The 57,671-nt window shown below is 29.3% G+C and carries 54 protein-coding genes (2 of these 54 only partly in view); 31 read left to right on the plus strand and 23 right to left on the minus strand.

What is annotated here, in order from left to right; all coding sequences use genetic code 11:
- The 6 genes from BX611_RS09035 to BX611_RS09060 form a co-directional block, all read left to right on the plus strand.
- Positions 1–317, plus strand: partial view of a hypothetical protein gene (locus tag BX611_RS09035; RefSeq protein WP_115880330.1) — the end only. It extends 598 nt beyond the left edge of the window; the window shows 317 of its 915 coding nt (coding positions 599–915); its start codon lies off the left edge, out of view; its stop codon occupies positions 315–317.
- A gap of 80 nt (positions 318–397) precedes the next feature.
- A complete protein-coding gene (locus BX611_RS09040; RefSeq protein WP_240324932.1) occupies positions 398–796 on the plus strand; it encodes a c-type cytochrome in 399 nt (132 codons plus the stop codon).
- Positions 797–1,163: 367 nt separating this feature from the next.
- The gene (locus BX611_RS09045) at positions 1,164–1,433 is read left to right on the plus strand and encodes a hypothetical protein (protein ID WP_115880332.1); all 270 of its coding nucleotides are present in this window, start codon (positions 1,164–1,166) and stop codon (positions 1,431–1,433) included.
- Between the two features lie 17 nt (positions 1,434–1,450).
- Complete coding sequence (locus BX611_RS09050; protein WP_115880334.1) at positions 1,451–2,422, plus strand: 4Fe-4S dicluster domain-containing protein; 972 nt, start codon at positions 1,451–1,453, stop codon at positions 2,420–2,422.
- A gap of 2 nt (positions 2,423–2,424) precedes the next feature.
- Positions 2,425–3,741: an NrfD/PsrC family molybdoenzyme membrane anchor subunit gene (gene nrfD, locus BX611_RS09055; protein WP_205417108.1), complete on the plus strand. Its 1,317-nt coding sequence runs from the start codon at positions 2,425–2,427 to the stop codon at positions 3,739–3,741.
- The gene (locus BX611_RS09060; RefSeq protein WP_115880338.1) at positions 3,738–4,616 is read left to right on the plus strand and encodes a hypothetical protein; all 879 of its coding nucleotides are present in this window, start codon (positions 3,738–3,740) and stop codon (positions 4,614–4,616) included. The genes nrfD and BX611_RS09060 overlap by 4 nt, the downstream gene beginning before the upstream one ends.
- Before the next feature lie 125 nt (positions 4,617–4,741).
- On the opposite strand, the gene hemN is transcribed toward BX611_RS09060, so the two are convergent.
- The 6 genes from hemN to hemA all read right to left on the minus strand — a co-directional run bounded on the left by hemN (position 4,742) and on the right by hemA (position 12,414).
- A complete protein-coding gene (gene hemN, locus BX611_RS09065) occupies positions 4,742–6,100 on the minus strand; it encodes an oxygen-independent coproporphyrinogen III oxidase (protein ID WP_115880340.1) in 1,359 nt (452 codons plus the stop codon).
- Entirely contained in the window at positions 6,100–7,125 is a 1,026-nt protein-coding gene (hemE, locus tag BX611_RS09070) for a uroporphyrinogen decarboxylase (protein WP_115880342.1), read from the minus strand. Before hemE ends, hemN begins: the two co-directional genes overlap by 1 nt.
- A 67-nt stretch (positions 7,126–7,192) precedes the next feature.
- Positions 7,193–8,488: a glutamate-1-semialdehyde 2,1-aminomutase gene (gene hemL, locus BX611_RS09075; protein WP_115880344.1), complete on the minus strand. Its 1,296-nt coding sequence runs from the start codon at positions 8,486–8,488 to the stop codon at positions 7,193–7,195.
- 104 nt (positions 8,489–8,592) lie between these two features.
- Positions 8,593–9,558: a porphobilinogen synthase gene (gene hemB, locus BX611_RS09080; RefSeq protein WP_115880346.1), complete on the minus strand. Its 966-nt coding sequence runs from the start codon at positions 9,556–9,558 to the stop codon at positions 8,593–8,595.
- Positions 9,559–9,566: 8 nt separating this feature from the next.
- The gene (hemC, locus tag BX611_RS09085; RefSeq protein ID WP_115880348.1) at positions 9,567–11,159 is read right to left on the minus strand and encodes a hydroxymethylbilane synthase; all 1,593 of its coding nucleotides are present in this window, start codon (positions 11,157–11,159) and stop codon (positions 9,567–9,569) included.
- A 1-nt stretch (position 11,160) separates the two neighbouring features.
- Positions 11,161–12,414: a glutamyl-tRNA reductase gene (hemA, locus tag BX611_RS09090; RefSeq protein ID WP_115880350.1), complete on the minus strand. Its 1,254-nt coding sequence runs from the start codon at positions 12,412–12,414 to the stop codon at positions 11,161–11,163.
- A 276-nt stretch (positions 12,415–12,690) separates the two neighbouring features.
- Between hemA and BX611_RS09095 the strand changes: the two genes are divergently transcribed.
- The 7 genes from BX611_RS09095 (at position 12,691) to BX611_RS09125 (ending at position 20,780) form a co-directional block, all read left to right on the plus strand.
- Positions 12,691–13,587, plus strand: coding sequence for a helix-turn-helix domain-containing protein (locus BX611_RS09095; protein ID WP_115880352.1), 897 nt, complete (start codon positions 12,691–12,693; stop codon positions 13,585–13,587).
- Positions 13,588–13,608: 21 nt separating this feature from the next.
- Positions 13,609–14,622, plus strand: a complete 1,014-nt coding sequence (hemH, locus tag BX611_RS09100) for a ferrochelatase (RefSeq protein WP_115880354.1) — start codon at positions 13,609–13,611, stop codon at positions 14,620–14,622.
- Positions 14,623–14,627: 5 nt separating this feature from the next.
- Positions 14,628–15,176, plus strand: a complete 549-nt coding sequence (locus BX611_RS09105) for a CopD family protein (protein WP_115880356.1) — start codon at positions 14,628–14,630, stop codon at positions 15,174–15,176.
- Between the two features lie 171 nt (positions 15,177–15,347).
- Positions 15,348–16,169, plus strand: a complete 822-nt coding sequence (locus BX611_RS09110; RefSeq protein WP_115880358.1) for a lipocalin-like domain-containing protein — start codon at positions 15,348–15,350, stop codon at positions 16,167–16,169.
- Positions 16,170–16,498: 329 nt separating this feature from the next.
- Positions 16,499–18,115: a thiamine pyrophosphate-dependent enzyme gene (locus BX611_RS09115; RefSeq protein ID WP_115880360.1), complete on the plus strand. Its 1,617-nt coding sequence runs from the start codon at positions 16,499–16,501 to the stop codon at positions 18,113–18,115.
- Between the two features lie 6 nt (positions 18,116–18,121).
- Entirely contained in the window at positions 18,122–18,706 is a 585-nt protein-coding gene (locus tag BX611_RS09120; protein WP_115880362.1) for an indolepyruvate oxidoreductase subunit beta, read from the plus strand.
- 13 nt (positions 18,707–18,719) lie between these two features.
- Entirely contained in the window at positions 18,720–20,780 is a 2,061-nt protein-coding gene (locus BX611_RS09125; RefSeq protein WP_115880364.1) for an acetate--CoA ligase family protein, read from the plus strand.
- Here the strand turns inward: BX611_RS09125 and BX611_RS09130 are convergent, their stop codons facing one another.
- Both BX611_RS09130 and recR read right to left on the minus strand, forming a co-directional pair.
- On the minus strand, positions 20,781–21,929 hold the full coding sequence (locus BX611_RS09130) for a glycosyltransferase family 2 protein (RefSeq protein ID WP_115880366.1): 1,149 nt from the start codon (positions 21,927–21,929) through the stop codon (positions 20,781–20,783).
- A gap of 5 nt (positions 21,930–21,934) precedes the next feature.
- A complete protein-coding gene (gene recR / locus BX611_RS09135) occupies positions 21,935–22,546 on the minus strand; it encodes a recombination mediator RecR (RefSeq protein ID WP_115880368.1) in 612 nt (203 codons plus the stop codon).
- A 79-nt stretch (positions 22,547–22,625) separates the two neighbouring features.
- On the opposite strand from recR, the gene BX611_RS09140 reads away from it, so the two are divergent.
- The 4 genes from BX611_RS09140 to BX611_RS09155 are packed head-to-tail and all read left to right on the plus strand — an operon-like array spanning position 22,626 to position 26,206.
- Positions 22,626–24,089 carry a sodium:solute symporter gene (locus BX611_RS09140; RefSeq protein ID WP_115880370.1) on the plus strand — a complete coding sequence of 488 codons (1,464 nt, stop codon included), beginning with the start codon at positions 22,626–22,628 and terminating at the stop codon, positions 24,087–24,089.
- Between the two features lie 50 nt (positions 24,090–24,139).
- Complete coding sequence (pdxH, locus tag BX611_RS09145) at positions 24,140–24,787, plus strand: pyridoxamine 5'-phosphate oxidase (RefSeq protein WP_115880372.1); 648 nt, start codon at positions 24,140–24,142, stop codon at positions 24,785–24,787.
- A 29-nt stretch (positions 24,788–24,816) separates the two neighbouring features.
- Positions 24,817–25,305 carry a SixA phosphatase family protein gene (locus tag BX611_RS09150; protein ID WP_115880374.1) on the plus strand — a complete coding sequence of 163 codons (489 nt, stop codon included), beginning with the start codon at positions 24,817–24,819 and terminating at the stop codon, positions 25,303–25,305.
- A 4-nt stretch (positions 25,306–25,309) separates the two neighbouring features.
- Positions 25,310–26,206, plus strand: a complete 897-nt coding sequence (locus tag BX611_RS09155; protein ID WP_115880377.1) for a Ppx/GppA phosphatase family protein — start codon at positions 25,310–25,312, stop codon at positions 26,204–26,206.
- 36 nt (positions 26,207–26,242) lie between these two features.
- Here the strand turns inward: BX611_RS09155 and BX611_RS09160 are convergent, their stop codons facing one another.
- Both BX611_RS09160 and lpxK read right to left on the minus strand, forming a co-directional pair.
- Positions 26,243–27,052, minus strand: coding sequence for a purine-nucleoside phosphorylase (locus BX611_RS09160; RefSeq protein WP_115880379.1), 810 nt, complete (start codon positions 27,050–27,052; stop codon positions 26,243–26,245).
- A complete protein-coding gene (lpxK, locus tag BX611_RS09165) occupies positions 27,024–28,061 on the minus strand; it encodes a tetraacyldisaccharide 4'-kinase (RefSeq protein WP_115880381.1) in 1,038 nt (345 codons plus the stop codon). The genes BX611_RS09160 and lpxK overlap by 29 nt, the downstream gene beginning before the upstream one ends.
- Positions 28,062–28,160: 99 nt before the next feature.
- Here lpxK and BX611_RS09170 point away from each other — a divergent pair, with 99 nt between their 5' ends.
- Positions 28,161–29,255, plus strand: coding sequence for a Nif3-like dinuclear metal center hexameric protein (locus tag BX611_RS09170; protein ID WP_115880383.1), 1,095 nt, complete (start codon positions 28,161–28,163; stop codon positions 29,253–29,255).
- A 1-nt stretch (position 29,256) separates the two neighbouring features.
- Positions 29,257–30,030 carry a zinc ribbon domain-containing protein gene (locus tag BX611_RS09175; RefSeq protein ID WP_115880385.1) on the plus strand — a complete coding sequence of 258 codons (774 nt, stop codon included), beginning with the start codon at positions 29,257–29,259 and terminating at the stop codon, positions 30,028–30,030.
- Between the two features lie 85 nt (positions 30,031–30,115).
- Here the strand turns inward: BX611_RS09175 and BX611_RS09180 are convergent, their stop codons facing one another.
- Complete coding sequence (locus BX611_RS09180) at positions 30,116–31,411, minus strand: NCS2 family permease (RefSeq protein ID WP_115880387.1); 1,296 nt, start codon at positions 31,409–31,411, stop codon at positions 30,116–30,118.
- Between the two features lie 10 nt (positions 31,412–31,421).
- Complete coding sequence (locus BX611_RS09185; protein WP_115880389.1) at positions 31,422–32,081, minus strand: DUF5020 family protein; 660 nt, start codon at positions 32,079–32,081, stop codon at positions 31,422–31,424.
- A gap of 344 nt (positions 32,082–32,425) precedes the next feature.
- Here BX611_RS09185 and BX611_RS09190 point away from each other — a divergent pair, with 344 nt between their 5' ends.
- The 6 genes from BX611_RS09190 (at position 32,426) to BX611_RS09215 (ending at position 41,093) form a co-directional block, all read left to right on the plus strand.
- Positions 32,426–34,162 carry an NAD(P)H-dependent oxidoreductase subunit E gene (locus tag BX611_RS09190; protein ID WP_115880391.1) on the plus strand — a complete coding sequence of 579 codons (1,737 nt, stop codon included), beginning with the start codon at positions 32,426–32,428 and terminating at the stop codon, positions 34,160–34,162.
- Positions 34,163–34,434: 272 nt separating this feature from the next.
- The gene (locus BX611_RS09195) at positions 34,435–36,174 is read left to right on the plus strand and encodes an NAD(P)H-dependent oxidoreductase subunit E (protein ID WP_262510558.1); all 1,740 of its coding nucleotides are present in this window, start codon (positions 34,435–34,437) and stop codon (positions 36,172–36,174) included.
- A gap of 17 nt (positions 36,175–36,191) precedes the next feature.
- Positions 36,192–37,454: an NADH-quinone oxidoreductase subunit B family protein gene (locus BX611_RS09200; protein WP_115880395.1), complete on the plus strand. Its 1,263-nt coding sequence runs from the start codon at positions 36,192–36,194 to the stop codon at positions 37,452–37,454.
- Between the two features lie 18 nt (positions 37,455–37,472).
- Entirely contained in the window at positions 37,473–38,924 is a 1,452-nt protein-coding gene (locus tag BX611_RS09205; RefSeq protein WP_115880397.1) for a Ni/Fe hydrogenase subunit alpha, read from the plus strand.
- Positions 38,908–39,354, plus strand: coding sequence for a hydrogenase maturation protease (locus BX611_RS09210; protein ID WP_115880399.1), 447 nt, complete (start codon positions 38,908–38,910; stop codon positions 39,352–39,354). The genes BX611_RS09205 and BX611_RS09210 overlap by 17 nt, the downstream gene beginning before the upstream one ends.
- 77 nt (positions 39,355–39,431) lie before the next feature.
- On the plus strand, positions 39,432–41,093 hold the full coding sequence (locus BX611_RS09215) for a SulP family inorganic anion transporter (protein ID WP_115880401.1): 1,662 nt from the start codon (positions 39,432–39,434) through the stop codon (positions 41,091–41,093).
- 72 nt (positions 41,094–41,165) lie between these two features.
- Here the strand turns inward: BX611_RS09215 and BX611_RS09220 are convergent, their stop codons facing one another.
- The 4 genes from BX611_RS09220 to BX611_RS09235 all read right to left on the minus strand — a co-directional run bounded on the left by BX611_RS09220 (position 41,166) and on the right by BX611_RS09235 (position 44,999).
- A complete protein-coding gene (locus tag BX611_RS09220; protein ID WP_115880403.1) occupies positions 41,166–41,588 on the minus strand; it encodes a secondary thiamine-phosphate synthase enzyme YjbQ in 423 nt (140 codons plus the stop codon).
- A 6-nt stretch (positions 41,589–41,594) separates the two neighbouring features.
- On the minus strand, positions 41,595–42,797 hold the full coding sequence (gene lhgO / locus BX611_RS09225) for an L-2-hydroxyglutarate oxidase (protein ID WP_115880405.1): 1,203 nt from the start codon (positions 42,795–42,797) through the stop codon (positions 41,595–41,597).
- On the minus strand, positions 42,787–44,088 hold the full coding sequence (locus BX611_RS09230) for an MFS transporter (protein WP_115880407.1): 1,302 nt from the start codon (positions 44,086–44,088) through the stop codon (positions 42,787–42,789). Before BX611_RS09230 ends, lhgO begins: the two co-directional genes overlap by 11 nt.
- An 89-nt stretch (positions 44,089–44,177) precedes the next feature.
- Positions 44,178–44,999, minus strand: a complete 822-nt coding sequence (locus BX611_RS09235) for a M48 family metallopeptidase (RefSeq protein WP_115880409.1) — start codon at positions 44,997–44,999, stop codon at positions 44,178–44,180.
- Between the two features lie 77 nt (positions 45,000–45,076).
- Here BX611_RS09235 and BX611_RS09240 point away from each other — a divergent pair, with 77 nt between their 5' ends.
- Together BX611_RS09240 and msrB are read left to right on the plus strand one after the other, a co-directional pair.
- The gene (locus BX611_RS09240) at positions 45,077–45,958 is read left to right on the plus strand and encodes an alpha/beta hydrolase (protein ID WP_115880411.1); all 882 of its coding nucleotides are present in this window, start codon (positions 45,077–45,079) and stop codon (positions 45,956–45,958) included.
- A gap of 1 nt (position 45,959) precedes the next feature.
- Positions 45,960–46,448 (plus strand): peptide-methionine (R)-S-oxide reductase MsrB, encoded by a 489-nt coding sequence (gene msrB / locus BX611_RS09245; protein WP_162879992.1) that lies wholly within the window; start codon positions 45,960–45,962, stop codon positions 46,446–46,448.
- A 98-nt stretch (positions 46,449–46,546) separates the two neighbouring features.
- On the opposite strand, the gene BX611_RS09250 is transcribed toward msrB, so the two are convergent.
- Positions 46,547–47,296, minus strand: a complete 750-nt coding sequence (locus tag BX611_RS09250; protein ID WP_115880413.1) for a hypothetical protein — start codon at positions 47,294–47,296, stop codon at positions 46,547–46,549.
- Positions 47,297–47,579: 283 nt separating this feature from the next.
- A complete protein-coding gene (locus BX611_RS09255; protein ID WP_115880415.1) occupies positions 47,580–49,268 on the minus strand; it encodes an FAD-dependent oxidoreductase in 1,689 nt (562 codons plus the stop codon).
- Between the two features lie 300 nt (positions 49,269–49,568).
- Between BX611_RS09255 and ffh the strand changes: the two genes are divergently transcribed.
- Both ffh and BX611_RS09265 read left to right on the plus strand, forming a co-directional pair.
- Positions 49,569–50,900 (plus strand): signal recognition particle protein, encoded by a 1,332-nt coding sequence (ffh, locus tag BX611_RS09260; RefSeq protein WP_115880417.1) that lies wholly within the window; start codon positions 49,569–49,571, stop codon positions 50,898–50,900.
- Between the two features lie 54 nt (positions 50,901–50,954).
- Entirely contained in the window at positions 50,955–51,830 is an 876-nt protein-coding gene (locus tag BX611_RS09265; RefSeq protein WP_115880419.1) for a bifunctional 5,10-methylenetetrahydrofolate dehydrogenase/5,10-methenyltetrahydrofolate cyclohydrolase, read from the plus strand.
- Between the two features lie 59 nt (positions 51,831–51,889).
- On the opposite strand, the gene BX611_RS09270 is transcribed toward BX611_RS09265, so the two are convergent.
- Entirely contained in the window at positions 51,890–52,246 is a 357-nt protein-coding gene (locus BX611_RS09270) for a cupin domain-containing protein (RefSeq protein WP_115880421.1), read from the minus strand.
- A 136-nt stretch (positions 52,247–52,382) separates the two neighbouring features.
- Here BX611_RS09270 and BX611_RS09275 point away from each other — a divergent pair, with 136 nt between their 5' ends.
- The gene (locus BX611_RS09275) at positions 52,383–53,741 is read left to right on the plus strand and encodes an MBL fold metallo-hydrolase RNA specificity domain-containing protein (protein ID WP_115880423.1); all 1,359 of its coding nucleotides are present in this window, start codon (positions 52,383–52,385) and stop codon (positions 53,739–53,741) included.
- Here the strand turns inward: BX611_RS09275 and BX611_RS09280 are convergent.
- On the minus strand, positions 53,738–54,301 hold the full coding sequence (locus BX611_RS09280; RefSeq protein WP_240324933.1) for a hypothetical protein: 564 nt from the start codon (positions 54,299–54,301) through the stop codon (positions 53,738–53,740). The two genes, BX611_RS09275 and BX611_RS09280, sit on opposite strands and share 4 nt — an antisense overlap.
- 63 nt (positions 54,302–54,364) lie before the next feature.
- A complete protein-coding gene (locus BX611_RS09285; RefSeq protein WP_115880425.1) occupies positions 54,365–55,879 on the minus strand; it encodes a helicase HerA-like domain-containing protein in 1,515 nt (504 codons plus the stop codon).
- A 106-nt stretch (positions 55,880–55,985) separates the two neighbouring features.
- Here BX611_RS09285 and BX611_RS09290 point away from each other — a divergent pair, with 106 nt between their 5' ends.
- The gene (locus BX611_RS09290) at positions 55,986–56,618 is read left to right on the plus strand and encodes a 7-carboxy-7-deazaguanine synthase QueE (protein WP_115880427.1); all 633 of its coding nucleotides are present in this window, start codon (positions 55,986–55,988) and stop codon (positions 56,616–56,618) included.
- Here BX611_RS09290 and cmk read toward each other — a convergent pair.
- Together cmk and BX611_RS09300 are read right to left on the minus strand one after the other, a co-directional pair.
- A complete protein-coding gene (gene cmk / locus BX611_RS09295) occupies positions 56,615–57,307 on the minus strand; it encodes a (d)CMP kinase (RefSeq protein WP_115880429.1) in 693 nt (230 codons plus the stop codon). The two genes, BX611_RS09290 and cmk, sit on opposite strands and share 4 nt — an antisense overlap.
- 110 nt (positions 57,308–57,417) lie before the next feature.
- A protein-coding gene (locus tag BX611_RS09300) for a Lon protease family protein (protein WP_115880431.1) crosses the window boundary here: on the minus strand, positions 57,418–57,671 show its 3' portion. It continues 2,131 nt past the right edge of the window; only the last 254 of its 2,385 coding nucleotides appear in the window; its start codon lies off the right edge, out of view; the stop codon is at positions 57,418–57,420.

The raw sequence follows: 57,671 nt of genomic DNA on the forward strand, positions 1-57,671 counted from the left end.
AATTTGAATTCCCTACAGATATACCTGGTGATGTAAATGGTGACATTCTGGTATATTCAATTATTACAGATAATGATGATTTTGGAAATGTAATTCAACAAAAAACTGTAAATTGGGGTAACATAAAAACTAAAATTGTAAAAGAAGATAATAAATTATGGTCTGAAGCAGCTCCAATATGGATGTATATTGTTTTAACAATTTTATTGGTTGGGGTTTGGGCTAATTATTTATATACAGCTATAAATTTATTTAAAATTAAAAAAGAAGGGAAGGAAATTGAATTAAAAGAAACAGAATTAAACACAGAACATTAAACAAATTAAAATTATCAAATTAATTACTTTTGTGGTATCTTTTTTGATATTATTATTATAACAAACAAAAAAAACTAAAAATGAAAACACTTAAAACATTAATGATTATTGGGATTATAACTATAGGCCTTTTTGCATTTAAATCTATTGATCAAGATGAATGGAAAGTACCAGCTAAATATGAAAAAATGACAAACCCAGAAGAAGCTAGTAAAGAAAATGTAGCTATTGGAAAATCTATGTATTCTAAACATTGTAAATCTTGTCATGGTAGTAAAGGTTATGGAGACGGACCAAAAGCTGATGAAGTTGATGGAGATTTAGGAGATTTTTCTACTGAAGAATTCCAAGCTCAATCTGATGGGGCATTATTTTACAAAAGTTACATAGGACGTAATGATATGCCAAACTTCGAAAAGAAAATGAGCGAAGAAGACATGTGGCTTACAATTCATTATATGAGAACTTTAGCTGAATAGCATAATCAAATATTTGAAATAAAAAAACAGAACAATTTAAATTGTTCTGTTTTTTTTTACTTTAAATTTAAATATATATCCCATTAATTTATTCCAAAAATATACTTTTTTATCCCTCTTTCCTGTTAAATAAATAACAACTAAAAAATAAAAAAATCGATTTTTTTTTCAATATAAATTCAAATAATACAACTTCATAAATGTAACTAATGTGACATAAAAAATTATTTCACAATAAACAACAATTACAATTACTTGTTTTTCAGTTACTTACGTTTTTAGGCGTATGATTTTTATCATACATTTTCAGAGATATTATTTTTAACTTACTATATCTTAATAAATTAACTCTTAAATATTCTAAATAATGAAGAGTCTGCCTACTAAAACATTATCTATTTCCAGAAGACGATTGTTACCATTATTAGGCAGTGTTTTTTTAATTCCATTTTTTGGTTTTAAAAACTCCCCAGAAAAATCTTCTATGCTAATAATAAATAATGAAGAATATAAAACATTGCTAAAACCAGATGGAACAATTGTAAAAATTAAGGCTAGCTCTCTAAAAAATGCTAAAATAATTAAAAAAAATATTTCAAATAAATCATTTCTTAATTGGCTTGGTAAAAAAATTTAATTCAATCTTCAAAAATTATGGGAAATATTAATAAAAACTCAAGACGTAAATTTATTGAAAAAGGATTAAAATTAGGATTAGTAACTGCCGTAAGTGGATTTGGGATATCAAAAATTGTTTCTAAAACTATTGCGAAAACAAGTATTCCTCCTAGTAATAAAATTGAATTAATGACTACAGATGGAACATTAATTCAGGTAGATTCATCTGAAGTTGTGGAAATGAATCATTCAAAAAAACTAGATGATTATAACGTGAGAGAAGGAATGCCTGACAGAAAATTTGTTATGGTAATTGATTTAGCAAAGTGTAAAAATGCTTTAAAATGCCAAAAAGCATGTAACAAACATCATTATATTACTGGAGATCATGCTTGGCTTAAAGTGTATAAAATGCAAGAAGATGTAGATACGGCTCCATACTGGATGCCAACTACATGTATGCATTGCGATCACCCAGCTTGTGTTACGGTTTGTCCTGTTGATGCTACTTTTAAAAGAAGAGATGGCTTGGTATTAATTGATAATGAACGTTGTATTGGTTGTCGTTTCTGTATGGCCGCCTGTCCATATTCTACACGTGTATTCAATTGGAGCGAACCAAATCAAGGTGAAATATCTATGCTCATGGAAATGGAACATCAAACCCACAACACTGCAGAATTTGCTGGATTACCTAGTGTTAAAGGAACTGTTGACAAATGTGATTTTTGTCCACATGCTATAAAACAAAATGAACTGCCACATTGCGTTACAGCTTGCCCAAACGGTGTTTTTTATTTTGGTGACAAATATGAAGATACAGTTACAAATGGTTCTGAATCTTTACGCTTAAGTAAATTATTAAAAGATAAAGATGGCTATAGATTAATGGAAAGCTTAGGTACAAAACCAAGTGTATATTACTTACCTCCTGTGGATAGATTGGTAGATTTTGAAGAAGGTTTAGAGCATTATACTGATTTTAGATCTGTTGATAAACCTGAATGATTATGAAATATTCTGATAAATTAATTAAGGATTTAGCACCTCAAAAATTTGGTAAATTAGGTGTTATTTGGACTTGGACACTTATTGTAATCAGTGTAATTGGCATTATTGCATATATTGATCAGGTAATTAAAGGACAAGTAGTAACTAACATGAATGACTATGCCTTGTGGGGAATATATATTTCAAACTTTGTATTTTTTGTGGCAACAAGTTTTGTTGGCTCCGTTACTGTAGCTGTACTGAGATTAACCAATAATTCTTGGAGAACACCTATTGTTAGAATTGCTGAAATAATTTCTGTTGCAGCAATAATTATGGCCGGTATTACTATTATGATTGATATGGGTAGGCCTGATAGGTTATTAAGTCTGTTTATTCATGGAAGAATGCAATCCCCAATTATTTGGGATGTTATTATCATTCCTACGTATATTATAATTAGCTTATTATTGTTATATTTTCCGCTTCTTCCAGATTTAGCCATACTAAAAAAACACTTCAAAGAAAAACAACCTACATTAAGCAAATGGTATGGAAAATTATCTTTGAATTGGACAGGAAGCGCTGCTCAAAAAAGGATTCAACTTAAATCTATTCATGTACTTATAATATTAATTATACCTGCAGGTTTTATTTTACAAACAATTGATGCTTGGTTATTTTCTACATTATTTAGAGTAGGTTGGGATAGCACTAATATGGGAGCTTACTTTATTTCAGGAGCCTCAGTTGCTGGTGTTGGAGCACTTGTAGCAGTAATTTATGTAATTAGAAAAGCATATAAATTAGAGAATTATATAACAGATTTTCATTTTGACAAATTGGGGAAATTTCTAGTATTAACCTGCCTAATTTATCTGTACTTTAATATTAATGAATATTTAATACCTGAATTTACTTCAAAAAAAGAAGAAATTACCCATATAAATGTTTTGGTTTCCGGTGAATATGCACCGTTATTCTGGTTTGTTATAATTGGAGGTTTAATGATACCAATTATCGTTTTATTATTTAAAAAAGGAAGAAAACCTCTACCAATGTTTTTAATGGGTGTACTTGTAGTTGTTGGTTCATGGTGGAAACGATATCTTATAGTTACTCCAACATTATTACATCCCTTTTTACCAATACAAGGAGTACCTGAATCATGGCATCATTATTTTCCAAGTTTACACGAATGGCTTATAACAAGTGCAACATTAGCAATGTGTCTACTAATTATTACTATATTAATAAGGTATTTACCAATTATACCAATTCAAAAAACAGCTGATGAACAAGAAATATTAGATAATAACAAAAATACAATATCATGAAAAATCAATTTAACATACGTAAACTTTTTCTGATATTACCATTAATATTTACATACAGCTTAGTTTTTCAACAGTTAAATGCACAAAATGATAAAAAAAACAGCATTAGAATAAGTGTAAATTATGTGAAAATAATGAATGAAAAAGTGTTTTTTGAAATTAAAACAACTTCAAAAATCAATAAAAAAACAATTGGTGTTCCTAACCTTGATTTAACTGTTTACAATGAATTCGATAATACATCAATCTTATTAAGTCGTTTAACCACAGATATGGATGGTAAAAGTATATATCATTTAGAAAATTTAAATTCTATTCAAACTGATTCAACTAATTTATATACTATAAAAATTTATTTTGAAGGAAATGAATCATTTAAAAAAACACATAAAATTATTAGCTTAAAAGATGCCGATATTAATGCAAAATTAATTACAAAAGATAGTGTAAATTATATAATTGCAACCTTAAGAGATAAAGCAACTAACAAACCCATTGAATCCGAACCACTTACCATTCAAGTACAAAGACTATTTAGACCTTTTGAACTTGGAAAAAAATTAAATTTCACAGATGAAAACGGAACTATTAATATTCCAATAGAAAATAAAATACCTGCTGTTGACGGAATTTTAACATTTGAAGTTGTCCTTAAAGAACATGATGATTATGGAACTGTTAAAGCATTAATTAAAGCTCCTATTGGTGTTCCAATTGTTGAAGAATCAACTTTTAATGAAAGAACCATGTGGTCACCTAGAAATAAAACTCCAATATTTTTATTAATAATTCCTAATCTATTAACATTTGGTATGTGGAGTATTATAATTTATTTAATTGTAAACCTTTTTAAAATACTTAAATCTTCAACTTAAAATAAAATTTTATTTTTAAGTTGAGAAAACTTTGGAACCAAATTTATTATGCCTTGAAGATTAAATAAACATAAAAAAGCCGAACAAAAAATTGTTAGGCTTTTTTATGTTTATTTTAAAAATTTTTAAATAGTCATTGAAAACACCCTGGTATCTGGTTTATTTTCAATTAAACGTAAATCAAAAGCCATACAAATATTTCTTACAAACATTCTTCCCTCTTCTTTTACTGTTATTTTGTTGTCAGAAACTTCAACTAAACCATCTTCAATAATTTCTTGTAATCTTGCAACAATTTCATTTTTAACTTTAGTATCTAATCCTATTTTCCACTCAGTTTCAAGATTACACATTAGGTTTAAAATATGTTTTCTAATAATTAAATCGGTTTCAGTTAATAAATGCCCTCTAAAAATTGGAATAATTCCATTATTTACCTTTTCGGTATAGTCATCCACATCTTTTTCATTTTGAGCAAATGCATACCAGGAATCACTAATAGATGACATTCCTAAACCAATCATTAACTCTGTTTTCCCTGCAGTATAACCCATGAAATTACGGTGTAATTTTTTAGCTTCCATAGCTTTATGCAAAGAATCTGAAGGTAGTGCAAAATGATCCATCCCTATTTCAACATACCCATTATCAAAAAATAATTGTTTTCCTAACTCATATAAATGGCGCTTTTCACTGTCTTTTGGCAAATCTCCTTCATCAAAACCTCTTTGTCCGACCCCTTTTATCCATGGCACATGTGCGTAGCTATAATAAGCAATTCTATCTGGTTTTAACGCAATTGTATTTTTAATTGTATTTCTAATACTTTCCTCCGTTTGAAAAGGCAACCCAAAAATTAAATCGTGACTAATAGAGTCATAACCTATTCTTTTAGATAAATCGTGTATTTTTTTTACCTGTTCAAAACTTTGAACCCTATGAATTGCTTTTTGAACAATAGGATCATAATCCTGTATTCCAAAACTATTTCTTCTAGAACCTAAATCGTACAATGTTTGCAGTTGTTCTTCCGAGGTGTGATTTGGATGTCCCTCATAACTGAAATCAAAAACATCAAATTTATCAGCTCTCTTAAAAATTCCATTTATAAGTTTTCTTAAATTTTCTGATGAAAAAAATGTTGGAGTTCCTCCTCCTAAATGAATTTCTCTAATTTTTGGTCTTTCTACCAATAAATCACAATATAAATCCCATTCTTTTAAAACTGTATCAATATATGGCTGTTCAACTTCGTGGCGTTTTGTAATTTTTTTATGACAAGCACAAAACGTACATAAACTTTCACAAAAAGGCAGATGAATATATAGACTAATTCCCTCATTATCATTACTCTCATCAAAAGATTTTTTCACTGTTTGTTTCCAATCTTCTAAAGCTATTCCTTCTTTATCCCAAAAAGGGACTGTTGGGTAACTTGTATACCTTGGTCCTGGAATATTATATTTTTGAATTAAATTTTTCATTATGATTTGTATTCCTTAACAGCATCAATAAATGCTTTAGCATTATCTAAAGGTATATGTGGTAAAATTCCATGACCTAAATTTACAATGTATTTATCTTTTCCAAAATCATCAATCATTTGATGTACCATTTTTTTGATAACTTTTGGAGGAGATAATAAACGCACAGGATCAAAATTACCTTGTAATGTTATTTTATTTCCAGTTAACTTACGAGCCATTTGAGGCGTAATTGTCCAGTCAACACCCAAAGCTGCCGCATTTGATTTTGCCATAGCTTCCAATGCAAACCAACATCCTTTACCAAAAGCAATTACAGGAGCATCATCTTTTAAAGCTTCAATAATTTGATTGATATATTTCCAAGAAAACTCCTGATAATCAACAGGTGATAACATTCCACCCCAGGAATCAAATATTTGAACAGCATCAACTCCAGACTTTACTTTTTCTTTTAAATAAGCAATTGTAGTATCTGTTATTTTTTGTAATAAAGTATGAGCTGCAATTGGCTGTGTAAAACAAAATTCTTTTGCTTTATCAAAAGTTTTAGAACCTTGACCTTGTACACAATAACATAAAATAGTCCATGGTGAGCCTGCAAAACCAATTAATGGAATATCATCATTTAATAGTTGCTTTGTCATTTTAATGGCTTCCATTACATAACCTAATTCCACTGTTACATCTGGTACAATTACATTATCAACATCTTTTTGAGAACGAATTGGATTTGGCAACCACGGCCCTACTCCTGCTTTCATTTCAACCTCAATATTCATTGCCTGAGGAATCACTAAAATATCTGAAAATAAAATAGCAGCATCCATTCCATATCTGCGAATAGGTTGTACTGTAATTTCAGAAGCTAATTCAGGAGTTCTACAACGTGTAAAGAAGTCGTATTTTTCTCTAATAGCAATAAATTCTGGTAAATATCGTCCAGCCTGACGCATCATCCAAACTGGTGGACGTTCAACTGTTTCACCTTTTAAAGCTCTTAAATATAAATCGTTTTTAATCATTTTTTTATAGTGTCTAATATTTAGTCGGGTAGTTGAAACTTTTTAATAAACCCAATTCAATCTTTTATTATTTATGTTTTTTGGCTACTGCCTTCATTGCAACTTTTATAGCTGCTCTAACTTTATAAATATCTCTTTTTGACATTGCAGTTGCTAAAAACCAAGCTTCAAATTGAGATGGAGGTAAAAACACACCATTTTCCATCATCTTCCAAAAGAATGTTTTAAACTTTTTAGTATCACAACTTTGGGCGGATTTAAAATCAACTACTTTTTCTTTTGTGAAAAATGGATTAATCATAGACCCAAATCTGTTTACCTGTAAATCTATCCCATTTTCTTTTGCTGCAGCTTTCATTTCTCGCTCTAAAAATGCAGCTGTTTTTTCAAAGTCTTTATACTTATCTTGCTTTTTTAACTCTTTTAGAGTTGCAATTCCACAAGCCATAGCTATAGGATTACCAGATAATGTTCCTGCTTGATACATAGGTCCGAGAGGAGCAACCATTTCCATTATTTCATTTCGTGCCCCATAAGCACCTACAGGAAAACCACCTCCAATAACTTTACCTAAACAAGTTATGTCTGCTTCAATACCTAATAATTCCTGAGCACCTCCAAATTTTGATCTAAACCCAGTCATTACTTCATCCATAATTAAAAGTACACCACTCGCTTTGGTTAAATCTCTTAACTCTTCAATAAATTCTTTAGTCGGTAATACTACTCCCATATTACCGGCAATTGGTTCAATAATTACAGCTGCAATATCTTTATGTTTTGCCAAATGTGCTTCAACACTATCTATATTATTGTATTCTGCAATTAATGTGTTTTTTACAGCTTCATCCGGAACTCCGGCACTACCAGGCAAACTTAAAGTAGCCAATCCGGATCCTGCAGCCACCAATAATGCATCTGAATGCCCATGATAACAACCTGAAAATTTTATGATTTTATTTTTCCCGGTAAAAGCTCTTGCTAAACGAATTGCACTTAAAACCGCTTCTGTACCAGAATTAACAAAACGTACTTTATCCATTCCTGGAAAAGCATCACAAACTATTTTAGCTAAAATAATTTCTCCTTTTGTAGAAGCTCCAAATGTATATCCGTTTTTTAAGTATTTTTTAATAGTTTTTTCTACTACAGCATTTCTATGGCCTAAAATCATTGGTCCGTAAGACAATACCATGTCTACATATTCATTTCCATCAACATCAATAATTTTACTTCCTTTGGCTCTATCAATAAATATAGGAACTCCACCAACTGACTTAAATGCTCTAACTGGAGAATTAACAGCTCCAACTAAATGTTGTTTTCCTTTAGTGTATAATTCTATTGATTTTTCTAGTTTCATTTTAATTCTTTTATTGGTGTTTGAATGGAGTCGAAATCAATTTCAAAAAAAGATTATCACTTTGACTCCATTCAGTGACATCTTCAACTTTACTGGGTAACCTTTTATTTTTTCAACAGTATTTTTGCAACATCTTTGGCAAAGTAGGTAATAATAATATCAGCTCCTGCTCTTTTCATTGAAAGTAAAGCTTCCATCATTACACGTTCTTCATCAATCCAACCTTTTGCTGCAGCTGCTTTAATCATAGCATATTCGCCACTTACATTGTAACAAGCAATTGGTCGATCAAAATTATTTTTTAAATCCCGAATAATATCTAAATAAGATAATGCTGGTTTAACCATTAAAATATCTGCACCTTCTTGATCATCAAAAGTTGCTTCACGCATACCTTCATCTCTGTTTGATGGATCCATTTGATAAGTTCTTCTATCTCCAAATGTTGGAGCAGAATCTGCAGCATCTCTAAATGGTCCGTAAAAAGCTGAAGAATACTTTACAGCATAAGACATAATTGGAAGGTTTGGAAAACCTGTATTATCTAATGCTTCTCTAATAGTAGCAATCATTCCATCCATCATTCCTGAAGGTGCTACCATATCTACACCTGCTTTTGCATGTGAAATAACTTGTTTTGCTATATTTGGTAGGGTTGCGTCATTATCCACATCATTATCATGTATTATTCCACAATGTCCGTGACTTGTATATTCACAAAAACAAACGTCAGTAATTACATATAAACCTGGATAATTCTTTTTTATAAAACGAACCGCTTTTTGCATAATTCCATCGTCATTCCAAGTTTCTGAACCTACCTCATCTTTTTTCGATGGAATTCCAAAAAGTAATACAGCAGGAATATCTAACGCTACAACTTCGTCTAATTCCTTTGAAATTGTATCTAATGAAAAACGTTTTATCCCAGGCATAGAAACAATTTCTGTTTCTATATTTTCACCTTCTTCAATAAATAAAGGGTAAATTAAATCGTCTATAGTTAATTTATTTTCTCTAACTAATCTGCGAATATTTTCGGTTTTACGAAGACGTCTAGTTCTATTCATACCTATTACTATTTATTTTCTTCAAAAAATTTATTTACTGATTCTAAAACACTTTCTACTGTAGACAATTTTGAGGTTTCAACATTTTTAAAGTGTTTTTTAGCTTCTGTTGCAGTAGTTTCTCCAATACAAAATGCTACAATTTCATTATTGGTATTTTCTTTTAAATAGCTTTCAATTCCCGAAGGACTATAAAAAAGAATCCCCTTATACTTTTCCTCAATAACTTTTGGAGTTAGTTGTGTTTGATAACATATAACCTCATTTACCTCAATTTCGTTATTTGTTAAAGTTTCTGGCAAAGCATCTCTTCTTTTATTTCCACAGAAAAAAGTAACATTTTTAGTATCTAAATTATCAACTAAATAATTAGCTAGTTTTTCAGCATCATTTTCAACTTGTGACACTTTTCCAATTTTCTTTTCAATAAGTCGTTTTGTTCTTCTTCCAACACAATAAATATTTTCAAAATTTAGTTCCATTGGACTAAAGTTATTCAATAAAGCTTCTACAGCATTTTGACTTGTAAATACTGCATTTTCAATTGGTTTTTTAACAATAACTGGCTTTAAACGGTTATTTCTAATAGTAATAAAATCGCTACTTGCTACACCAATTTTGGAATTTAAAATACTTGTTTGCTGGTGCGATAGACTTTTTGTAGAGTAAACGAGTGTAGACTTTTCAATATCTTGTACTTCTCGCATTAACTTTTTACCACCTCTTTCTAAAATGTAATTTGCTCCGTATTCACCTAAATCCGATGCATTGTTTATTGGTACTTCCTTGGAAAATTCCATTTTATTTTTACCATCGGGACTAAATAAAACACCTTTAAATTTTATTTCTTCATCCCAAATCATTGCTAAAGCACCAATTGGTGCAGTACAGCCACCTTCTAAAACCCGTAAAAAATCACGTTCAATTTTAACACAAGTTGCAGTTTGCTCGTCATTTATCTCTTTACAAATTTCAATAAGATCTTCTCTATTTTCTAAGGCAGCAATCATAACAGCACCTTGTGCAGGAGCAGGAATCATCCAATCTAATTTAATATGCTTTTCCTTTTCTGGTAATAATTTTAATCTTTTTAAACCTGCTGCGGCAAAAATTGCACCATCCCAATCATTATCTTCTAACTTTTTTAAGCGTGTATTTACGTTTCCACGTAATCCTGTAATTTTATGATGCGGGTAACGATATAACCATTGTGCTTTTCTGCGTAAACTTCCAGTTGCAATTATAGCTGAATCATTTGCGAAAAAATTCTCATCCTCTTTAATTACTAACACATCATTAAAATCACCTCTTTTCAAAACGGCTGTTTGCACAATTCCTGTCGGTAATTTTGTAGGAACATCTTTAAAAGAATGCACTGCAATATCAATTTTACCATTCAGCAATGCGATGTCTAAATTTTTAGTAAAAACTCCAGTAATTCCAAGTTCATAGAGTGGTTTATCTAAAACAACATCTCCAAGGGAATCTATTTTTACAATTTCAGTTTCATGTCCGAAATGTCCTAATTGTTCTGCAACTGTATTGGCTTGCCAAAGTGCTAATTCACTAGAGCGAGTACCAATTCTAATAATTTTATCCATTCTAAATTTCGGTTTTTTCTGAGTAGAATATTTTGCTTATTACATTTATACTTTGATCAACCGAAGTTTCTTCATCTTTTAAATGCTTAACAAATTGTGTAGTTATTTTTTGAATCATTCTATTGGTAACAAATTCTGCATGTTCAATATTAAAATCTTTTATTTTTTTTGAATGAAAATCAATTTCATCATGCTGAATTGCTTGTAAAGATTCTTTTAAAGCATTAACGGCTGGCACATATTTTCTATGCGAAATCCAATCGTTAAATTCTGATTTATATTTTTCTATTATTTTTTCCGCTAAAGGAATTTGCTCTTTTCTTGTTTCAATAGTTTTATCAGTAATTTTCGAAAGTTCATCAACATTAATCAATGTTATCCCTTCCAAAGATTTTACACTTACATCAACATTCTCCGGCATAGATAAATCTATAATTAACAACTCCTTACCTTCTTTTAAATGTGCTTTGGTAACTGTTGGTGTATTGGCTCCGGTTGATACTATTAAAATATCTGTTTTATGAATTTCTTCAGTTAAATTTGAAAAATCAACTACAGAAACTATGTTATGTTCTTGTTCAAAATCAATAGCTTTTTCAAGTGTTCTATTAACTAAAGTAATATTTTTATTTGAAGTATATTCCAATACATTTTTACATGTATTTTTTCCTATTTCACCCAAACCGTAAATAAGAATTTTCTTATCGTTATAGTTTTCAATAGAATCTACTATATATTGTATAGCTGCATAAGAAACTGAAGTTGTACCAGAACTTAATTTAGTATTGTTTTTTACACTTTTACTTGCTTGTAAAACCAAATTCATTAAACGCTCTAAATAAGCATTTGTAGTACCTAACTTTTTAGCCAATTTAAAAGACTGTCTTAATTGCCCAACTATTTCATAATCGCCTAATATTTGACTATCCAAACCTGTTGCAATATTAAATAAATGGTTTACTGCATCATTATTTTTATAAACGTTAGAAACATTTATAAATTCCTCCACACTACCTTTTGAATATTTAATAAGTAGGCTAATTAGCTCGAAAGGGTGTTTTGCAAAACCAGTTATTTCAGTTCTATTACAAGTAGATAAAACAAAAATTCCATCAATCCCTTTTTCCTTAGCCTCTAACAATAAAAGTTTTTGATTTTCTTTAGTTAAACTAAAAGCACCACGTACCTTTACATCCGCTTTTTTATAACTTAAACCTACATTATAAAATTTAGCAGGTAAATTTTCTTGACTCATAAAATTAGTATTACCAATAAGTATCGACAAAAGTACAATTATATTATAGTTCAAAACGTCGCTAAAAGTACTATTATTGTCGACATAAGTTACATATGTTAATTTAGAACATTTCTAAATAAGCTGTTTTTTATATAAATTATGACATATGTCAGTAAACATAAGGGTTTTAAAATATGACATTTGTCATATTTATTCTTAAAAAAAACATTATATTGTATTTCTTTTTATTGTATTTTTGTAGATATTTTTACGATTAGTTATAAAAAACATCTGATGAAATTTAGTTTAAAAAGCCACAAATATATCGACAAAAGTACTCATATTCTTTTTAATGAGGCAAACACTTTTAAAGTATTTTATTTCAACAACTTATCAGAAGAAACACTGTTACTACAACAGGCTTTAACAAATAATTATATCCAATTATTTTTTTGCACCAATCAACAATGTTCCGTTGCCTTTAATATGAAACATTGTGCAATAAATTTGACAGAGGGGAATTCTAGCATGGCTTATTTTAAGGATGAACAAATGAATCTTCTTTTTAATTTACCTATAAATTCAGAATTAATAGTTGTATTAATTTCTATTGAATATTTTCATTCACTTTTTTCAATAGATGGTACTGTTTTATATAATTATAACAGCCTAAAAGGAGAAAACCCTATTATTGAGCCAAAAGAAATTAGTTCATCTATTAAATTAATTTTAAATCAATTAATTACAAAACAAACAAATCAAATCCTAAGACCAATTTATATAAAAGGTAAAGTTTACGAATTATTGAGTTATTATTTCAGTTCAGCATCTGAAAACGAAACTGAAAATTGCCCGTATATTTCAAGTGAAGAAACAGTGAGTAAAATAAAACACGCTAAAGATATTATTATTGAAAAAATGGCCAACCCTCCCTCACTTTATGAATTATCAAAAGAAGTTGGACTAAATATTAAAAAATTAAAAACTGATTTTAAGGAGTTTTATGGATTTCCTGTATTTACATTTTTATTAAACTATAAAATGGAATTGGCCAAAACTTTATTACAGGAGCAACAATTAAATGTAAATGAAATAGCATCTCAATTAGGATACAGCACATCCAGTCATTTTATTGCTGCTTTTAAAAGAAAATATAAAATCACACCAAAACAATTTGCAAAATCACAATAAAACACATATTAAAATCAACAAATGAAAGGAGCTTTATTAGTTAATTTAGGATCACCAAACAGTACTTCAGTAAAAGATGTTAAAAATTATTTAGATGAATTTTTAATGGATAAACGCGTAATAGATACACCATACCTTATACGTGCTTTTGTGGTAAAAGGAATAATTTTGAATACACGTCCAAAAAAATCAGCTGAAGCTTACAAAAAAATTTGGTGGCCAGAGGGCTCTCCACTTATAGTTTTGTCGGAAAGGTTGCATAAAAAAGTTCAGAAAAATTCAACTATTCCTGTAGAATTAGCAATGCGCTATGGAAACCCTTCCATAAAAAGCGGTATTGAAAAATTAGCAGCGAAGGGAGTTACAGAAATTTTTTTAATTCCGTTATATCCTCAATTTGCAATGGCTACAACAGAAACTATTACCGTTTTAGCATCTAAAATTGTTGAAAAAGATTTTCCTAGCATAAAAATAACCGATGTTCCTGCTTTTTACAATGAACCTGATTATATTGAAGTTTTAAGCAACAGTATCCAACAACATTTGGAATTAATAAAACCTGACCATTTACTTTTTTCATATCACGGAGTTCCTGAACGTCACATTAAAAAATCTGATATCACTAAATCGCATTGTAAAATAGATGGCAGTTGTTGTAACACACCTTCTCCAGCACACGAATTTTGTTATAGACATCAATGCTATCAAACAACAAAAAATGTAGCGGAAAAATTAAATTTAAAAGAAGGAAGCTATAGCACATCATTCCAATCGCGTTTAGGTCGTGATCCTTGGCTACAGCCTTATACGGATCAAACCATTGATGATTTTGCTAAAAACGGAATTAAAAACCTAGCAGTTGTAACACCTGCATTTGTATCGGATTGTTTAGAAACTTTAGAAGAAATAGGTATGGAAGCAAAACATTCTTTTGAAGAAAATGGTGGTGAAAATTTTTCAACAATCCCTTGTCTTAACGATAACGAAGAATGGGCAAATACACTTTGTAATTGGATTAATAATTGGGCAAAATAATTTTTATGGAATATTTATACATAAAATCACTTCATATAATTTTTATTACTACTTGGTTTGCCGGTTTATTTTACATAATCAGATTGTTTATTTATTACAAAGAAGCAGAAGAAAAACCTGAAATTGAAAAACAAATATTACTAAAACAATACAAATTAATGATAAAAAGGCTGTGGTATATTATTACATGGCCTTCTGCAGTTTTAGCAACACTATTCGCTATTTGGCTCTTAATACTACAACCAGCCTGGCTACAAATGGGTTGGATGCAAATAAAATTAGGATTTGTTGCAGCCTTAATTGCATACCATGCAACTTGCCAAATAATGTACAATCAAATAGAAAAAGGATATTTAAAATACTCTTCGTTTGCTTTAAGAATTTGGAATGAAGTCGCTACAATTATTTTATTTGCCTGTGTATTTTTGGTAGTTTTAAAAAATGCCTTTGGATGGATTTTTGGAACTGTTGGAATTATTGGAGTTTCAATTTTTTTAATGTTAGGAATTAAACTATACAAAAACCTTCGAAATAAAAAGAGTTGGGAAAAATAACCTAAAAGCATCCATTTTTATTTTAATGAATGATTAAAAATTATAACATTTTCAAAAACCTATATCTAAACTGATTTCAATCATTCCTACAAGTCAGCTGCTTGATTAAAGTCATTTGAAAACTTAAAAGTCAGGTTTAATTTTATGTCATAACGATTAAATTCTAATGTCATGAAAAAATTAATAGTATTTTTGACAACCGCTTTTATTGTATTAAGTTTTAATGCTTGCAGTAACGACAATAATGATACGAATGAAAATAATCCCGATGCTATAATTGGAAAATGGAGAGTTAACCAATTATTAATAAAAGTAGATGATCAGTATGAAGATGATTTACTTACAGAATGCGACAAAAAATCAACCATTGATTTTTTTGAAAATGGCACATATCAATTAAAAGTTTTTGAATTTAACGACGATGAAAGTATTTGTGTTGCTCAAGAAATTATTAATGGAACTTGGGAAAATTCTGACAATAATTCATACAGTATCTCCGATTTTGAAATTCCAGAAATGACACTCTCTTTAGAAGTTAAAGTTACTTTTGAGAGTAATAAAATGATATTAGAATTATCTGGAACAATTAACTTTGAAGATGAAGAAATTGACATTTGGTTAAAAATGATTTTCATAGATAATAATGATTATGTTCCTGATAACATTATTGGTAAATGGCAGTTAGATCAAGAATTTGAAGATGCTATTGAAGTAGAATTAACCGAATGTGAAAAATCAATGACACTTGAATTATTTGAAGATGGTATTTATGAAGAAAAAGATTTTTATGATGAAGGATCAGAATGTATAGCTGTAGAAATTAAAAAAGGCACTTGGAAAAATTTAGGAGACGATATGTACGAAATAACAGGCATTGACATTCCTGAAGTTAAAGTAACTTTTGAAAGTGACACTACTAAAATGATTGTAGAATTCTCCAAAACTGTTGATGAGGTTACGCATACACAAAAATTAATTTTCCTAAAAGTCTAAATTCCTAATTAGTCAAATTTTTATTTTATTATAAGTTTATATTATAAATTATATAGAAGTTATTTTTATAGATTTTTAAATTTTTATAAAAAAGACGTGAAGTTATTGTTTAACAATACTGCACTATTAGTTAAAGTTAGTTTCATATTTCATAATAATTAACTCAAATTAAGCTCATAAAATTCAACATATAAACAATTTCATTAAACATTCAAAAAACTGTATATCAGCGTATTAAATGTTACAAAATGATTTTAATCATTTATTACCCGAAAACGTTTTCGTAATTTTAGCCTGTTATAAATACATAATTTATAAAGTTGAAATTTATGAAAAAACTTCTATTAGGAAATGAGGCTTTAGCTCAAGGTGCTATTGATGCCGGAATATCAGGTGTTTATGCTTATCCAGGTACTCCATCAACAGAAATTACAGAATATATACAACGCTCCAAAATAGCAAAAGAATTGAACATTCACTCTAAATGGTCCGTTAATGAAAAAACTGCCATGGAAGCCGCTTTAGGAATGTCTTATGCAGGAAAAAGAGCAATGACAGTTATGAAGCATGTTGGTTTAAATGTAGCCGCTGATGTTTTTATGAATATGGCAGTATCTGGAATAAATGGTGGGTTGGTTGTAGTTGTAGCCGACGACCCTTCAATGCACTCCTCACAAAACGAACAAGACTCTAGAAATTATGGGAAATTTGCAATGATTCCTATTTTCGAACCCTCAAACCAACAGGAAGTTTACGATATTACCAGGTATGCTTTTTATTTATCTGAACAATTAGGGCTACCAATTATGATTAGAATGGTTACGCGACTTTCACATTCCAGAGCTGGAATTGAAATCAGTAAAAGAAAAGCTCAAAACAGTATTCATTTACCAAAAAATCCACACCAATTTCAATTGATACCAATGCATGCAAGAAATAGGTATCAACATTTAGTGGCTATTCAAAGTGATAACAGAGAAAGTTCAGAAAACAGCTATTTTAATAAATTTATTGACGGCCCAAATACTTCAATGGGAATTATAGCGGCTGGTATTGCATACAATTATTTAATGGAAAATTTCGAAGATGATAGCTGCCCATTCCCTATCCTTAAAATTTCACAATATCCTTTACCAAAAAAACAGGTGAAAAAATTATTTAATAAATGTAAAAAAATATTGGTTTTAGAAGACGGAGCACCATTTATTGAAGAATTAGTATCGGATTATTTTGGTGAAAGTAAAAAAGTAATGGGGCGTTTAACAGGACACTTAAATAGAGTTGGCGAACTAAATCCTGATAATATAGCTGAAGCTTTGGGATTTGAAAGAACTATTAGTGAAAAAATTCCGAAAATAGTTTCAGGAAGACCTCCTGAATTATGTGTTGGCTGTGCACATAGAGATTTATTTGAAGCCATAAATCAATTAAAAACTGAAAACACAGCGCAACAGGTTTTTGGAGATATTGGTTGCTATGCACTTGGTGTGTTGCCTCCATACCAAAGTATAAATACTTTAATTGATATGGGAGCTTCTATAACTATGGCAAAAGGTGCTTCAGATGCTGGAATACATCCTTCAATTGCTATTATTGGAGATTCAACTTTTACACATTCTGGTATGACAGGCTTATTAGATGCTGTTATAGAAAACACACCTATTACAGTTATTATTTCAGATAATTCTGCAGTTGCAATGACAGGCGCTCAGGATTCTTCTGCTTCCGGAAGATTAGTAACTATTTGTAAAGGAATTGGAGTTGAAAAAGAACATTTAAAAATAATAACTCCGCTTCATAAAAATTTAGATGAAAATATTGATATAATCAGGCAGGAAATTAATTATAAAGGAATTTCAGTTGTTATAGCACAACGTCCTTGCGTTCAATTGCCTAAAGAGAAAAAAGATCAATTAAAAAAACTACAACAAGTATCTATAAATTAAAAAACAATGAAAACAAATATAATTTTAGCAGGAGTTGGTGGACAAGGAATTTTAACAATTGCTGCTGTTTTAGATACTGCAGCTTTAAACAGTAATTTAAATATTAAACAATCTGAAGTCCACGGAATGAGTCAACGAGGTGGCGCAGTACAAAGTCATGTTCGAATTTCAGATAAAGAAATTTTCTCTGATTTAATTCCTGAAGGAAAAGCAGATATGATTATCTCAGTTGAACCAATGGAATTATTACGCTATTTACCTTATTTAAAAAAAGGTGGTTTTTTAATAACAGATTCAAACCCATTTGAAAATATTACTAATTACCCTGAATTAGAAACACTATATAAAGAAATAAAAACACATAAAAATACTATTTTAATAGATGCTAAAGGAATTGCAAAAGAAATTGGAAATTCTAAAGCTACCAATATTGTATTATTAGGAGCTGCTGCTTCACTACTTCCATTAAGTGATGAAAGTTTACAAAAAGCTATTAAAATGCTGTTTCAACGAAAAGGAGAACGCATCGTTATAAAAAACATAGAAGCTTATGAAAAAGGAAAAGAAATTGCTTCTGAAATGGTTTCTTAAAACAAAACAATAAATGTTACACGAAAAATTAACAAACCCAAAAAGTATTGCAATTGTTGGCGCTTCAAATAACGTTCACACACCTGGAGGACGTGTTCTAAAAAATATAATTGAACACAATTTTAAAGGTAAACTTATTGCTGTTAACCCAAAAGAAAATAAAATTCAGGGTATTAAATGCTATCAAAATATTAATGATGTTCCTAAAGTTGATGTAGCAATTATAGCAATTGCAGCTAAATTTACTTTAGAAACAATAAAAGTATTAGCACAACAAAAAAACACGAAAGGTTTTATAATTTTCTCTGCAGGATTTAGTGAAAAAGATGCAGCAGGTAAAAAGTTAGAACAAGACATTGTTGAAGAAATTAATGCTGTTGGAGGTACACTTCTAGGACCAAATAATATTGGATTAATCAATCAAAATTATGCAGGTGTTTTTACTACTCCTATTCCTAAATTAGATAAAAAAGGTGTCGATTTTATTTCGGGATCTGGTGCAACAGCTGTTTTTATTATTGAAGCAGCAATGTCAACTGGCTTAACATTTTCAAGTGTTTATTCCGTTGGAAATTCGGCTCAAATTGGAGTTGAAGAAGTTTTAGAACATTTAGACGAAACATTTAATAAAAATACTAGTTCCAAAGTAAAACTATTATATATTGAAAGTATTGAAAATCCTCAAAAACTATTAAAACACGCTTCTTCCTTAATCCAGAAAGGCTGTAAAATTGCAGCCATAAAAGCAGGAAGTTCTTCAGCAGGAAGTAGGGCCGCAAGCTCACATACAGGTGCTTTGGCAAATTCAGATACGGCAGTTGATGCATTATTTAAAAAAGCTGGAATTGTGCGTTGTTTTGGTAGAAATGAATTAATTACAGTTGCATCTATATTTATGTATCCTGAATTAAAAGGTAAAAACATTGCAATTATTACACATGCTGGTGGACCTGCAGTAATGTTAACGGATACTCTATCTAAAAATGGACTCAATGTTCCTGAAATTAAAGGGCAAAAGAGTGATGAATTGCTAAATAAATTATTTTTAGGTTCTTCCGTTTCTAATCCAATTGATTTTTTGGCAACTGGAAATGCTGAACAATTAGAAACTATTATAGATTATTGCGAACATGATTTTTCGGAAATTGATGCAATGGTAGTTATTTTTGGAAGCCCAGGTTTATTTGAAGTATTTGATGTTTATGATGTACTTCACAAAAAAATACAAACATGCAAAAAACCAATATTTCCAATTTTACCTTCAGTTGTGAATGTTAAAAATGAAATTGATTATTTTATTTCAAAAGGAAATATAAATTTTACTGACGAAGTTTTGTTTGGAAATGCCTTAGGAAAAGTAAATAATACTCCAAAACCAAGATTAGGTAAAAATTCAAAATCAACAATTAATTCAACTAAAATTAGAACAATACTTGATATTGCAGAAAATGGTTATTTGCAACCTCAACAAGTAAAAGAATTATTGTTAGCTGCTAAAATTCCAATGGTAAATGAAGCTGTTTGCACAACTAAACAAACTTGTGTAAAAACCGCTACAGAATTTGGTTTTCCAGTGGTTCTAAAAGTTGTTGGACCTATTCATAAAAGTGATGTTGGAGGAATTGTTTTAAATATTACGTCTGAAGAGAAATTGATAGCATCATTTAATACTATCATGAAAATTAAAGGTGCAACTTCCGTTTTAATTCAACCGATGAAAAAAGGAATTGAATTATTTATAGGAGCAAAAAAAGAAGGCAATTTTGGTCATTTAATTTTATGTGGCTTAGGAGGTATTTATATTGAAGTTTTAAAAGATATTGAGTCTGCATTAGCTCCAGTTTCAAAAAACGAAGCAATTGAAATGATTCATAATTTAAAATCGCATAAAATAATTGAAGGAATTAGAAATCAAAAAGGTGTTGACGAAACTAAATTTGCTGAAATTATTGAAAAAATTTCAAATTTAGTAACTATAGCTCCTGAAATTGCTGAGTTAGATTTAAATCCGCTTTTAGGAAATGAAAAAGAAATTTTTGCGGTTGATGCGAGAATAAGAATTGAGAAAAATTAATTATTCAATAATTTCAATTTGCCCACGAACATTTGGGCAGGTGCTCCCAATTAAGAAATTAGTTGTTTTTGGATGAATTTTAAATACGACTTTTTCATTTTTTAATTCTTGAAAATGTTCAATAATTTTTTTATTTGAAATTCTTGAATTATCAAATACAATAGCATCAATTTTATTGTTTTTTATAATTTTTTTTATTTCAGAAAAATCATCTAAAATAGACTCTTTTATCACTAAATATTTTTTATCTAAATATTCAACAATTAATTCATCATCTCCCAAATACAACAAATTAAATATTGGTTTTCTCGTTTTTTTTACATTATTAAATTTAAAATATTTTAATAAATACCAAAACTCAATACCAATTCGCATAATAAAATCATAAATTAAATTTAATTTAAAATGCTTTTTATAAAATATTTTCATCGCATCATGAAAATATTTTAAATATTTACTGTTTTTGTCGGTACTTTCGCCTTTAAAATGAATTATTTGCGTGCTTGCAAAGTAGTAATTCTGATATCCTTTATGCAGTAGCTTCATACTTAAATCTATGTCTTCACCGTACATAAAATAAGCTTCGCTAAAACCCCCAACCTCTTCAAAAACAATACGTTTCATAAACATAAATGCACCCGATGCAATATCTATTATACCAGATTCATTTTCGTCTAAATGTGTTGCATAATATTTACCGGTACGCTTACTTGAAATACCAAAAAGTTTATTAAATGAGGTACTTGGAGTTGGAATTCCTCTTTTACTTTCAGGAGCAAATTTTCCAGATCCATCAATTAATTTAACTCCTAAAACTCCTAAATTTTGTTTCGCTCTTGCAAAAAAAATAATTTTATCAAGCGTATCTTCAGCAATTATAGTATCTGGATTTAAAACTAAAATATATGCACCTTTCGCAATTTTAACACCTTGGTTATTTGCTTTTGAAAAACCTATATTTTCTTTATTTTCAACTAATTTAACTTCAGGATATTTTTCTTTAATTACTGAACACGAGTTATCTTCAGAATTATTATCAACTACAATAATTTCAACATTTAAATTAGTAGCAGCTTCTTTTACACTTAAAATACACTGCTCCAAAAAATACTGAACATTATAATTAACAATTACAACTGATATATCCATAAAAGTTATAGGGAATTTTCAAATGGAATTCTATTTATAATACTTCTTCCAAGTGTAACTTCATCTGCATATTCCAATTCATCACCTACGGCTATACCCCGTGCAATTGTTGAGGTTTTAATGGTATATTTCTCTAATTGCTTAAAAATATAAAAATTAGTAGTATCACCTTCAATAGTAGAACTTAAAGCAAAAATTACTTCTTTAACAGCACCAATTTTAATCTTTTCAATTAAACTATCTATGGTTAAATTTTGTGGACCAATACCTTCAATTGGAGAAATTTTACCTCCTAAAACGTGGTACAAGCCTTTAAATTGAGCTGTGTTTTCTATAGCCATTACATCTCGCACATCTTCAACAACACAAATAATTTCATTATTTCGTGATGGATTTGCACATATTTCACAAACTTCAACATCAGAAATATTATGACATTTTTTGCATAATTTAATTTCATCAACTAAATTATTTAAAGCTTTTGACAATTGGTGCGTGTGGTTAGCTGGCTGCTTTAATAAGTGTAAAACCAACCTTAAAGCTGTCCTTTTTCCAATTCCTGGTAATTGAGACACCTCGTTAACTGCATTTTCCAAAAGTTTAGAAGAAAAATTCATTTCGCAAATGTACAATTAGCAAACGATATTCTCAATAATTTTAGTTTCTTTGTTATTATAAAACTGATACCTTTAGTTAATGCAACCAATTTACATACTTTCATTAATTGCCATTTATTTTTGTGTACTACTAACAATAGCATATTTTACAGGTAAAAACGATAGTAACGATACCTTTTTTAAAGCCAATAAAAAATCGCCTTGGTATGTTGTTGCTTTTGGTATGATTGGTGCATCACTTTCTGGTGTTACGTTTATCTCTGTTCCTGGTTGGGTACAAAGTTCTCAGTTTAGCTATATGCAAATTGTTATTGGTTACCTCTTTGGATATTTTGTAATTGCTTATGTACTAATACCAATTTATTACAATTTAAAAGTAACGTCAATTTATGAATTTTTAAAGCATAGATTTGGACCTGTAACTCATAAAACTGGTGCTTTTTTCTTTTTTATATCTCGTGTTTTAGGTTCTTCTTTCAGGTTGTTTTTAGTAGCTTCTGTTTTACAATATTTTATATTTGATGCTTGGCATATTCCGTTTGAACTTACCGTTATTTTTTCAATTTTATTAATTTGGATTTATACTTTTAAAGGTGGTATTAAAACTATTGTTTGGACCGATACTTTACAAACATTGTTTATGTTAATAGCTGTTTTCGCAACCATTTTTATTATTATTAATAAATTAAATTGGTCTGTTGCAGATATTTTTGCTTCTTCTGAATTTGATAAGTTCAGTAAAATTATTTTTACTGATGATTTTAATGATAAAAAACACCTAATAAAATCGTTTTTGGGAGGAATGTTTATAGCAATTGCCATGACTGGCTTAGATCAAGATATGATGCAAAAAAACCTGACTTGTAAAAACACTAAAGAAGCACAATGGAATGTTATTTCACTCGGGCTTGTTTTAATAGCGGTAAATTTTGTTTTTTTAACATTAGGTGCATTATTATTTATTTATGCAGAAAAATTTGGTATTGCAATTCCAACGTCAGATGGCACTATAAAAACCGATTTACTGTATCCTGAAATTGCTTTAAATGGCGATTTGGGAATTACTATTGGAATTGTATTTGTTTTGGGTTTAATTGCTGCAGCATATTCAAGTGCGGATAGTGCGCTTACTTCTTTAACAACATCATTTTGTATCGATTTTTTAGATATTGAAAATAAGGAACAATCTAAACAAAAAGCAATTCGTAAAAAAACACATATTGCAATTTCAATATTATTAGTAATTGTAATTGTAATATTTAAATATGTATTAAAAGAAAATGTTATAAGTAGTGTTTTACAAGTTGCATCTTACACCTATGGTCCACTTTTAGGATTGTTTGCCTTCGGAATTTTTACAAAAATTAATATTAAAGACAAATTTGTATGGTTAATTGCCTTAATGGCGGTTGTATTAACCTACTTTTTAAATAGTTATTCAGCAATATTATTTAATGGCTATATATTTGGTTATGAGTTATTAATAGTAAATGGCTTCATTACTTTTATTGGTTTATTAACAATTAAAAAAACGAATTCGTAATTTTATTTTAAATGAATTTTATCCTATTAAAGAATTCTTAATTTTGTTTTATGGAAAACGATTTAAGTAATTACAGAAGAAATTATCAAAAAATTGAACTTTCAATGAAAGATATTTCTGACAATCCAATGGAATTATTTCAAAAATGGTTCTATGAAGTTGAAGAATTTGGTAGTGATGTTGAATCAAATGCCATGACAATTTCAACTATAGGTGAAGATGGTTTTCCAAAAAGCCGTGCAGTATTGTTAAAAAAATATACCTGGGAAGGTTTTATATTTTATACAAACTATAACAGTGAAAAAGGGAAGTCGATAGCAAAAAACCCAAATGTTTGCTTGTCCTTTTTATGGCATAATATTGAACGTCAAGTAATTATTAAAGGTGTGGCTGAAAAAATAGCAGAAAACTTATCAGATGGTTATTTTGAATCTAGACCCGATGGAAGTAAATTAGGTGCTTGGGCATCAAACCAAAGTGAACCTGTACCATCACGTAAATTTTTAGACGACCGTTTACTTCAATTTGAAAAACAATTTAAAAACACTGAAATTCCAAGACCAAAACATTGGGGAGGCTATATTGTAAAACCTATAAGTATTGAATTTTGGCAAGGAAGACCTAATAGAATGCATGATAGAATCAGATATACTTTACAAGAAGATTTTGATTGGAAAATTGAACGATTAGCTCCATAATTTTTATATTTGAAATTCAACAAACTAAAATGAAAACACTTTATATTGTTAGACACGCAAAATCATCTTGGGAATACGAAGACATAAAAGATATTGACCGTCCTTTAAAAAAAAGAGGCATTAATGATGCTTATCTCATTTCAAACGTGTTACATAAAAAAATTGCAACACCCGATGTTTTTATATCAAGTTGTGCAAATAGAGCTTTACATACCGGAATGATATTTAGTTACACTTTTAACTATCCATTAGCAAATCTTAAAATAAGTAAATCACTATATAATTTTAGTGATGGTTATTTAATTAAAACAGTAAAAGCATTAGATGATGGTTTTGATTCTGCAATAATTTTTAGTCACGACCACGGAATTAGCACCTTTGTAAATAAATTTGGAAGTTTACAATTAGACCATGTTCCAACTTGTGGAGTAGTAGGAATTAAATTTGATACCAACCACTGGAAAAATATTAAAGCTGGAAATACCTTTTTAACCGAGTTTCCTAAAAACTTTAAATAATATTATTTTGAAAATTGAAAAACTTGCTGGGATAGATGTTGGCTCTAATGCTATACGTTTATTAGTAGCTAACGTAATTACTGAAAATCATGGGGCAAATCCAAGTTTTAAAAAATCTGCATTAGTTCGTGTACCAATTCGTTTAGGAACGGATACTTTTATAAAAGGTATTATTTCAGAAGAAAACAAATTAAGAATGATTAAAGCTATGGAAGCTTTTAAACTTCTTATGGATATTCATGGTGTTCAAAATTATTATGCCTGCGCTACCTCTGCAATGCGAGAAGCCAAAAATGGAATTGAAATTGCAAATGAAATTTTTGAAAATACAGGTGTAAAAATTAATTTAATTGATGGTAAAAAAGAAGCTTCCATTATTTTTTCAACAGATTTATTCAACATTATTGAAAACAATAAATCTTATGTTTATGTTGATGTTGGAGGTGGAAGCACAGAAATTACAATTTTTTCAAACGGAAAAATTATAAATTCAAAATCTTTTAAAATAGGTACGGTACGTTTACTAAATAAGCAAAAATCTTTTAAAGATGTATGGGAAAATATGGAAGTTTGGATAACAGCCAATACACAAAATTTAAATAAACCTATTTTAATTGGTTCTGGTGGAAATATTAATAAAATATTTAAACTTTCAGGAAAACTAATTGGAAAACCTCTTTCATATATTTATATGAAAGCTCAATACCAATTTCTAAAACATTTAACCTTTGAAGAGCGTATTTCGGAATTAGATTTAAATCCCGATAGAGCTGATGTTATTATCCCAGCCACAAAAATATACTTATCTGCAATGAAATGGAGCAAGGCAAAAAAAATATATGTTCCTAAAATAGGACTTGCTGACGGAATAGTTAAAAGCTTATATTACAATAATTTATAAATTATTGTAATATAAGCTTTTAAGATAATGCCATATTTATAATTTCACAAATTCCGCTACTAATTTACCCACAGTCTTTTCAGCAATTTTTGCATTTTTCTGTACTTCTTCATGAGAAACCGCTTCAACAATACCCTCAACTCCCAAATCTGTTATAACAGAAATACCAAAGCATTCCATCCCCATATGTTTGGCAACAATTACTTCGGGCACAGTTGACATTCCAACGGCATCAGCTCCCAAAATTTTGACCATTTTATATTCTGCAGGTGTTTCAAAAGTTGGTCCTTGCAACGCTAAATAAATCCCTTTATGTATGGAAATATTTAAAGTACTGGCAACCTTATCCATTTTAGCGATCATTTTTTTACTGTAAGCTTCGTGCATATCAACAAAACGAGGTCCAAAACGATCTTCATTTTTTCCATGTAATGGATGCACAGGCATTAAATTAATATGATCCGTAATTAGCATAATATCTCCTACTTTAAAATTAGGATTTACACCTCCAGAGGCATTTGAAACAATTAATTTTTCAACACCTAAAAATTTCATAACTCTAACAGGAAAAACCGTCTGTTCCATTGACCAACCTTCATAAAAATGAAAACGTCCTTTCATAGCAATTACAGTTTTACCACTCAGTTTTCCAAAAATTAATTCTCCCGAATGTCCAGCAACAGTTGATACTGGGAAATTTGGAATTTCGGCATAAGAAATTGTAAGTTTTATATTAATTTTTTCTACTAAATTACCTAAACCAGTTCCTAAAATTATTCCATAATCTGGTGATGTAATTCCTTTATTTTGTAAAAATTTAACTGTTTCTTGAACTTTGTTCCACATAGTTTTTTATAATATTATCAAAATCATTTTTATGATTTATGAATTTTGTTTTTATTGATATATAATTCAAATTTTTAAACTTGTCAAAGATACGAACATAATCTTTCTCTGTTGTTAAAAGAATTTTATTATTAGTTTTTAACAATTCAAACCTCTTATTTATTTCACCTATATCTTTTGAGTTAAAATGATAATGGTCAGGGTATTTTAAATGTTCAAACTTGATATTTTTCTCTTTTAAATATTTTAATAAAGGCTTCGGTTTTGCTATTCCAGTAATTAATAAAACTTCTGCACTTTCCAGTTCTGATAAATTAACTTTTAAAGTACCCTGAAGTTCATTTTCATAATCAATTGTTGTAAAAAATACTGTTTGATATAATGAAGGATTTAATTTTTTGGTAATTTCAAATTGCTCATCTTCAGAAAGAGTTTCGGGACATTTTGTTACAATAATTAAATTAGCTCTACCAGCACCTGATACTTTTTCTCTTAAATTTCCAGTAGGCAACATTGTATCATTAACATACAAATCGTTATAAGGCGTTAACAAAATATTAAAACCTCCTGCTACTTTTCTATGCTGAAATGCATCATCCAGTAAAATTAATTGTGGTGGGTTAACCAGCTCTTGTAATTGTTGAATTGCATTTGTTCTATCTGCATCAACACAAACAATAATATCTTTAAATTTCTGATAATATTGAAATGGTTCATCCCCAATTAATTCTGCAGAAGCATTTTCATTGGCAATTATAAACCCTTTACTTTTTCTCTTATAACCTCTACTTAAAACTGCAACTTTATAATCGTTTTGTAATAATCTTATTAAATATTCAATTTGTGGCGTTTTTCCAGTACCTCCAATGCTTAAATTTCCAACCACTATAGTGGGAATATTAAATTCTGTAGCTTTTAAAATATTTTTATTGTATAAATAATTACGCACACTTGTAATTACTCCATACAATACTGAAAATGGATATAATATTTTTCTTAATAACTTCACTAAAAGCGAAAATACAAAACAAATTATAATATTTATGCCTAAAAACTTTAACTTTATAGTCTAAAATTTATCTTTGTTTTTAACAATACCAATTAAATTATGACGATTAGAGATATAACTACCTGTATTGAAGAAATTGCACCATTAAATTATGCTGAAGGTTTTGATAATGTAGGTTTATTAATTGGAGATTACACTACAAAAGTATCTGGAGTTATAGTTACACTTGACACGTTAGAAAATATAGTTGATGAAGCCATTGAAAAACACTGCAATTTAATTGTGAGTTTTCATCCAATTATTTTTTCAGGATTAAAAAAACTAAATGGAAAAAATTACGTAGAACGTGTAATATTAAAAGCCATTAAAAATGATATTGCAATTTATGCAATGCATACTGCATTAGATAACTCATTTCAAGGTGTAAATGCCAAAATATGTGATGTTTTAGGTATTGAAAACAAAAAAATATTAATTCCACAAAAAAATACCATAAAAAAACTAACTACTTACGCTCCAAAAGATAATGCTGAAGAAGTTAGAACAGCACTTTTTAAAGCTGGTGCAGGTAACATTGGAAATTATGATAATTGCAGCTATAATACCCAAGGATTTGGAACATATAGAGGGAATGAAGATTCAAACCCAACTATTGGTAAAAAAGGTGAGTTACACACCGAAGAAGAAACCTTTATAAGTGTGATTTTTGAAAAACATAAAGAAAAAAATATTTTAAATACGCTGTTTAAAACGCATCCTTATGAAGAAGTTGCCTATGATATTGTTCCTTTAGACAATGTAAATCAAGAAATTGGTATTGGAATGGTTGGTGAATTAGCTGAAGAAATGGAAGAAGTCACTTTTCTTAATTTACTAAAAAATACTATGAACGCAAAAGGCATTAGACATTCAAAATTACTTAACAAACCTATAAAAAAAGTAGCTGTTTTAGGAGGTTCAGGAAGTTTTGCCATTGAAAATGCTATAAACGCAAATGCAGATATTTATATAACATCAGATATTAAATATCACGAATTCTACAAGGCTGAAAATAAACTAATTATTGCAGATATTGGGCATTACGAAAGTGAACAATTCACAAAAAATCTTTTAGTTGAGATTCTTACAAAAAAATTTCCTAATTTTGCAATCATTTTATCGCAAAAAAACACGAATCCAATTTATTACTTATAATATGGCTAAAAAGAAAGAAGTTACTGTTGAAGAAAAATTAAGAGCACTTTACGACTTACAATTAATTGATTCAAGAGTTGATGAAATTAAAAATGTAAGAGGAGAATTACCTTTAGAAATTGAAGATTTAGAAGATGAAATTGTTGGTTTAAATAAAAGACTAACTAATTTAGATGATGATGTAACTAGCTTAAAAAATGAAATTTCTGCCAAAAAGCTAGTAATAGAAGAAGCTAAAGGTTTAGTAAAAAAATACAACGAACAACAAAAAAAAGTACGTAACAATAGAGAGTTCAATTCTTTAACTAAAGAAACTGAATATCAAGAGCTTGAAATTGAATTAGCTGAAAAAAGAATTAAAGAATTTAAAGCTAAAATTGAGCAAAAAAATGAAGTTATTGCAGCTACCAAAGAAAATATTGCAAAACAAGAAGATTTATTAAAACATAAATCTGCTGAGTTAAACGATATTATGGGTGATACTGTAAAAGAAGAAGAGCTATTACTTAAAAAATCTGATGAATATGCTGATTTAATAGACGACCATTTATTAAAAGCATATAAAAGAATCCGTTCTACGGTTAAAAATGGTTTAGCGGTAGTTTCTATTGAAAGAGGTGCTTCGGGAGGTTCATTTTTTACAATTCCACCACAAAGACAAGTTGAAATTGCAAGTCGTAAAAAAATTATTACTGATGAGCATAGTGGTAGAATTTTAGTTGATGGGGCTTTAGCTGAAGAAGAAAAAGAAAAAATTGATAAACTATTAAGTTAGTGTTAGTTTAATATTTATAAAATCTAAAAAAAACCTACTTTAATATTAAAGAAGGTTTTTTTTATTGTGTCTCCCTAATATAGAATTACACAAAAAATTTAATAATAAATAAAATTGCTATAATTACCATAATTGGTTTCAGCTCCTTATATCTTCCTGTTAGTAATTTTAATAATACAAAAGATAGCATTCCAAAAACAATTCCTTCAGCTATACTATAAGTTAAAGGCATCATTATAATTGTAAAAAAGGCAGGGATTGCTTCAGTAAAATCGGTTAAATCAATTTTCATAATTGGAGAAATCATAAATAACCCAACTATAATTAATGCTGGTGCAGTTGCAGCAGCAGGAATTATCATAAAAATTGGTGCAAAAAACAATGCTAATGCAAACATTCCTGCAACAGTTAAGGCTGTCATACCTGTTTTACCACCTTCAGCAACACCAGCAGCACTTTCCACATAAGTTGTTACAGTTGAAGTCCCTAAAATTGCTCCAACAAAAGTTCCAATTGAATCTGCAAATAAAGCCTGTTTTACTCTAGGAACATTTCCATTTTTATCTAACATTCCAGATTTTGAAGAAACTCCTACCAAAGTTCCAACAGTATCAAACATATCAACAAATAAAAATGTGAATAAAACAATTAACATATCTATTGTAAATACTTGAGAAAAATCGAATTTAAAAAATATTGGCTCAATTGATGGTGGTAAACTTACAACACTAAAATTTTCAGGAATTACAGTAACACCAACAAATAAACCTATAATAGTTGAAACTAAAATACCTATTAAAATTGCTCCTTTTATTTTTTTTGTTAAAAGTACTCCAATAATTAAAACACCTGCTAATCCAACTAAAACCGCAGGATTTTTCATATCTCCTAAACTTACTAAAGTAGCCGGATTATCTACAATTAAACCTGTTCCTTTTAATCCAATAAAAGCTATAAACAAACCAATACCTACTGAAACTGCATGCTTTAAATTTAATGGTATTGAGTTAACTATAAGTTCTCTAATATTAAATGCAGTTAAAATTATAAAAATTATACCTTCTAAAAATACTGCTGTTAAAGCAAACTCCCAGGTATATCCCATACCAAGAACTACTGTAAATGCAAAAAATGCATTTAAACCCATTCCTGGAGCTAATGCAAATGGTAATTTAGCTACTAATGCCATTACTAAGGTTGCAATTACTGCTGATAATGCAGTTGCTGTAAATACAGCATCTTTATCCATTCCTGCTGCACTTAATATACTTGGATTTACAGCTAAAATGTAAACCATAGTCATAAAAGTAGTTATCCCCGCAACAATTTCCGTTTTTAATGTTGATTTATTTTCTGTTATTTTAAAAAACTTGTTTAACATAATTTATATTTTAAATGTTCCATTTAATTGCTAAAGTTGGTCTACCTTTAATTGTATCATTTCCTCCCGCAAAATTTGAAGATAATTCAAGCTCTCCCCCAACTGAAAAAGTTTTATTTAAATGATACCATAGCTGAGGTTCAGCTAAAAATACTGTATTGTCAGACAATCCATTTTCCGTCCATAAATCAGCAAAACCAGAGAATGTTAGTTTATTTTCAATTAAATTAACATACCAAGTTCCAGTAATTTGGAAATTTCCTTCATCAGCATTTTTTATTGCTTTGTAACCGGCATATGTTGAAAATCCCCATTTGGCATTTCCTTTACTGTAATTTGCACCAAATATCCAGGCATCGTTGATCGTGTATCCTCCTTGAGAAGATTCGGGACCAAATGTTCCCAAACCTCCATTGTATTCAACATGTAAACCTACTGGCATTTTAGCTGTTTTTAAAACACGTGCAATTTCATAGTATCCACCACTTATTCCTGAACTTGCATTGTAGTCAAAATCCACAAAAGTAAATGTGTTACCATATTTATCTACTTTAAAAAGTTCAAATGTTGTGGTGAAGTGATCTCTTTCAAAATCTCGGTGTAGTTGAAAATTTTGGGCAGTAACAGAAACTGTTACAATAATTGTAAAAAGGGTGATTAGTTTTTTCATGGTTATTGATTGTAAAATTAATTGACAAAATTAATTTAAATAATACTATTTAGTCTTATATAATTAATTCAATTATTAACAGGTAATTAACTATTTAGAATTAAAATAAGTAGCGTCCATTTAAAAAAACATTTACACTCAATAGTTTATAAATTTAAAAATTCTTAAAGAAAGAGTGATTTTAAAATTTTATAATCATTCATTTTATTTTAAAATCATAATCATTCAATTGATTTTACAAAATTGTTTTTATTCAATAATTCGAAAAAAATAACACTAATTATATTGGTTTTCAACGCGTTGTGTTGTAGCTTTATGTAACAATTATTTCTAATTTTTTTATTATGAAAAGGACTGGGTTATTATCACGCCTATGGGAATTTCAAAATAATTATGGCTACATATCAGAAAATGCTATTACTGAAATTGCCCAAGAATTAAATGTATCAAAAATTGAAATTGAAGGAGTTATTTCTTTCTACCATTTCTTCCACTTAAAACCTACAGGAAAATACATTATTTATTTAAACAACAGTATTATTTCTGAATTTAAAGGATTTTCAAAAGTTAAAGCTGCTTTTGAAAAAGAAACTGGTTGCACTTTTGGAGCTTACTGTAAAGATCCATTGTTTTCGCTTTTCGAAACCTCGTGTATTGGTTTAAGTGATCAAGAACCAGCAGCTTTAATTAATTTTAAACCTTTTACAGATTTAACACCCGACAAAGTAAAATTAATTATTCAGCAATTAAAAAGCGGTGTGTATCCTGAACAAATAGCGAACAACCCAAAAAGCAAAATTCAGTACACTCCTGAAGAATCTAAAACAGTTTTTTTTAGAAAATACCTTTTAGGCAATTCATTAAAAAAACTTAAAACAAAGAATCCAGAAGCCATTTTAAAAACTATTAGTAATTCCGAACTTGAAGGACATGGAGGTGCATTTTTTCCAACCGCCCTAAAATGGAAATCTTGTAAAGAAAGTAGCGATAACAAAAAGTATGTAATTTGTAACGCTGATGAAGGTGAACCTGGAACTTTTAAAGATAAAGCTTTACTAAACAATCTCCCAGGTTTAGTTATTGAAGGTATGATAATAGCTGCTTATGTTACAGGAGCATCAAATGGATTCATTTATTTAAGAGCAGAGTATAAATACCTCCTTAAAAAATTAGAAAACACATTATTAGAATTTAAACAAAAAAATTATTTAGGTAAAAATATTAATGGTATCAAAAACTTTAATTTCAAAATAAAAATTATAGTTGGTGCTGGAGCATATGTTTGCGGTGCTGAAACTGCACTCATTGAATCTATGGAAGGCAAACGTGGCGAACCAAGAATTCGTAAATATTTCCCTACCGATTTCGGTTATTTGGGCAAATCAACTATTGTAAATAATGTTGAAACTTTTGCAAAAGCAGCCAGAATAATTGAGTTAGGCGCAAAATATATTTCATCTATTGGAACAAAAAAAAGTAATGGTACAAAACTATTAAGTATTTCAGGTGATGTTGCCAAACCAGGTATCTATGAAATTGAATGGGGAATTACCATAAATGAGTTATTACAATTGTGTCAGGCAACATCACCTCACTTTATTCAAATTAGCGGACCGTCTGGAATATGTATTAACAATACCGAATTTAATCGTAAAATATGTAAAGAGGATTTAATTTGTGGTGGATCTGTTATGATATTTAATAATTTTAGAAGTATAACTCGAATTATTGAAAATTATGTCAAATTCTTTAAAGAAGAATCTTGTGGTACATGCACACCATGTAGGGCTGGAAACCAAATTTTACATGAAAAAATAAAAAAAATAAAAAGAGGAATTTGTACTACAAAAGACTTAAATGAGATTAAAGAATGGGGTAAAATAATGCAGTTAACAAGCAGGTGTGGTTTAGGACAATTTGCTGCAAATAGTTTTATGATGGCTATAGATAAATTTGAAGATTATTTTAATCTAAAAGTAGCTAAATGTGATGACAATTGTAAAATTGAATTTGATATGCAAAGTGCAGTATATGATTATGATAATTTAATTAAAAACACCCAATTTGAATTAACCGAGTAAAATTTATTACATTTTTAATAATTTTAAATCCACATATAATACATACTTTAAATTATCAATTAAAATAAACCCTATTTTTTACGAATTTATTAAATTAATTATTTAACAAATCCCTTGATTTCATAAAATCTATTAAGGCAAAATCTAAAATTGTTAAAGATATTTAAACCCATTTAAAAAAACTTTTAATTATAAATAAATCGTTCCAACACATTGAAAATCCAATATTTAAATATGGCTTTATTCGTAACTTTAGTTATAACAAAATAATAATAACTTTTATTATGGATAGAACTCAGCTATTAAATAAACTTTGGGAATATCAACAACAGTTTGGCTATATTTCAAACCAAGCCATTTTAGAAATATCAAAACTCTTAAACGTTTCAAATATTGAAATAGAAAGCGTTATTTCATTTTATCATTTTTTTCACAAAACCCCAACAGGAAAACATCTTATTTACTTAAATAATAGTATAATATCTGAATTTAAAGGTTTTGATGAAGTTAAAACTACCTTTGAAAAAGAAACTGGATGTACTTTTAACGAGCCAGGAAATAATGAATTTACTTTATTAGAAACTTCGTGTATTGGTTTAAATGATCAAGAACCTGCTGCGCTCATAAATTTTCAACCGTTTACTGATTTAACTCCAAAAAAAGTCAAATTAATTATTCAAAAAATTAAAAATGGTGAAAATGTTAAAGATTTTTGTAGTAAAACTATTAGCAAAATAAGATTTACTCCTAAAAATGATAAAACAGTTATTTTTAGAAATTACAGAATGGGAGAAAGTTTACAGCAAATGCAAAAATTTTCACCTCAACAAATTATAGCTAAAATATCAAAATCAAAAGTTCAGGGATGCGGCGGAGCATTTTTTCCAACTGGTTATAAATGGCAATCTTGCAGAAATAATGAAGATGACGCAAAATACATAATTTGTAATGCAGACGAGGGTGAACCAGGAACATTTAAAGACCGAGCTTTACTTCAACATTTACCTGGTTTATTATTTGAAGGAATGACTATTGCTGGTTATGCAACCGGAGCTAAAGAAGGAATAATATATTTACGCGCCGAGTACTTTTTTATTTTACCGGAATTAGAAGCCTTATTACAAGAATTTAGAAACAAAAACTATTTAGGTAAAAACATATTAGGTATAAACAATTTTGAATTTAATATTCGTATTCAAATGGGTGCCGGCTCTTATGTTTGTGGTGCAGCATCAGCGTTAATTGAATCTTTAGAAGGTAGAAGAGGTGAACCTCCTGTACGTACACATTCTGCAACTAAACACGGTTATTTACAAAAACCAACAGTAGTAAATAACGTAGAAACACTCTGTTACGCAGCAAGAATAATTGAATTAGGCGAAGATTTCTTTTTAAATATTGGCACTCCAGAATCTCCAGGAACCAAATTAATTAGTATTTCGGGTGATGTTGCAAAACCCGGTATTTATGAAATTGAATATGGAACATCCATAAGAGATTTACTGGGTATAGAAATGAGCCAGGCTACTTCACCATATTTTGTTCAAGTCAGTGGTCCTTCAGGTGAATGTATTAATAATACTGAGTTTGATAGAAAAATTTGCAGAGAAGATATTTTATGTGGTGGTGCTTTTATGGTATTTAATCGAAACCGGGATATTTTACAGGTACTTAGAAATTTTATGGAATTCTTTAAAGAAGAATCTTGTGGTGTTTGTACACCTTGCCGAGCCGGTAATTATATTTTAACTGAAAAAATAAAAAAAATTCAACGCGGTTTATGTGCTCAGGAAGATGTAGATGAAATGAAGCAATGGGGTAAAATTATAAAACTTACAAGCCGCTGTGGATTAGGTAAATCATCGGCAAATACAGTTACAATGGCAGTTGATAAGTTTAAAGATTATTTTAATGTAAAAATTGCACCTTCAAACTTTAATAAAACTGTTGAGTTTGATATGGAAGATGCAATACATGAATTTGATAGCATAATTAAAGAAACACAATTATAGTTTGAAAACCAATTAAAATGGAAAATATATCATTTAAAATTGACGGAAGAGTTTGTTCCGCCGAAAAAGGTCAAAATCTAATTGAAGCTGCCAAACAGAATGGAATTTTTATTCCTACACTTTGCCATTTCAAACATCTAAATCCGTTAGGAACCTGTAGGGTTTGTACTGTAAAAAACAACGGAAGAACAATTGCTGGTTGTACTGTTAATGTTGAAGAAGGAATAGACATTGAAGTAAACACGCCTGAATTATTAGATGCTCGCAAAGCTATTTTAGAAATGATGTTTGTTGAAGGTAATCACTTCTGCCCTTCTTGCGAAAAAAGTGGCGATTGTCAAATGCAAAATTTAGGTTATGAAACCGGAATTAGATTTACACGTTTTCCTCATTTATTTGTTGATAGAATTGTAGATGCTCGACCTGAACGTATTGTTGTAAATCAAAATCGCTGTATTAAATGTAAACGTTGTATTGAAGAAGTAAGAACAAATGATGGCCACAGAGTTTTTAACTTTACACATAGAGGCAACAATACTGTTGTAGGAATTGATTATGAGCAAGAAGCAAAACTTTCAGAAACTCAGGCAGAACACGCTATGCATATTTGTCCAACAGGTTCAATTTTAGTAAAAGGAAAAACTTTTGGAAAACCATTTGGAGATAGGCAATTTGATTTTGGACCAGAAGGCAAAATGATTCCTTTAAAAGAAGTTAAAAAACACAAAACAACCAATAAGAAAAAACGCATAGCAACAACATCTTTAGCGGGCTGTTTTGGTTGCCATATGTCTATGTTAGATGTTGATTTAGGTCTGTTAGATTTGTTAGAGGTGGTAGAATTCAATAAATCTCCTATAACAGATATAAAAACTTTTACCGAACGATGTGATATTGGTTTAATTGAAGGTGGTTGCTGTAATACACATAATATAGAAGTACTGCGTGAATTCAGAAAAAACTGTGACATTTTGGTTTCTGTTGGTGAATGTGCCATTTGGGGAGGTTTACCTGCAATTAGAAACACTGTTCCGTTAGAAGATTGCTTAAAAGAAGCATATCTAAACTCTATGACTAGTGAAAAAGGAGAAACAATAATTCCAAACCACGAAGATATTCCGAAGATTCTTAACAAGGTATATTCTAACAGAGAAGTTGTAGAAATAGATTATCACATTCCGGGTTGTCCGCCAAATGCAAACCATATTTGGAATGTTGTAAAACACATCTTGTTTGAAGAAGAATATTCAATTGCTTATCCCGAATTTAAATACGATTAATGGCTTAAACCTTATAAAATGAGTACAAAAAAAATAATAATAGAACCTGTTACAAGAGTTGAAGGGCACGGTAAAGTAACTATAAAAATGGATGAAAACGGCAAGGTTGAAGATGCATTTTTACACATTGTAGAATTTAGAGGTTTCGAAAAATTTATTCAAGGCCATCCTTATTGGGAGGCACCTGTTTTAGTGCAAAGATTATGTGGAATTTGTCCTGTTAGTCACCACATTGCAGCAGCAAAAGCTATAGATCAATTAGTTGGTGTAGATCCTGAAAATTTAACTCCAACTGCTACTAAACTTCGAAGATTACTTCATTACGGACAAGTTTTTCAATCACATTCATTACACTTTTTCTATTTAGCTTCACCTGATATTTTATTTGGAATAAATGCCCCTGCAGAAAAAAGGAATATTGTTGCTGTAGCTAATGAAAATCAAGAACTCGCAAAAAAAGGAATTTTAATGCGAAAGTTCGGACAAGAAATAATAAAAGCCTTGGCTGGTAAAAAAATTCACGGAATTTTAGCCGTTCCTGGTGGTGTTCATAAAACATTTACTAAAGAAGAAAAAGAGTATTTCTTAGACGGAAAACAAATTCCTAATATTGATACTATGATAGCTTGGTCTAAAGAAGTTATAGACTTTATGAAAAACTATCATACTGAAAATGCAGCTTGGATTGATAATTTTGCTTCATATCCTTCAAATCATTTAGGGTTGGTAGATAAAGAAACTGGTGCACTTGAGCTTTATGACGGTAGACTTAGATCTGTTGATTTTGAAGGAAATGAGTTGTTGAATATTGAAGATATTGAATATCGTTATCATTTTAAAGAAGCCGTTGAACCTTGGTCCTATCTTAAATTTCCATACATGACAAAATATGGTAGAAAAGAAGGCTGGAATAGAGTTGGACCATTAGCGCGTATGAATACCTGTTCCAATATCACTACTCCTTTTGCTGAAATTGAACGACAAATTTTCAAGGCTTATACCCAAAACAAACCCAATAATATGACAATGCATACACATTGGGCTCGTTTAATTGAAATGTTGCATTGCGCTGAATTAATAAAAGAATTATTGTTAGATGATGATTTAATGGGTACAGATTTAGTTTCAAAAGGGACACCAAGAAATAAAGGTATTGGAATTATTGAGGCTCCAAGAGGAACTTTAATACATGAATATCATACTGATGATAAAGGCTTAATAACAAAATGTAATTTAATAGTTTCAACAACACATAACAATGAAGCTATGAACCGTGGCGTAAGAGCTGTTGCCAACGAAGTTTTAAGTGAAAAACCTGAGATTACAGAACCAATGCTAAATCAGGTTGAAATGGCGATTAGAGCATACGATCCTTGCCTAAGTTGCGCTACACACGCACTCGGACAAATGCCTTTAATAGTTCAATTAGAAGATAAACATGGAAACTTAATTGATGAAAAAATTAGATAAAACACTCATTATAGGAATAGGAAATAACACCCGCCAAGACGATGGGCTTGGTTGGTGTTTTTTAGATAACTTAGAAAAAGAAGGTTTTAATTCAGATAATTTATTATACAAGTATCAATTAATGGTTGAAGATGCTGAATTAATTGGAGAATATGAAACTGTTATTTTTGTTGATGCTTGTAAAACTGAACTTAAAGAAGGATTTAAGCTGGAACAACTATTTTCTGCTGAACAAGTTTCTTTTTCAACACATGCAGTTCCTCCAAATCAAATCTTAAACTTATGTGAAACTATTTACAATAAAAAACCTAAAGCATATATAATTAAAATTCAGGGCTTTAATTGGGATATTGAAATTGGATTAAGTAAAAAAGCATCATTAAACTTAAATAAGGCTCTCTTAAATTTTACTAAAAAATCTTTTAGTTAACAATCAAATTATCAATAAAAATGAATTAAATTTACATCAATATATTCGCACGCTACCACTTATTTTTTAAATTAATAATGCAAAAAGAATTTATTCCTAAATTATTTTTACTTCTAAAACAAGGGATCTCTAGGGAAACATTTAGTAAAGATATTATTTCAGGTATTATAGTTGGAATTGTTGCGCTTCCTTTGGCAATAGCTTTTGCAATAGCATCAGGTGTTTCTCCAGAAAAAGGAATCTTAACTGCTGTAATTGCTGGGCTGATAATTTCAGCTTTTGGTGGTAGTAGAGTTCAAATTGGAGGTCCAACTGGGGCTTTTATTGTAATTGTTTATGGTATTGTACAGCAATACGGTATAGATGGCTTAACTATTGCTACTTTTATGGCTGGGTTCATAATTATTGGAATGGGACTTGCTCGTTTAGGAAATTTTTTAAAATTTATACCCTACTCACTTATTGTAGGTTTTACAAGCGGAATTGCTTTAATCATCTTTTCATCACAAGTAAATGATTTTTTAGGGCTTCATATTTCGGATATTCCTGCTGATTTTATAGATAAATGGATCATTTATTTTAATAACGTTGGTAAAGTTAACTGGTACGCTATTTCAATTGCATTTGGTACTGTATTAATAACCTTATATTTTCAAAATTTAATAAAAAAAATACCCGGATCTATTATTGCAATTTTGTTATCAACCATTATTGTTCAAGTTTTTAAAATTCCTGTTGATACAATTGAGAGTAATTTTGGAGAAATACCTAATACTATTAGCTTACCATCTATACCTCATGTTGACTTTAATACAATTAAAGCTCTTATTCAACCAGCTTTTGCAATTGCTTTATTAGGCAGTATAGAGTCTTTACTTTCTGCCGTTGTTTCAGATTCAATGATTGGAGGAAAACATCGCTCAAATATAGAATTAATAGCCCAAGGAACTGCTAATATGGTAAGTGCTTTATTTGGAGGTATCCCTGCCACAGGAGCTATAGCAAGAACAGCTACAAACGTAAAAAATGGAGGAAGGACTCCTATTGCAGGAATAACTCATGCATTTGTTTTATTAGCAATTATGCTTTTATTTGCTCCATATGCAAAACTTATCCCAATGTCTTGTTTAGCGGGGATTTTAGTTGTTGTGGCTTATCATATGAGTGAATGGCGACAATTTAAATCCATTTTAAAAGGCAATAAAATGGATATTATAATTTTACTTACTACCTTTTTTCTAACAGTTATTTTCGATTTAATAATTGCTATTGAAATTGGAATTGTACTTGCTAGTTTCATGTTCATGAAAAGAATGAGTGAATCTATTCATATAAAAAATATTTCTTCTGAATTTAATGAAAGTGAACATCTTTTTGATGACGAATTATCCGATTTACCAAATGAAATACAGCTTTACGAGATTAATGGCCCCCTCTTTTTTGGTGCAGCTCGTCAATTTCAGGAAACAATTACTAATAACAAAAGAGATTGTAAAGTAATTATTTTAAGAATGCGTTATGTTCCAATAATTGATGCTACAGGTTTTCAAAGTTTGAAAGAAATTATAAAAACTTACAAATCTGAAGGTATTCTAGTAATACTATCTGGAATTCATTTAGACTTAAAAAATAGTTTTAGAAAAAATGGTATTTATGATCTTATTGAAAGAAAGTATATTGTAACAAATATTAAATCCGCAATTTCAAAAGCAAAAAAATATTTAAATCCAGATTTATAATTAATGTATTATTTCAATAAGATAAGTATAGGCATCCAAATTTGAGCTTCAGTACTTCTCGAATATGTATATCTAATTCCCAAAAGCGGTTAACACTAATTTTCTAAAACCGCCATAATCTCTATGTTCACATAAATAAATGCCTTGCCAAATACCCATATTTAATTTACCATTAGTAATAGGAATTTGAATTGAAGCACCTAATATTGAGGATTTTAAATGTGCTGGCATATCATCTGAACCTTCATACGTATGAATATAATATGGCATATTTTCTGGTATCATTTTATTAAAATGACTTTCAAAATCTGATCTTACTGTAGCATCGGCATTTTCGTTAATTGTTAAACTTGCAGAAGTATGTTTCATAAAAACTTGCAATTGCCCAATTGAAATCTTCTTTATTTCTGGTATTGAATTAATAATTTCGGAGGTTATTAAATGAAAACCTCTCTTAAACGGGTTTAATTTTATTTCTTTCTGATAAAAATTCATTTCAAACTATTTTAATACAAAATTTACAATTTCATCAGCAATTGCTAAACAAGATGTCGCTGCTGGAGATGGAGCATTTATGACATGGATATTATTATAATGCTTCTCAATTTTAAAATCATCAACCATATTGCCAAAATAATCAATAGCTTGTGCCCTCACTCCTGCCCTTACAGGTTGCACATCATTAACAGAAATACTTGGCATCATTTTTTGAAGTTCTTTCACAAATAACCGCTTAGAAAATGCTCTTTTATATTCATCAATTCCTTTTCTCCAATGTTTTCCAAATAATTTCCACGTTCCTTTAAATGCAAATGCTTCAAAAGTGTCTTTTAAACTAAAACTTGTTTTGTTATAACCTTCTCTTTTAAACGTAAATACTGCATTTGGTCCACATTCAATTCCACCATCAATCATTCTTGTAAAATGAACTCCTAAAAATGGAAATTTTGGATCTGGAACTGGGTATACCAAATTTTTAATTTTATGAAGTGCCTCAGGTTTTAACTCATAATAATCACCTCTAAAACCAACAATTTGCATATCTAATTTCAAATTATCCTTTTTAGCAACTCTATCAGATTGTAATCCTGTACAAAATATTATTTTTGAAGCGTTAAAATTCCCTATATTGGTTTTTAAAGTAGAAACTTCTTTATGTGAATCTATTTTTTTTACTTCGCACGATAAAAACAACTTACTATTTGAATTTATTTCAACTATTTTATTTACAAAAGTTGTACATAAGCCCACATAATCTATAATTCCAGCAGTTGGTACCCAAATTGCTTTTACACCTTCAATAAATGGTTCTTTTTTTTTAATTTCTTCTGAATTTAAATAGCAAATACCTGCAGTTTTATTTTTAATTCCTCGTTTATAAATGGTTTCTAAAACTGGTATTTCCTTTGTTGAAGTAGCAACAATAATTTTACCACAAATATCATGCAAAACATCGTTTTTTTTAGCAAACTCGACAAGCTGATTTAGACCATTGTAACAATTTTTAGCCTTATAAGATTCTGGTTTGTAATAAATACCAGAATGCATTACACCTGAATTTCTTCCTGTTTGATGTTTTCCAATTTTAATTTCTTTTTCTAAAATTGCTATTGAATTTTCAGGGAATTTTAATTGTAATTTATATGCTGTAGCCAATCCAACAACGCCTCCACCAACAATTATAAAGTCATAATTATTTAACATATTTAGTTTTTTTCATAAAACTTAAAGCAATAAATCCGGCAATAAAAAATACAGCTAAAATAAGAATGAATAAGCGCAATGAATTAGTAAATGATGTTACAACACCTGCAATTGCCATTCCAACAACAATTGCTATTTTTTCAGTTACATCATAAAAACTAAAATAGGTTGCATGGTCTTGAGTATTATCTGGAATTAGTTTTGAATACGTTGAGCGCGAAAGTGTTTGAATAGCTCCAAAAACCAACCCAATAAAACCTCCTAAAGCATAAAATTTTAAATAAACACTTGGATCATCTTTATGCAAGGTATATGCTCCAAAACAAGCAAATGCCCAAATAACAACTGTTATTTTTAATGCCTTTATATTTCCTATTTTTTTTGACAATCGTGAAAATAAAAATGCACCTAATATTCCAACTAATTGAATTAATAAAATGGTAATAATTAAGTTTTGATCTTCTAAACCTAAATCTTTAGTTCCAAAGGTAGAAGCTAATAATATTACTGCCTGAACTCCAATACTATATAAAAAAAATGAAATTAATAATATTTTTAATTGTCCTTGCGTTTTTATTTCTTTTAAAACAAGTTGTAACTCTCTATAACCTTTAAAGATAAAGTTTTTTTCAGGCTTTCTTTTAAAAGGATTATTTGGTAAACGACTAAATGTTATTTGAGCAAAACCAAACCACCAAATACCAACTGATAAAAAAGATATTCTTGCTGGTAATGTTGAATCAGTAATACCATAAAGTTCAGGTTTCATAACCATTGATAAGTTAAATGCAAGCAACAAAACCGACCCTGCATATCCTAACATAAATCCTTTTGCGCTAACTCTATCGTGATCTTCAGGGTCAGCTACTTCAGGTAAATAAGCATTGTAAAAAACAATACTTCCCCAAAATCCAATACTAGCTAACATTGAAAAAATGATTCCAACCCATATATTTTCCTTTCCTGTAAAAAAGAAAAGAGACATCACCGAAATAGATCCTAATAAACAGAAAAATTGCATAAACCGTTTCTTGTTTCCTGTATAATCTGCAATTGCAGAAAGAATTGGTGATAAAAAAGCAACTATTAAGAAGGACAGGCCTAAAGCATAAGAGTATAAAGTTGTATTATGCCAATGTGTACCTAAAAATTGTACATTTCCACCTTCATTTGTTACGGCTTCATAATACATTGGAAAAACCGTAGTACTAATTACTAATGAATAAACTGAATTAGCCCAATCATAAAATGCCCAGCCATTTATTAATTTTTTATCTCCTTTTTTTAACATAAACTTTATAAATAAAAACCGCCCTTTTTATTAAAGAACGGTTTACAATATACTAATAAATTAATTATTTTTTTTTAATTTGAAATAATCTAATTTACCGTGGTGGAAGCACTATATTTTTCAGCTAACTTAATAGCTTCAGGTAAAAATGCTTTTAAATTCTGAATTCTTGTTTGATTTGATGGATGTGTACTCATAAACTCTGGAGGAGCTTGATTAGCACCAGCTCTTTCACTCATTCTAATCCATACATTTACAGCTTCTTCGGGTTTATAACCTGCCATAATCATAAATACCATACCTAATTTATCTGCCTCAGTTTCGTGACTTCTACTAAACGGTAACATTATTCCAAATTGAGCTCCCAAACCAAAAGCTGTATTCCATATTTGCTGTGCTTTCGGATCTTTTTTAGCAGTTCCCAAAGCAACAGCTGTACCTCCTAATTGTAATAAAGAACCTGTAGACATTCTTTCTTGCCCATGTTTTGCAAATGCATGTGCTACTTCGTGCCCCATAACTGCGGCAATCCCATCTGTATTATCACAAATTGGTAAAATACCAGTATAAAAAACTACTTTACCTCCAGGCATACACCAAGCATTAACAGTTGGATCATCAATTAAATTAAATTCCCAACGATAACTATTTGCTTCACTAACCATATTATTTGATCTCATAAATTGATCAACAGCTTTTGATATTCTCATTCCAACAGACTGAATTTCATTAGTCATACCAACATCAGCAGAAATTTTATTTTCAGCTAAAAAACTTTCATATTGGGCAAAACTTGCCGGTAATATTTCAGCATCACTAACAAAATTAACACGTTTTCTACCTGTTATTGGAACTGTACTACAGCTAATTACAAATAATAACACTAATGTTAAGGAAATTACTTTTTTCATTTTTCAGATTTTTTTTAATTGATATTCTTCGCTTAAAGTAACAAATTCTATCTTTATAGTCAAATTAAATATTTTTTATGAAGAGTAATAACCCCTCCAAATCAAAATTAACAAATAATGTTCCAAAAATACCAGCTTCAATTATACATATAGGAAAATTTCTACAATTATTTATGCCACCGTTGGCAACTAAATACGCTATTCGGCTTTTTGCAACTCCTATAAAATATAAAACACCTGAACGTGAAAAAATGATGGCAAAAAGTGCTCAAAAGGAAATGGTTTTAATTCCAAATCTTAATAAAGAAGTTATGGTTTACAGTTATGGATACTCTAAAAGAAAAGTACTTTTAATACATGGCTGGTCTGGAAGAGGTACCCAACTATATAAAATTGCTGATAAACTTTTAGAAAACGGATTTATGACTATTAGTTTTGATGCTCCTGCGCATGGTAAATCAACTGGTAAAACAACCATGATGACCGAATTTATTGCAACGGCATTATTTTTAGAAGAAAAATATGGTCCTTTTGAAATTGCTATTGGGCATTCGTTAGGAGGAATGTCAACTTTAAATAGTGTAAAACAAGGTTTAAAAATTAATAAAGCTATAACAATTGGAGCAGGTGATATAATAACCGATATTCTTACAAATTTTGTTAATAAACTGGAATTTAAGCAAACAATGATTTTAAAAATGAAGCGTTTCTTTTTAAAAAAATTTGGTGAAGATATTGATAACTATTCGGCAAGTATAGCTTCAAAAGATGTAAAAATACCAGTTTTGGTAATTCATGATACAGAAGATAAAGAAGTGAGTGTAAGGTGTGGTTATAATATTCGTCAAAACTTGGAGCAAGGTGAAATTTTAATTACAAATGGTCTAGGTCATACACGTATTTTAAAAGATAACAAAGTTATAAATAGAATTATTGAATTTATAAAAAGAGATACTTAAAATGAATCGATTTTACATAATATTAATTGCTAGTTTATTAATTTCAACAACTAGTTGTTCACAACAAAAAAAGAACGAAAAAATGACTAAAAAAGTGATAAAAACAGAGGAAGAATGGAAACAAATATTAACTCCGCAGGAATATTTTGTTTTACGTGAAAAAGGTACAGATCGTCCAAGTGAAGGCGGTTTAACATCCCATTTTGAGAAAGGAACTTATCACTGTGCCGCTTGTGACACACAATTATTTGAATCAAACAGTAAATTTGAATCTCATTGTGGTTGGCCTTCTTTCGATGATGCAATTAAAGGTACTGTAGAATTTGTTTTAGATAAAAGTCACGGTATGATTAGAACTGAAATAATTTGCGCTGCTTGTGGTGGCCATTTAGGTCATGTTTTTAATGATGGCCCGAAAGAGACTACTGGTCAACGTTATTGTGTTAACACAACTTCAATAAAATTTGTTAAAGGAGAAACTAAAAAATAATATTTTCTAATTTAGAAAAAAATATTTAAAATGCACGAGTAATATAAAAACAAAAAGCACAGGTTTTAGCTGTGCTTTTCACTTATTTTAATACTGTTTTAATTATTTACTCCTATTCTCCATACTTGTGAATTAATAGTTTCTGTTGAAGCCTCCCAATCTTTTAAAGCATTGTCCCAACTGCCTTCGCCATAAATTTCTTCAAAATGTTTTTTTATACCTCCATCATCTTCATCCATTTCTGACCAAGTATCAAATGCCCAAACTATAGCAACATCTCTTCCATTTCCTTCAGTAAATTGATTATAATAAATACTAAAGTTTCCTGCTGCCTTTTTCTCATATGCAGCTTTAACTTTTTCTATAAATTCTTTAAATTTATAATTCTGCCCTCTTTTCACATTCACAAACCATATATTTTCAAATTTTGGTGCATCAGATGTGTCTCCACGGTAAGACAGTTTGTTATTATATCTCCAAAACTCATTTCTTCCATATTTTGCAACTTTTGGAGATACGTTTTTGTCCCAATCATTTGCGTGTGCACCTTCTGTAGGTCTGTTATCCAAATCTGAAAAAGTACAAGGACCCATAATCCAAACGTACCAACCTGTTTCTTTTCCGGTTAAAATTAAATCTAAAGATGCTTTAAAAACTCCTTCTTTATGAAATTTTTCATTGTGTGCTTTAACAGCGTCTTCAAAAGCTTTTTCCATTCCTATTTTGGGAAGCATATAGGTAATTTCAGCCATTCCATAGGATTCTTTTTCTTCCTGAGCATTTACAGTAAATGTAGTTACCATTAATACAAATACAAGCGTTGCAATAAAATTTGTTTTTGTTCTCATAGTTAAAATATTTATTAGTTAGTAAATTAAATATATATCAAATTATTTGATATCGAATTAATAATTGGGGAAGTAAATTGGAGTTAAAAGAAATAAAGTTTCAAATTTTTACTTATGTAACTTTAGTTGCTTTATAAGTCTAATATAGTAATTATTAATTATTTACAAAATATATTTCAAAAAAAATATGAATTATGGACAAATAGTTTCATGTATTATTCAATAAAAAACCTCTAACTTTTCATAAAAATTAGAGGCTATCTTAAAACAAATTTCTGATGTGTTAATCTATATAAACAGGCTTTGGAATTTCAATTTTATCGCTATGCATTTGCCATAATTTAAATCCTCCGGCAACATTTACTACAGAATTTAAACCATTGTGTTTTAAAATTGATTCAGCCAAATAACCTCGCAAACCTTTTTGACAAAAAATAATTATTGGTTTTTGCTTTGTTTTTATGGAATTTAAATACATTCTAATACTATCTAATGGATAATTAATTGCTCCTGGAATTGTTCCATTTTCATATTCAGCTACTGTTCTAACATCAATTAATGTATAATCCGAAGCATTATTTTTAGTTAAATAATTTTCTAATTCTTCTACAGATACCTGGGTACTTTTATTATTTAATATATTTTCTGCAACAAAACTTGTAACTACAACTGGATCTTTTGCTGGAGAAAAAGGCGGTGCATACGCCAAATCTAATTGTGCTAAATCAGATATTTTTAGTTTTGCATATATAGCGGTACTTAAAACATCTACTCTTTTGTCAACACCTACTTCACCAAATAATTCTGCTCCTAAAATTTCATCCGTTTCTTCGTCATAATAAATCTCAGTAATCAAATCTTTCTGACCAGGATAGTATCCTGGAGTTGCTCCAGCAATTGTTAAAACGGTTTTATAAGGAATACCCATCTGGCTTAAAGCTTTCGGATTTAAACCCGTTCTAGCCAATGTATAATCAAATACTTTTACAATGGCAGTTTTATAAGCACCCTTAAATTGAATATTTTTTCCAACTGCATTGGCTCCAGCTGCTCTACCAGCTTTGTTTGAATGTGTTCCTAAAGGAAAATAATCAAATTCATTCGTTTGCAAGTTTTTTATAGCTACATTATCTCCTGCGGCATACACATCTTTAATTGATGTTTCCATTTTCTCATTCACAATTAAAGCACCGTTTCCAATATGTTGAGCTCCATTTTGAAGTAATAAATCTGTATTAGGTTTTATACCAACACTTAAAATAACAAAATCAGTTTTTACAGATTTACCATTTTTAATTTTTACAGCACTTATTTTCCAGTTTTCATCCAATTCAAATTCAGAAACCAAACCCGAAGTAATTACTTCAATACCTTTTTCATTTAAAACTGTTTCTGCAAAATTCCCAAACTTTAATTGCCACATATTTAAAATTTGGTTATCACCTTCTATTAACGTAACATCTTTTCCTGCCTCACGTAAATTTTCAGCAACTTCAATACCTATTAAACCTGCTCCAATAACAGTAATGTGTTTTGATGTAGAAGCTAATCCTTCTTTGGTTATTTTATCAAAATCTACCATGGATCTACAAGTAGACCAATTTGTAGCTTTTTCAATATTTTTTATTGGAGGTACAATTGATTTTGCTCCAGTTGCAAAAACCAAAGTATCATAACCATAATCTCCAGTTTTTGAGTATACTATTTTATTTTCCGTATCAATTTTAATAATTCCTTCATTCAAACGAACATCAATATTAAACCGTGTTTTTAACAATTTAGGCTCAACCACTATTAAATTACTTCTATCTTCAATTACACCTGAAAAAGCGTAAGGCATCCCACAAGTTGCATAACTAATATTCGCTCCTTTTTCAAACAATATTATTTCTGCGTTTTCATCTTCTCTTCTAGCTTTTGCAGCTGCTGATGGTCCTGCTGATAAACCGCCTATTACTATTATTTTTTTCATTTTTATTATTAATTTTTATGCAAATTTTAGATATTTTTATTACATACAGCGTAATTAAAATCACTATTTCGTTTGCGTAATTCAAGTTACCTTTTATGTTATAAATAATACTTCAAAAATAGTAATCGCAATAAATTAACGCAGTTTATCAAGCATTTAAAGATTCATATAAATTCAATTAAAAAGTTATTTTATTTTAAAAATAATTAATATGAAAGAGCTAAGATAAAATGGCTTTTATTCAAATTATTTCTTATCCATTTTTATTATCTTTGCAATTCTAAAAATTGAAGCAAGAATATGTTTAATAATTTAAGTGATAAGTTAGATAAAGCTCTTCATGTACTAAAAGGACATGGAAAAATTACAGAAGTAAATGTTGCTGAAACTTTAAAAGAAGTTAGAAGAGCACTTTTAGATGCCGATGTTAACTTTAAAATAGCTAAAAATTTTACAAATACTGTTAAAGAAAAAGCCTTAGGTCAAGATGTACTTACATCTTTAAATCCAGGGCAATTAATGGTAAAAATTGTTAAGGATGAATTAACCTCTTTAATGGGGGGTGAAACTGTTGGTATAAACCTTTCAGGAACACCAACGGTTATTTTAATGTCTGGTTTACAAGGTTCAGGTAAAACAACTTTTTCTGGAAAACTTGCAAATTATTTAAAAACCAAAAAGAATAAGAATGTATTATTAGTTGGTTGTGATGTTTACAGACCAGCCGCCATAAATCAGTTACAAGTTGTTGGAGAACAAATAGGTGTTGAAGTTTATGCTGAAGTAGGCAATCAAAACCCTGTTGAAATTTCATTAAATGCATTAAAGCATGCTAAAGAAACAGGAAAAAATGTTGTAATTATTGATACCGCAGGTCGTTTAGCTGTTGATGAAGCAATGATGACCGAAATATCTAATATTCATAAAGCTGTTAACCCACACGAAACATTGTTTGTTGTAGATTCTATGACTGGGCAAGATGCTGTGAATACCGCAAAAGCTTTTAATGATATTTTAAATTTTGAAGGTGTTGTTCTTACAAAATTAGATGGTGATACACGTGGTGGTGCAGCTTTATCAATTAAATCTGTTGTTAATAAACCAATTAAATTTATTGGTACAGGTGAAAAAATGGAAGCAATTGATGTTTTCCATCCTGATCGTATGGCCGATAGAATTTTGGGAATGGGTGATGTTGTTTCTTTAGTTGAACGTGCCCAAGAACAATATGATGAAGAAGAGGCTCGTAAAATCCAAAAGAAAATTGCCAAAGATCAATTTGGTTTTGATGATTTCTTGAAACAAATTCAACAAATCAAAAAAATGGGTAATATGAAGGATTTAATGGGGATGATTCCTGGTGCCGGAAAAATGATGAAAGATGTTGATATTGATGATGATGCTTTTAAAGGTATTGAAGCTATGATACATTCAATGACTCCATTAGAAAGAACTGAACCAAAAACTATAAATGCTTCTAGAAAAAAGAGAATTGCAAAAGGTTCTGGAACAAGTATACAAGAAGTAAATCAATTGCTGAAACAATTTACCCAAATGAGTAAAATGATGAAAATGATGCAAGGTGGTGGTGGCAGACAAATGATGCAAATGATGAAAGGAATGGGAAAATAAAATTTAAAGCAAACTGAATATGTTTGCTTTTTTTATAACAAAAAACTACAAAAAATGATACTTTTAGACGGAAAAAAAACATCAGCAGATTTAAAACTTGAAATTGCAGCATCTGTTAAAAAGATAAAAGAAGAAGGTAAAAAAACGCCCCATTTAGCTGCAATTTTAGTAGGAACTGATGGTGCAAGTATGACCTATGTAAATGCAAAAGTAAAAGCTTGTGAATTAGTGGGATTTAATTCTACTTTAGTTGACCTGCCTGAAGAAACTTCTGAGGAGACATTATTAAAAGAAATTGAAAATTTAAATAATAATGATGATATTGATGGTTTTATTGTACAATTACCATTACCAAAACACATTGATGAGCAAAAAGTATTAATGGCTGTAAATCCTGATAAAGATGTAGATGGATTTCATCCAACAAATGTTGGAAGAATGACATTAGATTTACCATCGTTTTTACCTGCAACTCCATTTGGAATATTAGAATTATTAGAACGCTATAAAGTTGAAACTTCCGGAAAACATGTTGTTGTTATTGGAAGAAGTCATATTGTTGGTCGCCCAATGAGTATTTTAATGAGTCAAAAACGTAAAGCTGGAAATGCAACTGTTACTGTTGCTCATAGTAGAACTAAAAATTTAAAAGAATTTACTTTACAGGCTGATATTATTATAGCTGCTTTGGGTATTCCAGAATTTTTAACCGGAGATATGGTAAAAGAAGGTGTTACAATTATTGATGTTGGAATTACCAGAGTTGAGGATGTAACCAAAAAAAGAGGGTACCGGTTAGCTGGTGATGTACATTTTGAAAGTGTAAGTCCAAAATCAGCTTATATTACTCCTGTTCCTGGTGGTGTTGGGCCAATGACTATAGCTATGTTAATGAAAAACACTTTAATAGCATGTGAACTTAAAAGTTAACTAATAAATAAATAAATAAAAACATACTAAAAGCCTTTATTTAAATAAAGGCTTTTTTATTATTCTCTATTTACCAAATCAATAGAAAAAGCTGGTAAACAAATTGCTAAATATTCACACTCAGTTTCAAAAGGGTTTGAATACTGAATTCTTGCCCCTTTATTAATTTTAATAGATTGACCAGCTTCTAAAACAATAAGCTCTCCTTCAATATTAAACTGCTTTTTCCCTTTAATAATATAAGTATACTCATCAAAATTCGGAGTTTGAAATGGCTCACTCCAATAAGGTGGTGCTACCATATGTGCCACACTTATTTCCGATTTAATACTTGCATTTCCAAAATGTTCCTCAATTAATTTACCATCATCAGTTGGAACAACAAATGGAGTTTTTTGTATTTTATATTTTTTCATAAATAATAATTCTAAATTAATTCTTTTATTAAACTACTAAAATACTAAATATAAATGTCAATATAAATCAATTAAAAGTTGTAAATTAGTTATGATATTTCACCTCTAATAATTCTAATTAATTAAACTAATTAATATGAAACTTACATTTTTAGGTGGTGCTGGAACTGTAACCGGTTCAAAAATTTTACTTGAAGTAAATTATAAAAAAATTCTAATCGATTGTGGTTTATTTCAAGGTCTTAAAGAACTACGTTTAAAAAACTGGGAAACGCTTCCTATAAACCATAATGAACTTGACTTAGTTTTGTTAACTCATGCACATTTAGACCATTCAGGTTACATACCACTTTTAATAAAAAATGGATACAAAGGAAAAATTTATTGTACAAAGGCTACAAAAGATTTAACTGAAATTATTTTATTAGATAGTGGTAAAATTCAAGAGGAAGACGCAAAACGAGCAAATATTCATGCATATACAAAACATAGCCCTGCTGAAGCCTTATATGGTGTAAATGATGCAAAAAAAGCAATAACACATTTCAAAACTTTTGAATCTAACATATGGCATAAATTTAACGATGAAATAGCGTTTAAATTTATAAACAGCGGTCATATTTTAGGAAGTGTATTTGTATTAGTAAAAGTAAATGAAAAAATCATTACATTTTCTGGAGATATTGGCAGAACCGAACCAATTCTATTACCTAAATTTGAATACATAGAAAATACTGATTATTTGGTAGTTGAATCTACTTATGGAAATCGAATACATAAAGAAATTTCAATTTCTGATGAACTTCTAAAATATATAAACCAAACATACATCAAAAAAGGAATATTAATAATTCCTACTTTCTCAGTAGAAAGAGCCCAAGAAATTATATATTTATTAAGTATTTTAAAACGTGAAAAATCACTACCAAACATTCCAATTTATTTAGATAGTCCAATGGGAGTAAATGCTACTGAAGTTTATTTTAAATATCAAAAAATACACAAATTAACTCAGGAGGATATAAATAGTATGTTAAAAACTGTTCATTTGGTTAGCAATGTAAATGCGTCAAAAGCTGTTGTTAATGATAATTCTCCAAAAATTGTACTAGCAGGTAGCGGTATGATTACTGGTGGTAGAGTATTACATTATTTAGATAAATTTATTTCCGATAAAAAAAATAGTGTTTTAATTGTTGGCTTCCAAGCTGAAGGCACCAGGGGAAGAGCTTTATTATCGGGTGATTCTGAAATAAAATTCTTTGGAAAATATCATAAAATAAATGCTGAAATTTTTAAAATAAATGCCTTTTCTGGTCATGCAGATCAAAATGAAATTATGGATTGGTTAAAACATTTTAAATCACCTCCAATCTTAACTTTTATAAATCACGGGGAACCACACCAAAGTCAGGCTTTAAAAGTTAAAATAAGAACAGATTTAAATTGGAAATGCACTGTTGCTCAAATGAATAAAGAGTATTATTTGGATTAATTAAACCAAATTGTGAAGTATTTTATTCTTGCAATATCTGGTATTTGATCTATTGAAATTTCTTCTCTACTAAAACTATTTAAACCTAATTCCTTTTTATCAATTGAAATTGTGGCATTTAATTCATCAATAAAAAGTGTTGCCGAAGTTAATGTAGTTTCAACTTTATCTACCAAATAATGTTCATTTATTTCCTTAAACGTTGATTGTAAAGAAATTCCCTTTTCTGTTTTATAATTTGAATCAAAAATTTGAATACTTTTTATTTTAGACAATGAATCATTTTGAGAAGTTGGAACAATTTCTAACATTTTTTTTCCTTCTTTAGAAAAAACAAGAAACTCCTCGGTATCCACAGTGAACAATTTGTCTTTTAAAATATTATCGGTAATATTTGAGGATATGGAATCTTTCTTAAAAATCGAGTTTAATTCTTGAATTGTGGTTTGTTTATTTAAATAACCCACAGCACCTTTTTCAATAAGGAATTGGTTTTCCTTTCCACATTGTATAAATATTAAAGCAATTAATACAATGAAACATTTTTTTAACAATGACATAAATAAATTACAATTTTTATATAGTTTTAATATTAACGAAACAAATTAATTTTTATTTGAAAATTACATAACTCGCTTTAAAATACCCAAAACTCCTCTTATAAAAGTAGCACTTGTTACTACTTTCAAAATTGGGTTCATTCTAGTATTTTTACTAGACCTAGTTGATCTTGTTGATTTTGAAGCTTCTTTTTTCTTTTTGGCTACTTCTTCCTTTTCATTAATTGTCTCAATTTTTTCATTCAGAATTTCATAAGCACTATCTCTATCAATATTTTCATTGTATTTATAATACAATCGCGAATTATCAATTAATTGTTTTAACTCTTTATCAGATAGCACATCCATTCTACTCATAGGAGCACGCATCATTGTAGCAGCCAAAGGTGTTGGAATACCTTTTTCATTTAAGGCTGAAACAAATGCCTCACCAATACCTAACTGGGTTAATGCTTCATCAATATCATAATATTTAGAATCTGGGTAATTTTCCGAAGCTAATTTAATAGCTTTTCTATCTTTTGCTGTAAATGCACGCAACGCATGCTGAACTTTTAGCCCTAATTGTGCCAATACATCTTCAGGAACATCTTTTGGGTTTTGAGTTACAAAAAATAGCCCAATTCCTTTAGATCTAATTAATTTTACAATACTTTCAATTTGAGATAATAATGCTTTTGAAGCTTCTTTAAAAATTAAATGAGCTTCATCAATAAATATTACTAATTCAGGTTTACCACTGTCTCCCTGTTCAGGAAAAGTAGAATAAACTTCTGCTAATAATTGTAACATAAAAGTTGAAAACATTTTAGGTCGATCTTGTATATCTGTTAACCTTAAAATAGATATAATCCCTTTCCCTTCTTCATTTGTTCTTACTAAATCTTTTACATCAAAAGAACGTTCTCCAAAAAATAATTCACCTCCTTGTTGTTCCAACTCAACTAATTTTCTCAAAATTGCACCGGTACTCATTGTTGAAATTCTTCCGTATTCTGCTTGAATTTCATCCTTACCTTCTTCAGTTGAATATTGTAATATTTTTTTAAAATCTTTTAAATCTAATAATGGAAGTTTATTATCATCACAATATTTAAAAATAACAGAAACAATTCCACTTTGAGCTTCTGTTAAATCTAAAATTCTTGACAATAAAACTGGTCCAAATTCTGAAATTGTTGCACGTAATCTAACTCCTTCTTGCTCAGAAATTGATAAAACTTCAACCGGAAATTTTTTAGCTTCAAAAGGCAACCCAATTGCAGCATGCCTTTCATCAATTTTTGGGTGACCAGGACTAGGTTGTGCTAAACCGCTTAAATCACCTTTAATATCCATAAGCAAAACTGGAATTCCTTTTTCAGATAAATTTTCAGCCATTACTTGTAACGACTTCGTTTTACCTGTACCGGTAGCCCCAGCTATTAACCCGTGTCTGTTTAAGGTTTTTAATGGAACTTTTACAAAAGCATCTTTTATCGTTTCTCCATCTAACATTGCTGAACCAAAAGTTATATAATCGCCTTTGGTTTTATATCCTTCAGTAATATCAATAAAAAATTCTTCTTTTTTTCCCATTATTAAATATTTTCGATAAAAATAAGATATAAAAATCAAATTAAAAATTTCAATAGAAATTATATTCTATTTATTTATTATCAGCGCGAATGTCTATATTTGCACAATGATTGAAGAGCACATACAACAACAAATTAATAAAGGTGAAATGTTACCTTTAATGGAAGATTTTTACACAATTCAAGGTGAAGGCTTTCATACTGGAAAAGCAGCTTATTTTATTAGAATTGGTGGTTGTGATGTTGGTTGCCATTGGTGTGATGTAAAAGAAAGTTGGAATGCAGATTTACACCCTCCAACCAGTACAGATGTTATTGTAGAAAATGCCATAAAATTTGCCAATACAGTTGTTATTACAGGTGGAGAACCTTTAATGTGGAGTTTAGATTATATAACAAAAAAACTTCAATTAAATAACATAAAAACACATATTGAAACTTCAGGTGCATATAAATTAACTGGTACGTGGGATTGGATTTGTCTTTCTCCAAAAAAAACTAAGTTACCTCTTGAAGAAATCTATTTAAAAACAAACGAACTTAAGGTAATTGTTTACAATAAAAATGATTTTAAATTTGCTGAAGAACAAGCTAAAAAAGTTTCTGAAAATTGCGAATTATTTTTACAACCAGAGTGGAGTAATAAAGAAAAAATGACACCTTTAATTGTTGATTATGTTATGAAAAATCCAAAATGGAAAATCTCATTACAAACTCATAAGTATATAAATATTCCTTAAGATTCTTTAATTCTTTTTTTAACAATTTTATATATTTCACTAAATTGCTGATCTAAAGTTAAATTTGAATTATCAATTTCAATTGCATCATTTGCTTTAATTAAAGGAGAATCATCACGGGTAGAATCAATATGATCTCTATATTCAACATTTTTTAGTATTTCTTCAAATGTAACTTTATCACCTCTTTTTATCAATTCATCAAACCTTCGTTGTGCTCTTTTTTCAGCTGATGCATTCATAAAAAGTTTTAATTCCGCATTTGGAAAAACTACAGTTCCAATATCTCTACCATCCATTACAACACCTTTTTTTTTTCCCATTTGTTGCTGTTGCTCAACTAACTTTCGTCTTACTTCAGATATTTCAGCAATTCTACTAACAAATTTGGAAACATCTAAGGTTCTAATTTCATTTTCAACATTTTCATTATTTAAATAAATTTCACCATAACCAAGTTTTTCATTAAACTTAAAACTTAAATCAATATTATCTAAATCATTTATTAAGTCATCCTTTTTTAAATAATCCTCGGTAATAAATTTATTTCTCATTGCATATAGAGTAACAGCTCTATACATCGCACCAGTATCAACATAAACATACTTTAATTTATGCGCTAATTGCTTTGCAATAGTACTTTTACCTGTAGAAGAAAAGCCATCAATGGCAATCGTAATTTTTTTCAATTTTATATATATTTATTGTACAAAGAAAATAGAAATATAAATAATATAGTAATATTTCAGGCATTTTTTATGAAGTACTTTCAACAACCTTCAATTTAACTATATCTAATTTATTGTTTTGTATTAGAATATTTTTTTAAATTTTTATTTAACTGATCTATCTTTCTATCTACTAAATAATGTACTGAGTTTTTTGAAAAAGATTTGTTTTTTAATAATTTACCTGCAGGATGTCCTAAAAGAATTTCAATACCTTCATTAATATTGGAAACGGACCATACATGAAATTCTTTTTCTTTAACCGCATTTACAATTTCTTGTTTAAGCATTAGGTTTTGCTCATTACTTTTAGGAATTATTACAC

The sequence above is a fragment of the Lutibacter oceani genome (assembly GCF_003384935.1).
Classification (GTDB): domain Bacteria; phylum Bacteroidota; class Bacteroidia; order Flavobacteriales; family Flavobacteriaceae; genus Lutibacter; species Lutibacter oceani.

Coding starts and splice junctions, on each gene's coding strand:
- recR (WP_115880368.1), bottom strand. CDS start 22,546: ATGAATTTTTCTTCTAAACTTTTGGAAAATGCAGTTAACGAGGTGTCT.
- BX611_RS09060 (WP_115880338.1), top strand. CDS start 3,738: ATGAAAAATCAATTTAACATACGTAAACTTTTTCTGATATTACCATTA.
- BX611_RS09050 (WP_115880334.1), top strand. CDS start 1,451: ATGGGAAATATTAATAAAAACTCAAGACGTAAATTTATTGAAAAAGGA.
- BX611_RS09220 (WP_115880403.1), bottom strand. CDS start 41,588: ATGAATTTTTATCAGAAAGAAATAAAATTAAACCCGTTTAAGAGAGGT.
- BX611_RS09105 (WP_115880356.1), top strand. CDS start 14,628: ATGGAATATTTATACATAAAATCACTTCATATAATTTTTATTACTACT.
- hemC (WP_115880348.1), bottom strand. CDS start 11,159: ATGGATAAAATTATTAGAATTGGTACTCGCTCTAGTGAATTAGCACTT.
- BX611_RS09175 (WP_115880385.1), top strand. CDS start 29,257: ATGGCTAAAAAGAAAGAAGTTACTGTTGAAGAAAAATTAAGAGCACTT.
- BX611_RS09255 (WP_115880415.1), bottom strand. CDS start 49,268: ATGAAAAAAATAATAGTAATAGGCGGTTTATCAGCAGGACCATCAGCA.
- hemE (WP_115880342.1), bottom strand. CDS start 7,125: ATGATTAAAAACGATTTATATTTAAGAGCTTTAAAAGGTGAAACAGTT.
- BX611_RS09190 (WP_115880391.1), top strand. CDS start 32,426: ATGAAAAGGACTGGGTTATTATCACGCCTATGGGAATTTCAAAATAAT.
- BX611_RS09285 (WP_115880425.1), bottom strand. CDS start 55,879: ATGGGAAAAAAAGAAGAATTTTTTATTGATATTACTGAAGGATATAAA.
- BX611_RS09250 (WP_115880413.1), bottom strand. CDS start 47,296: ATGAGAACAAAAACAAATTTTATTGCAACGCTTGTATTTGTATTAATG.
- BX611_RS09150 (WP_115880374.1), top strand. CDS start 24,817: ATGAAAACACTTTATATTGTTAGACACGCAAAATCATCTTGGGAATAC.
- BX611_RS09230 (WP_115880407.1), bottom strand. CDS start 44,088: ATGTTAAAAAAAGGAGATAAAAAATTAATAAATGGCTGGGCATTTTAT.
- BX611_RS09180 (WP_115880387.1), bottom strand. CDS start 31,411: ATGTTAAACAAGTTTTTTAAAATAACAGAAAATAAATCAACATTAAAA.
- BX611_RS09265 (WP_115880419.1), top strand. CDS start 50,955: ATGATACTTTTAGACGGAAAAAAAACATCAGCAGATTTAAAACTTGAA.
- BX611_RS09160 (WP_115880379.1), bottom strand. CDS start 27,052: ATGTGGAACAAAGTTCAAGAAACAGTTAAATTTTTACAAAATAAAGGA.
- BX611_RS09110 (WP_115880358.1), top strand. CDS start 15,348: ATGAAAAAATTAATAGTATTTTTGACAACCGCTTTTATTGTATTAAGT.
- BX611_RS09095 (WP_115880352.1), top strand. CDS start 12,691: ATGAAATTTAGTTTAAAAAGCCACAAATATATCGACAAAAGTACTCAT.
- hemA (WP_115880350.1), bottom strand. CDS start 12,414: ATGAGTCAAGAAAATTTACCTGCTAAATTTTATAATGTAGGTTTAAGT.
- hemB (WP_115880346.1), bottom strand. CDS start 9,558: ATGAATAGAACTAGACGTCTTCGTAAAACCGAAAATATTCGCAGATTA.
- BX611_RS09125 (WP_115880364.1), top strand. CDS start 18,720: ATGTTACACGAAAAATTAACAAACCCAAAAAGTATTGCAATTGTTGGC.
- pdxH (WP_115880372.1), top strand. CDS start 24,140: ATGGAAAACGATTTAAGTAATTACAGAAGAAATTATCAAAAAATTGAA.
- BX611_RS09115 (WP_115880360.1), top strand. CDS start 16,499: ATGAAAAAACTTCTATTAGGAAATGAGGCTTTAGCTCAAGGTGCTATT.
- BX611_RS09205 (WP_115880397.1), top strand. CDS start 37,473: ATGAGTACAAAAAAAATAATAATAGAACCTGTTACAAGAGTTGAAGGG.
- BX611_RS09240 (WP_115880411.1), top strand. CDS start 45,077: ATGAAGAGTAATAACCCCTCCAAATCAAAATTAACAAATAATGTTCCA.
- BX611_RS09140 (WP_115880370.1), top strand. CDS start 22,626: ATGCAACCAATTTACATACTTTCATTAATTGCCATTTATTTTTGTGTA.
- hemL (WP_115880344.1), bottom strand. CDS start 8,488: ATGAAACTAGAAAAATCAATAGAATTATACACTAAAGGAAAACAACAT.
- BX611_RS09270 (WP_115880421.1), bottom strand. CDS start 52,246: ATGAAAAAATATAAAATACAAAAAACTCCATTTGTTGTTCCAACTGAT.
- BX611_RS09280 (WP_240324933.1), bottom strand. CDS start 54,301: ATGTCATTGTTAAAAAAATGTTTCATTGTATTAATTGCTTTAATATTT.
- ffh (WP_115880417.1), top strand. CDS start 49,569: ATGTTTAATAATTTAAGTGATAAGTTAGATAAAGCTCTTCATGTACTA.
- BX611_RS09185 (WP_115880389.1), bottom strand. CDS start 32,081: ATGAAAAAACTAATCACCCTTTTTACAATTATTGTAACAGTTTCTGTT.
- BX611_RS09290 (WP_115880427.1), top strand. CDS start 55,986: ATGATTGAAGAGCACATACAACAACAAATTAATAAAGGTGAAATGTTA.
- BX611_RS09200 (WP_115880395.1), top strand. CDS start 36,192: ATGGAAAATATATCATTTAAAATTGACGGAAGAGTTTGTTCCGCCGAA.
- BX611_RS09130 (WP_115880366.1), bottom strand. CDS start 21,929: ATGGATATATCAGTTGTAATTGTTAATTATAATGTTCAGTATTTTTTG.
- hemH (WP_115880354.1), top strand. CDS start 13,609: ATGAAAGGAGCTTTATTAGTTAATTTAGGATCACCAAACAGTACTTCA.
- BX611_RS09235 (WP_115880409.1), bottom strand. CDS start 44,999: ATGAAAAAAGTAATTTCCTTAACATTAGTGTTATTATTTGTAATTAGC.
- BX611_RS09275 (WP_115880423.1), top strand. CDS start 52,383: ATGAAACTTACATTTTTAGGTGGTGCTGGAACTGTAACCGGTTCAAAA.
- nrfD (WP_205417108.1), top strand. CDS start 2,425: ATGAAATATTCTGATAAATTAATTAAGGATTTAGCACCTCAAAAATTT.
- msrB (WP_162879992.1), top strand. CDS start 45,960: ATGAATCGATTTTACATAATATTAATTGCTAGTTTATTAATTTCAACA.
- BX611_RS09120 (WP_115880362.1), top strand. CDS start 18,122: ATGAAAACAAATATAATTTTAGCAGGAGTTGGTGGACAAGGAATTTTA.
- lhgO (WP_115880405.1), bottom strand. CDS start 42,797: ATGTTAAATAATTATGACTTTATAATTGTTGGTGGAGGCGTTGTTGGA.
- BX611_RS09040 (WP_240324932.1), top strand. CDS start 398: ATGAAAACACTTAAAACATTAATGATTATTGGGATTATAACTATAGGC.
- BX611_RS09215 (WP_115880401.1), top strand. CDS start 39,432: ATGCAAAAAGAATTTATTCCTAAATTATTTTTACTTCTAAAACAAGGG.
- BX611_RS09170 (WP_115880383.1), top strand. CDS start 28,161: ATGACGATTAGAGATATAACTACCTGTATTGAAGAAATTGCACCATTA.
- hemN (WP_115880340.1), bottom strand. CDS start 6,100: ATGAAAAATTTAATTCAAAAATATAATATTCCAGGACCAAGGTATACA.
- BX611_RS09045 (WP_115880332.1), top strand. CDS start 1,164: ATGAAGAGTCTGCCTACTAAAACATTATCTATTTCCAGAAGACGATTG.
- BX611_RS09210 (WP_115880399.1), top strand. CDS start 38,908: ATGAAAAAATTAGATAAAACACTCATTATAGGAATAGGAAATAACACC.